The organism is Micromonospora sp. NPDC003944 (genome assembly GCF_053605225.1).
Genome location: NZ_JBSGIV010000033.1, coordinates 1 through 49,695, shown reverse-complemented (window position 1 = coordinate 49,695; position 49,695 = coordinate 1). Strand labels below are relative to the sequence as shown.

Sequence of the window (49,695 nt, the reverse complement as noted above, 5' to 3'; positions counted from 1 at the left end):
CACGCTAGGCGGGCCGCACGCTAGGCGGGCCGCACGCTAGGCGGGCCGCACGCTAGGCGGGCCGCACGCTAGGCGGGCCGCACGCTAGGCGGGCCGCACGCTAGGCGGGCCGGTGGCGACTGGGCGGGGTGTCTGCCTTGATTCGGGGGTGGGCGGTAACGTCGGGCTCGTGTCTGAGACCTTGCCGCTCCGCCTCGTGCTCGCCTCGGCTAGCCCTGCCCGTCGTAAGTTGCTCCAAGCCGCCGGTGTCGAGCCGGAGGTGCTGGTCAGCGGGGTGGACGAGTCCCTGGTGATGGCCGAGCGGGCCGAGGAGTTGTGTCTGGAGTTGGCTCGCCTGAAGGCGCAGGCGGTGTTGACCCGGCTGAATCCGGTTGCCGGTCAACGGACGTTGGTGATCGGCTGTGACTCGGTGCTCGCCTTCGACGGGGAGATCCTCGGCAAGCCGGCGGACGCCGCCGACGCGACCCGGCGTTGGCTGCGGATGCGGGGACGCAGCGGAGTGCTGCACAGCGGGCACTGCCTTGTCGACATCGACGCCGGGCGGCGTGCGGAGGCGGTCGCCTCGACCACGGTCCACTTTGCTGATGTCAGTGACGAGGAGATCGCGGCGTACGTGGCCACGGGTGAGCCGCTTGCGGTCGCCGGGGCGTTCACCATCGACGGGCTGGGTGGGCCGTTCGTGGAGCGGATCGAGGGTGACCCGGGGACGGTGGTCGGGCTGTCGATGCCGCTGCTGCGCCGGCTCCTGGCCGAGCTGGATCTACGGATCACCGACCTGTGGACGAAGGTCGCGCCGGGCGGCCAATCCGTCGAGCCGGGCAGCCAGTCCGTCGTCAAGGGCGGCTAACCCGTCGAGCGCGGAGACCAATCCGCCGAGCGCCGGGCCAATCCCTCGTGGCGGGCCGCCGATTGTCGCGCCGGTCGGTAACGTCCGGTCATGACCACCAAGTCGATCCCGCTCACCAACGAGCTGCACTCCTACCTGGTCGCACACGGCTCCCCACCGGACGAGATCATCCGGGATCTGGCCGAGGAGACCCGGTCGGTGCTGCCGGAGCACGCCACCATGCAGGTGGCGCCGGAGCAGGCCGCGTTCCTGACGTTCCTCACCCGGCTGCTCGACGTGCGGCAGGCCGTCGAGGTCGGCACGTTCACCGGGCTCTCGTCGCTGGCGATCGCCCGCGGGTTGCCCGAGGGCGGGCGGCTGACCTGTTTCGACATCTCCGAGGAGTTCACCGGCATCGCTCAGCGCTACTGGGTGCGGGCCGGTGTGCAGGAGCTGATCGACCTGCGCATCGGCCCGGCCGCTGACGGGCTGCGGGAGCTGCCGCACGAGCGGTACCTGGACTTCGCGTTCATCGACGCGGACAAGACCGGCTACCCGGTCTACTGGGCGGAGCTGGTGCCGCGGATGCGTCCGGGTGGGGTGATCGCCGTCGACAACGTGCTGCGAGGCGGGCGGGTGATCGCCCCGCAGGATGCCGGTGACCGGGCCATCGCCGCGTTCAACGACGAGGTCATCGCCGACGTACGGGTGGACCCGGTGATGCTGCCGATCGCGGACGGCCTGACCCTCGCCCGGGTCCGCTGACCGTCGGCAACCACTGCCCACAACGGCTGGACAGCCCCAGGCACCAACGCGGGAGACGGAGATCGGGGTGCCCCCACCACGAGGCACCCCGATCTCCACGAACACCGGACGTCAGCGGACGCTGCGGGCGAACTGGCGGGCGGCCCAGTAGACGCCGAGCGCGGCGAGGACCGCGGTGATGCCGAGGCCCTGCCAGACCTTGTCGCTGCCCAGGTCACCGGCGAACAGTGCCCGGGTGCCGTCGACAGCCCAGGAGAACGGGTTCCAGTTGGCCACGCCTTGCAGCCAGCCGGGTGCGAAGGTCAGCGGCAGCAGGATGCCGGAGAGCAGCAGCACCGGCTGCGCCACGGTGTTCATCAGGGGGGCCAGCGCGTCCTCGCTCTTGACCTTGAGGGCGACGCCGTAGGAGACGGCCGAGGTCATGAGGGCGATCAGGGCGAGCATCAGGTACGCCAGCAGCAGGTCCCCGATGAACACCCGCAGGTCGAACAGGAGCGCCAGCAGCGTGATGATGACCGCCTGCACGATGAGCGAGACCACGTCGCGCAGTGAGCGGCCGAGCAGCAGGGCGAGCCGGCTGATCGGGGTGACCCGGGAGCGTTCGATGACGCCGGCTCGTAGTTCGGCGATCAGGCCGAAGCCCTGGAACAGGCCACCGAAGATGGCAAGCAGCACCAGCAGACCGGGTACGAAGATCTTGTAGGCGGCGGCCTGGGTGGGTGCGTTGAGTGCGGGCTTCAGTAGCGGGGCGAAGAGCAGCAGGTACATGACCGGCTGGAACACGCCGACGAAGACCCAGACCGGGTTGCGCAGCAGGAGTTGGGTCTGGCGCTGGAAGATCAGCCACGTGTCGCGGGCGAATTTCATGAGAGTCGTCTCCGGTGGTCAGGACTCGCGCAGCGAGCGGCCGGTCTTGGTGAGGAAGACGTCGTCCAGGCTGGGTCGGTGCAGCTCGATCGAGCGCAGCTCCAGCCCGGCGTGGTCGAGTCGGCGTAGCACCTGCGGGATGGCGGTGGCGCCCTCGTCGACATAGAGGCGCAGGCCGCCCTCGTCGGCGGTCTCCAGCTTGTTGACGTACGGCTCGCCGTCGAGTGCCTTGGCGGCCTGCTCGGTGGCGGTCAGGTCGAGGCCGACGAGCACCACGTCGCCGGAGATCTCCCGCTTGAGCTCGGTCGGCGTGCCCTCGGCCACCACCTCGCCGTTGTCCATGATCGCGATCCGGTCGCAGAGCGCGTCGGCCTCGTCCAGGTAGTGGGTGGTGATGAAGACTGTCATCCCGTCGGCGCGTAGCCGCCGGATCTCGTCCCACATGTGGGCGCGGCTCTGCGGGTCGAGGCCGGTGGTCGGCTCGTCCAGGAAGACGATCTTCGGCTCGTGGATGATGCCGAGGGCGATCTCCACACGGCGGCGCTGGCCGCCGGAGTAGGTCTTGCACGTGCGGTCCGCGTACTCGGTGAGCTGGAACGCCTCCAGGGCGCGGACCGCGCGCCGCTGCGCGTCGGCCTTGCTGATGCCGTACATCCGGGCGTGCAGCACCAGTTCCTCGCGGGCGGTGGACTCGTCCCAGGTGCTGCCGCCCTGCGGGACGTAGCCGATGCGGCGGCGCACCTCGGCGGGGTCCTTGCGCAGGTCGGCGCCCGCGATGGTGGCCTCGCCGCCGTCCGGCTCGATGAGCGTGGCGAGCATCCGCAGCGTGGTGGTCTTGCCGGCGCCGTTCGGGCCGAGGAAGCCGAAGATCTCGCCCTTGGCAACGTCGAGGTCGACGCCCCGCACGGCGTCCACCGTCTTCGTCTCTCGACCCGCGCGGGAGCGGAACGACTTCCGCAGCCCCCTGGTCTCGATCATTTCTGCTCCTGGTCGTTCGGGCCGGTCGGACCGGCCGTCGAGTGGGACGACGCCGGACGGCGCACTCCCCCGCTGTGCCGTCAGCAGGCTAACGCGATATAGCTTTTCTAGTCAACGTTGATTATTCCGTGTCGGTGTCGGGCGATTCCACGCCGTCCCTCCACCCCGACCAACCCTGCTCTTCGTCCAGCTCAGCAGGCAGGTACGACACTCCGGAATCGATCCGCTCGGCGATCCGTTCGCACCAGTTCATCTCCGCCTCCGCGCGCGCCGACCACAGCTCGAACATCCAGCCCACGTGCGTCGGCTTGCGGTTGCGCACCCAGTCCGACCCGAGCGAGGCACGCATCGAGTCGACGCCGGCGCGCAGCAGGTTGGCGCGGTTACGGAGTGCGGCAGCGGCCTCGTCGCGTGGCATGGCCGGCAGGAAGGAGAAGGCCGCCACGAACGGGTCGGTGGGCTCGCTGACGTTCCACCAGTGGTTGCGCAGCAGCGTCTCGAACTCGTCCTCCCCCTTGACCGTCACCTCGTACGTCGTGCGCGCCGGACGGGCACCCACCTGCTCGGTCGCGACGGCCCGGAGCAGCCCTTCCTCGGTGAGCTTGCGGAGGGCGTGATAGATCGATCCGGGCTGCACGTTCGCCCACTTGTCGGCGCTCCAGCTCAACAGCTCGCGGCGCACGTCGTAGCCGTGCACGGGCTGCATCCACCGCACCAGACCGAGGATCATCATCCGAGTCGAAGACACCCGATAAGCGTAATAGCCAAGTTTGACTAAACCGTGGCGGGTGCAGTGCGGCATCCCACACTGAGCGATCGTTAGGGCCGCCGTGGCCGGCCGATACACTCCCCGTCAGTAACCTGCCCGGGAGGAGCCACGAAGGTGCGCAAGGTACTCATCGCCAACCGCGGCGAGATCGCCGTCCGGGTGATCCGCGCGTGCCGTGACGCCGGCCTGGGCAGTGTCGCCGTGTACGCGGACTCCGACCGCGACGCCCTGCACGCCACCCTCGCGGACGAGGCGTACGCGCTCGGCGGGGACAGCGCGACCGAGACCTACCTGCGCATCGACAAGCTGCTCGACGTGGCCGCCCGGGCCGGCGCCGACGCCGTACACCCGGGTTATGGCTTCCTCAGTGAGAACGCCGACTTCGCCCAGGCCGTCATCGACGCCGGGCTGACCTGGATCGGCCCCACTCCGCAGGCGATCCGCGACCTGGGTGACAAGGTCACCGCCCGGCACATCGCGCAGCGGGCCGGCGCGCCGCTGGTCCCCGGCACGCCGGACCCGGTGGCGAGCCCGGACGAGGTGATGGCGTTCGCCGTCGACCACGGCCTGCCGGTGGCCATCAAGGCCGCCTTCGGTGGCGGTGGCCGCGGCCTCAAGGTCGCCCGCACGATGGAGGAGATCCCCCACCTGTTCGAGTCGGCCACCCGCGAGGCGGTCGCGGCGTTCGGTCGGGGTGAGTGCTTCGTCGAGCGGTACCTGGACCAGCCCCGCCACGTGGAGGCGCAGGTCCTCGCCGACCAGCACGGCAACGTGATCGTGGTGGGCACCCGGGACTGCTCGTTGCAGCGACGCCACCAGAAGCTCGTCGAGGAGGCGCCCGCGCCGTTCCTCACCGACGCCCAACGCGCGCAGATCCACGAGAGCGCCAAGGCGATCTGCCGCGAAGCCGGCTACCACGGTGCCGGCACCGTGGAGTATCTGGTCGGCGTCGACGGCACCATCTCCTTCCTGGAGGTCAACACCCGGCTCCAGGTCGAGCACCCGGTCACCGAGGAGACCGCCGGCATCGACCTGGTCCGCGAGCAGTTCCGGATCGCCGACGGCGAGAAGCTGCGGATCACCGAGGACCCGACGCCGCGCGGGCACGCGATCGAGTTCCGGATCAACGGCGAGGACCCGGGCCGCAACTTCCTGCCCGCCCCGGGCACCGTCACCGCGCTGCGCCTGCCCAGCGGGCCGGGCGTGCGGGTCGACACCGGCGTGTCGGCCGGTGACGTGATCGGCGGCAACTTCGACTCACTGCTCGCCAAGGTGATCATCACGGGCGAGACGCGTACCGAAGCCCTCGAGCGCGCCCGCCGCGCGCTCGACGAGATGGTCCTCGACGGCATGGCCACCGCACTGCCGTTCCACCGGCTGGTCGTGCGGGACGAGGCGTTCACCGCCGAGCCGTTCACCGTGCACACGCGGTGGATCGAGACCGAGTTCCACAACACCGTGCCGGCGTTCACCGCCGCCGCCGGCGCCGCCGAGGCGCCGGCCGAGCGCGACACCGTCGTGGTCGAGGTGGGTGGCAAGCGCCTCGAGGTCAGCCTCCCTGCCGGCTTCGGCGGGAGTACGACCACCGCGGCACCCGCCCCCCGCAAGGCGGCTCGGCGCAGTGGTGGTGCCAAGGCGGGCGCCCCGGTCGGGGGCGACGCGCTCACCTCACCGATGCAGGGCACCATCGTCAAGATCGCGGTGGCGGACGGCGACACCGTGGCCGAGGGTGACCTGGTCGTGGTGTTGGAGGCGATGAAGATGGAGCAGCCGCTGCACGCCCACAAGGCGGGCACCGTCAGTGGTCTCGCCGCCGAGGTCGGTGCCGTCATCACCGCCGGGGCGCCGATCTGCACCATCGCCTGAGCGCCCCGGGGACGGTCAGCGCAGGGTCTCGCTCGCGACCGCGCGGACGGCGGCGGTCAGGGCGTTCAGCACGTCCGACTCCAGCCGCCAGTGCTGCCAGTAGAGCGGGACGTCCAGGTGCCGGCCCGGCGCGAGGTCGACACAGCGGCCGACGTCCGGGTCGGCCTCGGCGATCTGTTCCGGCACCAGGCTCCAGCCCAGACCGAGGCGGATCGCCGCGCTGATCGCCGGCACCGACGGTACGTAGTGCACCGGCGGGTCGAACGGCCGACCGGCCACCGCTCGGATGAAGCGGTGCTGCACCTGGTCCTTCCGGTCGAAGACGATCAGCGGCGCGCTCGCCAGCGCGGCGGCGGTGAGTCCGTCGGCGAAGTACGACGCCGCGAATTCCGACGAGGCCAGCGCGCGGTAGCGCATCGCCCCGAGCCGCAGCACCCGGCAGCCCTGCACGGCCTCCCGCTGGGCGGTGACCGCAGCCGTCACCGAACCGTCGCGGAGCAGTTCGGCGGTGTGGTCCTGGTCGTCCTGCCGCAGGTCGAACGAGAGCCCGGCCCGCTGCGGCAACCGGGCCAGCGCGGTGGGGAACCAGGTGGCAAGCGAGTCCGCGTTGACCACCACCGCGACCCGGATCCGTCCGCCGCCAGACAGTGGGCCACGGGCATCGGTGAGCGCTTCCCGTTCGAGCAGTGTGAGTTGCCCGGCCAGGCGCAGCAGCGGACGGCCGGCCTCGGTCGCCACACACGGTCGGGCGCGGCGGACCAGCACCTGCCCGACGGTCTCCTCCAGCGCCTTGATCCGTTGACTCACCGCGGACGGCGTGACGTGCAGCAACCGGGCCGCCGCGTCGAAGCTGCCCTCCGCCACCACCGCCGCGAGTGTCCGCAGCTGCGCCGAGTCGAGACCTTCCATTAGCTGAGCTTAAGTTACGTCAGAATCTTTAGTTGGACTGGTGACTGTCGACGACCCTAGCGTCGAGGTCGTGCTCACCTCCGCCGTCGCCGGCTTCTCGATCTCCATCGCGCTCATCGTCGCCATCGGCGCCCAGAACGCCTTCGTCCTGCGCCAGGGCCTACGGCGCGAGCACGTCGTACCCGTGGTGCTGACCTGCGCCGCGTCGGACGCGCTGCTGATCATGGCCGGAGTGGCCGGGGTCGGCTCACTTGTGGCCGGCCGACCGGGCCTGCTGACGGCGATCCGCTGGGGCGGGGCGGCGTTCCTGCTCTGCTACGCGGGGCTCGCGGCCCGTCGCGCCCTGCGTCCCGGCGCCCTGCTGCCGACCGACCGGCCGCCGGCCACGCTGGGGACGACCCTGCTCGCCTGCGCCGCCTTCACCTACCTGAACCCGCACGTCTACCTGGACACCGTGCTGCTCCTCGGTGGGGTGGCACAACAACACCCACACCGGTGGGTGTTCGGCGCCGGCGCCGTCCTGGCGAGTGCGGTCTGGTTCACCGCGCTCGGCGTCGGCGCGCAGCGCCTCGCGCCGCTGCTCGCCCGTGCCGTCGCCTGGCGGGTGCTGGACGCGGTTATCGCCGTCGTGATGGCCGGCCTCGCCGTGGCACTCCTGCTGGGCTGACCGGGGTCGCGCCGGCCGGGCTCGTTCCGCCGCTGCTGCTGGGTTCGGCGGGCACCGACGACACCACCGGGACCAGGACCCACGGCGATGCGAGTGTTTTCCGCGACCACCGGCGGTGGAACCGGCCGCGAGCGGGAATGATTGCCCGGTGCGCTTCCTTCACGGCGCGGTTCCCGCGCACGACCTGACCTATACCGACGTCTTCATGGCGCCGGCCCGCTCCGACCTGGGCTCCCGGCTCGACGTCGACCTGTCCACCAGCGACGGCACCGGCACCACAATTCCGCTGGTGGTGTCGAACATGACCGCGGTCGCCGGGCGGCGGATGGCGGAGACGGTCGCCCGCCGGGGTGCCATCACGGTGATCCCGCAGGACATTCCGATCGAGGTGGTGGCGAATGTCGTCGCCTGGGTCAAACAGCGCCATCTGGTCTACGACACGCCGATCACGCTGGGCCCCACCGAGACGGTTGGCGACGCCATCCACCTGCTGCCCAAGCGCTCGCACGGTGCGGTGATCGTGGTCGACGACGCCGGGCGGCCGATGGGTGTGGTGACCGCGGCGGACACCACGGGCGTGGACCGGTTCGCTCAGCTGCGGCACGTGATGTCCACCGAGTTGCACACCGTCCCGGCGGACGCGGACCCGCGTACCGGGTTCGACAGGCTCTCGGCGGGCCGTCGCCGACTCGCGCCGGTGGTGGACACCGAGGGTCGGCTGGTCGGGGTGCTGACGCGGCAGGGCGCGCTGCGGGCCACCCTCTACACCCCCGCCGTGGACGATCGGGGCCGACTCCGGATCGCGGCGGCCGTCGGGATCAACGGTGACGTGACCGGCAAGGCCGCCGCGCTGCTCGAAGCCGGGGTGGACACGCTTGTCGTGGACACCGCGCACGGCCACCAGGCACGGATGATCTCCGCACTCCAGGCGGTCCGCAAACTGGACCCGGGGGTGCCCGTCGCAGCCGGCAACGTGGTCACCGCCGAGGGCGTACGCGACCTGGTGGAGGCGGGGGCGGACATCATCAAGGTCGGCGTCGGCCCCGGCGCGATGTGCACCACCCGGATGATGACCGGCGTGGGCCGGCCGCAGTTCTCCGCCGTACTCGACTGTGCTGCCGCCGCGCGGCAACTGGGCCGGCACGTGTGGGCCGACGGCGGGGTGCGGCACCCCCGGGACGTGGCGCTCGCGCTCGCCGCCGGCGCGTCGAACGTGATGATCGGCTCCTGGTTCGCCGGCACCTACGAGTCCCCCGGCGACCTCTACACCGAGCCGGACGGCCGGCGGTACAAGGAGAGCTTCGGGATGGCCTCGGCACGGGCGGTCAGCGCCCGAACCGCCGACGACAGCCCGTACGACCGGGCCCGCAAGGCGGTGTTCGAGGAGGGCATCTCCTCGGCCCGCATGCACCTGGACCCGGCCCGCCCCGGTGTCGAGGACCTGATCGACGAGATCATCGCGGGGGTGCGCAGCGCCTTCACCTACGCCGGCGCACGGGACCTGACCCAGTTCCACGAGCGGGCGATCGTCGGCGTGCAGAGCGCCGCCGGCTTCACCGAAGGAATGCCCCTCCCCACCAGCTGGTAACCCACCCCACCCCCTCCCGGCGTCGATCATGGAGTTGTGGTGCCCGACAGAACGGGCAATAACCAGCGAACCGCCCACCACGATTCCATGATCGACGCCGGGAGGGGGTTACTGGGCCAGACGGCGCAGGACTTCGCGGGCCGCGTCGCTCGGGTTGTTTCCCACCCGGTTCGGTAGGGCACCGGCCAGCCAGAGGGTGGCGAAGCCGTGGGCGATCGACCAGGCGGCGAGCGCGTCCCGGTCGGTATCGGCGGGCGCGCCACCGCCGGGCAGGGCGGCCACCCCGGAGCGGAGCGCCGCGCCAGCGCGCTCCCGTGCGGCGAGCAGCTCGGGGTCGTCGGCCCGGTGCAGTTCGGGACGGAACATCACCTCGAAGTACGCGCGGTGCCGGACGCCTGCCCCGACCGGACCTACTGCTCACCCTCACCGGAGTGCTGGAACTGATCGGCGCGGTCGGCCTGCTGATGCCGGCCACCGCCCGAGTCGCGGCAGCCGGACTCGCCCTGCTGATGCTCGCGATGTTCCCGGCCAACGTCTCGGCCGCCCAGCGAAGGTTGACCCTCGCCGGACGTCCGGTCACCCCGCTCAGGCAGCGCACCGCACTGCAACTCGTGTTCGTCGCGGCTGCTGCGGTTATTTCGTTTGGCCCCTGACTATCAGGGGGCTAATCTACGTCCCGTGGAACTCGTGACCCTTCAGGACGTGCCGCTCGGGCGGCTCCTGGTGGTGGCCGGGCACCTCGTCGGGCAGCGGTGGAACCGCTATCTCGCCGAGGAGCACGGCCTCACCCAGGCCGGCATGATCACCCTGATGACGCTCGCCCGGCACGGCGAGCTGCCGCACCGGGAGGTCGCCGAGAAGGGGTTCGTCCGGCCGGCGACCCTGACCGGCATCGTCGACACACTCGAGCGCGACGGCCTGGTCGAGCGGCAGCGCGACGACAACGACCGGCGCAGCATCCGACTCGCCATCACCCCCGCCGGGCGGGAGCGGGTCGCCGCACTCGACGCGCTCATGCACTCCGGACGGCCCCTCACCTCGGTCGACGCCGACCCGGTGAAGGCACAGGTGATCCGGGAGTTCCTGCTTGAGGTCATCGGCAGCGGCGACGACCCGCGGATGACCGGACGCCCTACCGAGATGAAGGACCCGGCGTGCTGATCCGACTCCTGCGCGGCCAACTGCGCACCTATCAGAGACCGTTGCTGGCGGTGGTGCTGCTCCAGTTCGTGGGCACCATGGCCTCGCTCTACCTGCCCAGCCTCAACGCGGACATCATCGACCAGGGCGTGGCCCGGGGCGACACCGACTACATCGTGCGCACCGGTGGCTGGATGCTGCTGGTCAGCCTGATCCAGATCGTCTGTTCGATCGCCGCCGTCTACCTCGGCGCCCGAGTCGCGATGGGCTTCGGCCGGGACGTCCGCGCCGAGCTGTTCGGGCACGTCAACCGCTTCTCCGCCCGCGAGGTGGCCCGGTTCGGTGCGCCGTCACTGATCACCCGCAACACCAACGACGTCCAGCAGGTGCAGATGCTCGTGCTGATGAGCTGCACGATGCTCGTCGCCGCGCCGATCATGAGCGTCGGTGGCGTGTTCATGGCGCTGCGCGAGGACATCGGGTTGTCCTGGCTGATGCTTGTCAGCGTGCCGGTGCTGGCCATCGCGCTCGGCGCGATCATCCGTCGGATGGTGCCCGGCTTCCGGCTGATGCAGACCCGCATCGACACGGTCAACCGCGTGCTGCGGGAGCAGATCACCGGCATCCGGGTGGTCCGCGCGTTCGTGCGTGAGCCGTACGAGACGGACCGCTTCGGTGTCGCCAACGCCGACCTGACCGCGACCGCGTTGCGTACCGGCCGACTGCTGGCGCTGATCTTCCCGGTGGTCATGCTGGTGCTGAACGTCTCCAGCGTGGCGGTGCTCTGGTTCGGCGCCCAGCGGGTGGACGCCAACGCGATCGAGATCGGTGCGCTGACGGCCTTCCTGGCGTACCTGATGCAGATCTTGATGGCGGTCATGATGGCCACCTTCATGCTGATGATGGTGCCCCGGGCGGCGGTCTGCGCGGAGCGGATCGTGGAGGTGCTGGACACCGACTCCTCGGTGGTCCCGGCCAGCGCGCCGGTCACCGAGCTGCCCAGCCGCGCCGAGTTGGAGCTGCGCGGGGTGCGCTTCCAGTACCCGGGCGCGGTGGAGCCGGTGCTGCGCGACATCTCCTTCCGGGCCACGCCGGGCACCACCACGGCGATCATCGGCAGCACCGGCGCCGGCAAGACGACTCTGCTGTCGCTCATCCCCCGGCTGGTCGACGTCACCGCCGGTGCGGTGCTCGTCGACGGGGTGGACGTGCGGGAGCTGGCACCTGACGAACTGTGGCGGCGGATCGGTCTGGTGCCACAGCGGCCCTATCTGTTCACCGGGACCGTCGCCAGCAACCTGCGCTACGGCAACCCGGACGCGACAGACGAGGAGTTGTGGGCGGCGCTGGAGATCGCCCAGGCCCGGGACTTCGTGGCCCAGATGCCCGGCGGGCTGGACGCCCCGATCGCGCAGGGCGGCACCACCGTCTCCGGTGGGCAGCGACAGCGCCTGGCAATCGCCCGGGCCCTGGTCCGGCAGCCGGAGATCTACCTGTTCGACGACTCGTTCTCCGCGCTCGACCTGGGCACCGACGCGCGGCTGCGAGCGGCTCTGCGGCCGGTCACCGCGGAGTCCGCGGTGGTGATCGTGGCCCAGCGGGCCTCCACGATCATCGACGCCGACCAGATCATCGTCCTGGAGAACGGAGGGGTCGTCGGGGTGGGACGGCACGCGGAGTTGGTGGAGAGCTGCCCGACGTACGCCGAGATCGTCGCCTCGCAGCAGACGGCGGAGGTGGCGGCATGAGCGAGCACGACGAGCCGCGCACTGCGGCCGTACCCACGCAGAAGCCGGCCGGCGACGGACGGACGGCGGCCGGCGACGGTCGGACGCCGAAGCGACTGCCGCCGGGCCGCCCCGGCGGCGGTCCGGGGTGGATGAGCGCCGGGATGCCCGCCGAGAAGTCGATGAACTTCGGGCCGTCGGCGCGGCGGTTGCTCGGCCGGCTGCGCCAGCACCGGCTGCACCTGGCGGCGATCATCACCCTCGCCGTGGTGAGCGTCGGTTTCAGCGTGGCCGGGCCGAAGATCCTCGGTCACGCCACCGACCTGATCTTCAACGGGGTGGTCGGCCGGAGGTTGGAGCCGGGCACCAGCACCGAGCAGGCCGTGGCGGCGGCCCGGGCCAGCGGCAACGACAGCTTCGCCGACATGCTCGCCCGGATGGACGTGGTGCCCGGGATGGGCATCGACTTCGGCGCCCTGAGCCGGGTGCTGCTGCTGGCGCTCGGGCTCTACGTGGCGGCGAGCGTGCTGTCCTGGTGGCAGGGGTGGCTGCTCAACGGGGTGGTCCAGCGCACCGTGCTGCGGCTGCGTGCCGAGGTGGAGGAGAAGCTCAACCGGCTGCCGCTGCCCTACTTCGACCGGCAGCCGCGCGGTGAGCTGCTGAGCCGGGTCACCAACGACATCGACAACATCTCCACGAGCCTCCAACAGACCCTCAGTCAGCTGCTCACCTCGCTGCTGACAGTCGTCGGCGTGCTGGCCGTGATGTTCTGGATCTCGCCGGTGCTGGCGCTCGTGGCTCTGGTCGCGGTGCCGTTGTCGGTGCTCGTCACCCAGCGCATCGCCAAGCGCTCGCAGAAGCAGTTCATCGCACAGTGGACCCACACCGGTGAGCTGAACGGCCAGATCGAGGAGGCGTACACCGGTCACGAGCTGGTGAAGGTCTTCGGCCGGCAGCGTGAGGTGGAGGCCGCGTTCCACGCGAAGAACGAGGAGTTGTTCCGGGCCAGCTTCGGCGCGCAGTTCATCTCCGGGATCATCATGCCGTCGATGATGTTCATCGGAAACCTGAGCTACGTGGCGATCGCCGTGGTCGGCGGGCTACGGGTCGCCTCCGGCACGATGAGCCTCGGCGACGTGCAGGCGTTCATCCAGTACTCCCGCCAGTTCACCCAGCCACTCACCCAACTCGCCTCGATGGCCAACCTGCTCCAGTCCGGGGTGGCGTCGGCCGAGCGGGTCTTCGCGGTGCTCGACGCGGACGAGCAGACCCCAGACCCGGTCGAGCCGGCCCGGGTCACCGACCCGCACGGTCGGGTCGAGTTCGAGCACGTCTCGTTCCGCTACGAGCCGGACAAGCCACTGATCGACGACCTGTCGCTCGTCGCCGAGCCGGGGCACACAGTTGCCATCGTCGGCCCGACCGGCGCCGGCAAGACCACGCTCGTCAACCTCGTGATGCGGTTCTACGAGTTGGACGCCGGCCGGATCACCCTCGACGGGGTGGACATCACCACGATGCGCCGCGACGACCTGCGCGGCCGGATCGGCATGGTGCTCCAGGACACCTGGCTGTTCGGCGGCACCATCCGCGACAACATCGCCTACGGGCGGCCGGACGCCACCGAGGAGGAGATCCTCGCCGCGGCCCGGGCCACCTTCGTGGACCGGTTCGTGCGCAGCCTGCCCGACGGCTACGACACGGTCATCGACGAGGAGGGCAGCAACGTCAGCGCCGGCGAGAAGCAGCTCATCACCATCGCGCGGGCGTTCCTCGCCGAGCCGTCGCTGCTGATCCTCGACGAGGCCACCAGCTCGGTGGACACCCGCACCGAGGTGCTGCTGCAACGGGCGATGGCGGCGCTTCGCTCGGACCGGACCAGCTTCGTCATCGCGCACCGGCTCTCCACCATCCGCGACGCCGACCTGATCCTGATGATGGAGAACGGTCGGATCGTCGAGCAGGGCACCCACGAGCAGTTGCTCGCCGCCGAGGGCGCGTACCACCGGCTCTACCGCTCACAGTTCACCGGGGCGGTGGTCGACGAGGATCCGGCGGCCACCGCCCAACCGGCGGCGGTCTGACGTGTCAGTCCGGGGGGAGCAGTTCCGCCGCACGGGCCGCGACCTGCCGGCCGATCAGGGCGAGCGCGGCGTCGGCCGGCATCGGGGCCAGGGCACGGCCGCCGCGCAGGCGCAGCGCGAGGTGCCCGCCGGCCACCTCCCGGGCACCCAACACCCCGAGGTACGGGACGCGGCGGCGAGCCGCGTCCCGGACCCGGGCGCCGAGCGAGCCGGCGGCGTCGACCTCGACCCGCAGGCCGGCGTCGACAGCACGGCGAGCCAGCTCGGCCGCCGCCTCGGCCTGGGCGTCGTCGACCGGCAGCAACACCAGCTGTACGGGCGCGTACCAGGCCGGGAACGCGCCCTCGTGCACCTCGATGAGGTACGCGAACAGCCGCTCCATGCTGCCGACCAGACTGCGGTGCACCATGACCGGCCGACGCCGGCTGCCGTCCGAGTCGGTGTACGACAGGTCGAACCGTTCCGGCTTGTCGAAGTCCAGCTGGATGGTGGAGATGGTCGACTCCCGGCCGGCGGCGTCGACGATCTGGACATCGATCTTCGGACCGTAGAACGCCGCCTCCCCCGGTGCCTCGACGTACTCCACGCCGGCAAGCGCCTCCCGGAGCAACTCCTCGGCGCGAGCCCACTGGGCGTCGTCACCGACGTACTTCTCGCCCGGCCCGCGCAGCGACAGCCGGAACCCGGCCGGCCGGACACCGAGCGCGGCGTGCGCCTCCCGGATCAGCCCGAGAATCTCGACGACCTCCGCGCCGACCTGCTCGGGGGCGCAGAAGGTGTGCGCGTCGTTGAGCGAGATGGCGCGGACCCGGGACAGCCCGCCGAGCACGCCGGAGCGCTCCGAGCGGTACATCCCGCCCAGCTCCGCGATCCGCAACGGCAACTCCCGGTAGGAACGCCCCCGCGCCCGGAAGACCAACGCGTGGTGCGGGCAGAGCGCCGGCCGGAGCACGAACTCGTCGTCGGCGCTCAGCCGCATCGGCGGGAACATGTCGTCGGCGAAGTAGCCGAGATGGCCGGAGAGGTCGAAGAGTTCCCGTTTACCCAGCGGCGGCGAGTAGACGTGCTGGTGGCCGGAGCGGCGCTCCACCTCTCGGACGTACTCCTCGACGGCGTGCCGGGCGGCGGCGCCGGCCGGCAGCCAGATCGGCAGGCCGGCACCGGCCAGCGGGTCGGAGACGAAGAGGTCCAGCTCACGGCCGAGCCTACGGTGGTCGATCATGTCGGGCTCCTGGATCGGGTACGACCCGGAGGCGACCTGAGCTCCGAACGGCGCACTGCCCTCGGGGGCGGATCGCCCCGGGGCCTGGTCGACGGTGGTTACGTCAGAGCGGCGCGCCGGGGACACCCGGCGTCGTGGTCATCGCTACCGCGCTGCGCATACAGCGACCGTACTCCCGCGACGAGCGGGGACGCACCTGGATTTGCGGCGGAGGGGTGGGCCGCCGGCGCGGGACCCGCCGGCGGCCCTGGCGGCCGAATCGTCAGGAACGGGGGACCCGACGGGCATGGCCGCGCCGACAACGGTACGCCGACGAACGCCGTTCTGCCGCCCGCCCGTGGGCCGTGGGCCAGCCTCCGAACCCGTCACTCGACAGCGACCAGCCTCGTTGTAAGCGGGTGGCCCAGTCGTGTCGACGGTCACGACGGGCCGGGGCCGTCCACCGTGACGCCGGACACGACGTCAGGCTCAAGACACCCAATCGGCCGCATCCGGCGAGGTGGCAGGCGTGCCCGAACTACTGACTGACGTCGCGTCGCCGACGTGGGCGTATCTGGTGCTGCTCGCCCTGCTGATCGCGGACGCCTTCGTGCCGGTGATCCCCACCCAGATCGTCATGATCACCAGTGGTGCGCTCACCGTGTACGGCGGGCTCAGCCTGCCGATCACGATCGCCGTCGGCGCACTCGGCGTCTTCGCCGGCGATCTGGTCTGCTATCTGCTGGGGCGCAGCGCGCCGGACCGCCGGCCACCCCGGCACGCCGAACTGAGCCGCGCCCGGCGGATGGCCAGCCGAGTGACCCAGGGGCTGCGACAACCCGGGCCGCTCGTCATCCTGCTCTGCCGGTTCGTGCCCGGCGGCCGGATGGCCGCCTGCTTCTCGGCCGGGCGCAGCCGCTACCCGTACCGCCTGTTCGTGCTCTACGAGGCCATCGCCGCGCTGGGCTGGGCCACCTACGGCGCGCTGGTCGGGCACCTGGGCGGCACCGCACTGACCGAGTCGGCCTGGCGGCTGGCCATCATCGCCACCGCCGCGGCGGCCGGCTTCGCCGCAGCAGGGTGGGCGATGACGCTTGTGAGCGCCCGCCACGCCCGCGCCGCCGCCGCGGTCGCCGCGGTCGACGTCCCCATCGACTGAGTGTCGCCGGGCCTGCGGGTATAAGCTGCACTTATATTGACAGCATGTGGGACGTCAGACTTCACCCCGAGGTCGAGGGATGGTTCCTCGACCTTTGCAAGACGGACCCCGCCAGTGCCGACCTCGTCAGCGAAGCCATCGACCTCCTCGCCGAACACGGGCCGGCACTCGGGCGCCCCCTGGTTGACCGCCTCAAGGGCAGCGTCTTCCACCACATGAAGGAGTTGCGACCTGGGTCAGCCGGCTCCACGGAGGTCCGCATGATTTTCGCATTTGATCCAGTTCGAGAAGCTGTTTTCTTGGTCGCTGGCGACAAGTCAGGTCAGTGGCAGACTTGGTACAAGACCGCGGTCCCGTTGGCGGACGACCGGTTTCAGGAGCACCTCTCCAGGCTGAGGGAAACACAGAGATGACCGGTGGAGCCGACTGGCAGGACGTCAAGGCGAAGGCCCGCGAGCTCGATTCGTCCTGGGAGGACCCGGACCGGGTTTCCCGGCGGGCCGAGCACCGTGCACAGATGTTGGCGTCGGTGAGCGGGGCACAGCTGGCAGAGATCCGCAAGCACCTGGGTATGACACAGGTGCAGCTGGCCGATGCGGCAGGGCTGACGCAGGCCAGAATCAGCCAGATCGAGAACGGCGAGCACACCAGCCTGGAATCGCTCCGAGCCTACGTCACCGGCCTGGGCGGTCACCTCGACGTCGTCGCCCGCATCGGAAACATCCAGCTGAACGTCGCTTGACCCGACGAGCCTCTAGGGGTGGTCCCGGGGGGTTAATTCCGTGGGCGTCCCCGATTCGGCTGGGGTGTCCACGGCGACAGGCTGAGGCATGCCTGGAACCCGGAGTACCGGCCTGCTGGCCCTGGGCGGGATCGCCCTGGCGGCGCTGCTCACCGTGATCGGCCACCTCGAAGTCAACGACGACCTCAACCCGTGGGCGCTGACCATCAGCGACTTCGCGGTCTCCGACCGCGGCGGCGTCATCGACGTCGCCATGGTGGTGCTGGCGCTGTCCTCGGTGGCGCTGCTGTACGGGTTGCGCCACGTCGGGCCGCCCCGACCGCGCTCCGGCCGAACGGCCGAACTGCTGCTCGGCGCGTGGGTGGGTGGGCTGCTACTGGCCGCCGTGGTCCCGACGAACGAGCCGGGCACCGCCATGACCACCGCCGCCTACCTGCACCGGTACGCGTCGGTGGTCGCCTTCCTGGCGTTGCCGGTGGCCGGTTGGCTGCTCGCCCGCCGACCCGACCTGACGCCCGCTGCCCGGACGCTACGCGCCCTGGTCCTGCTGAGCCTGGCCCTGGCGGCGGCGATGATCTGGTCCGCCTACCCGGGCGACCGGATGCTCATCGGCCTGGCCGAACGCCTCCTGATCCTCGCCGAGGTGGCGGTCCTGGCAACGATCGCAACAACCCTGACCCGACCCCGACCTCGGCCTGCGCGCGTCGATCATGCGGTTGTGGTGCCTCACAAAAGGGGCGTGGCAGCCTAGAGCGGCCACCACAACTCCATGATCGACGAGGACGGCCGGCCCCGCGAGGGCCTCACTCCAACTCGTGCAGCATGAGCTGGCGGGCCGCCTCGGTGATCGAGCCGGAGAGGCTCGGGTAGATGGTGATGGTCTGGGCCAGCTCGTTGACGGTGAGGTTGTTCTCCACCGCCATGGTGATCGGCAGGATCAGCTCGCTGGCCTTCGGGGCGACCACCACACCACCGATCACCTGACCGCTGGCGGGCCGGCAGAACAGCTTCACGAAACCGTCGGAGAGGTCGTCCATCTTGGCCCGGGCGTTGCCCGACAGCGGCAGCATCACCTGCCGGGCCGGCACCTTGCCCGCGTCCACCTCGTCCTGCGAGACACCCACGGTGGCCAGCTCCGGATCAGTGAAGACGTTCGCCGCGACGGTACGCAGTCGCAGCGGGCGGACCGCCTCGCCGAGCGCGTGCCACATGGCGATCCGGCCCTGCATGGCGGCGACACTCGCCAGCAGCAGGACTCCGGTGCAGTCGCCGGCGGCGTAGATGCCCGGCACGTTGGTCCGGGAAGCCCGGTCGACTGTCACGTAGCCGCCCCGGCCCAGCTCCACCCCGTACTCGGCGAGGCCCAGGTTGGCCGTGTTCGGGATCGAACCGACGGTGATCAGCGCGTGCGAGCCGGTCACCCTACGGCCGTCGGAGAGTTCCACCTCGACACCGTCGGCGGTACGCCGGACCGCGTCGGCCCGGGAGTTGTTGAGGATCTCCATGCCCCGGTTGCGGAACACCCGCTCGATTGCGGACGCGGCGTCGGCGTCCTCGTGCGGCATCACCCGGTCCCGGCTGGAGACCAGGGTCACCTCGACCCCCATCGCCAGGTACGCGCTCGCGAACTCGGCGCCGGTCACGCCGGACCCGACCACGATCAGGTGCTCGGGCAGCTCCGGCAGGTCGTAAACCTGTCGCCAGGTCAGGATGCGCTCACCGTCAGGTACGGCGGTGGGCAGCTGGCGGGGTGTCGAGCCGGTGGCCACCAGCACGGTGGACGCGTCGATCGAGTATTCCTCCCCGCCGTCGGCGGGGGTGACGACGACCCGGTGGGTGTGCCCGAGGGAGTCCTCACCGAGCCGGGCGGTGCCGGCCACGAAGGTGACCCCCGCCTTCAGCAGCTTGGCGTGGATGTCCGCGGACTGCGCCAGGGCCAGCCGCTTGACCCGCTCGTGCACCGCCCGCGCGTCGACGGTGACCGCCTCCAGGCCGTCCGAGTGGACCCCGAACTCCTCGGTGTCGCGGTAGCCGGTGACCACCCCCGAGCTGGCGATGAAGGTCTTCGAGGGCACGCAGTCGGAGAGTACGCAGGCACCGCCCGCGCCGTCCGCCTCCACCACTGTGACATCGGCGTCGAGCTGGGCGGCGACGAGTGCCGCCTCGTACCCGGCCGGCCCCCCGCCGATGATCACGATCCGGCTCACAGCGTTCGCCCTTCGTCCATGCTCACAGTGACTTTCTTCTCCCGAGCGCATTCGACACGCACTGTCGTATTCTCCCCCACCCGTCGGCCGGGCTATCGTCATCGCCGTGCGTCATCACGCCGCCTACGGCTCAAATCTCGATCCCGCCCGGATGCGCGCCTACTGTCCGCATTCGCCGATGGTGGGCACCGGCTGGCTGGAGGGCTGGCGGCTGACCTTCGCCGGGGCGGACGTGATCGGCTGGGAGGGTGCGGTGAGCACCCTCGTCGAGTCGCCCGGCGACCGGGTCTTCGTGGCGCTCTACGACATCCACCCGTACGACGCCGGCCAGCTCGACGAGATCGAGGGGGTGACCGCCGGCACGTACCGCAAGCTGCACGTGCGGGTCTCCACCCTCGACGGCGACGTGACCGCGTGGATCTACGTCTTCAACGGGTACGAGGGTGGCCTGCCCACCTCGTGGTACCTGTCGGAGATCGCGAACGCCGCCGAGAAGGCGGGCGCCCCGGACGACTACGTCACCGAGCTGCGGGCCCGCCCCACCGGCACCGCGTCGGCGTAGCAGCGCGTATCGCACCCCTCCAGTCTGCTACCGCTGTCGAGCGGAGCGACGGTCGGGCCGCATGAGGGTCGTCAATCACACACCGGCCGCCGGAACGACACGTTCGTACATGTCGGTCCACCGGGTCTCCCGCAGGCCGACCGATCGGTAGAGCGACAGCGGGGCGGTCGGGTTGGTGAGGTCGACGCCCAGGCCGACCGACCGCCGCCCCTTCTCGGCATAGCGGGCGAAGGCGCGGCGCAGCAACGCCGCCCCCACACCCCGGCGACGGTACGCGGACCGCACCGACAGACTCTTCACCCAGCCCGACTGCTGGTCGAGCGCCTGGTCCGAGGACTGCAACGCGCCGACCGGCACCCCGTCGACCTCGGCGACGAACCACTCGTCCCAGGCGGTCAGGTCACCGATCCGGGCCCGCCACCGCTCGTACGACAGCGGTTCGTGGTCCGGGGTGTTGCCGAAGGCGGCCTCGTAGATCCGGTGGAACTCCACCAGATCGGTCTCGTCGTCCGGGCGGACCGGACGGACCGTCACGGCCGATGGCGCGGCCGGCTCGTCGGGCAGGTCGTCCAACGGCCGGCTCATCCGGACGTACCGCTTGACGAGGGAGAACCCGAGCGTGCGCAAGGAGTGTTCCCAGTCACGTTCCGGGGCGAAGACCGCGCAACGGACGGTGAGCGACGGCAGCCCGCGCTCGGCGGCGCGCTCGGCGACCCGGTCCAGTTGGCGGACCAGCAGCGGCGCCCGGACGGTGGCGGCCCGTACCGGGTCGACGTAGACCTCCACGAACTCCCGGCCCACCCCGGTCGGGTTGTCCACCGTCGCCCAGCCGACCACCGTGTCGTCCGGGTCGATCGCCAGCCAGGAGTCCCGGGTCGGGTCGAAGTGCGGGGCGGTCAGCGACGCGGCGACATCCTCGGCGTCGAAGTCCGGATGGCCGATCGCGAAGGTGTCGGCGGCGTGCACCACCGCGAGGATCGCCGGCACGTCGTCGAGGGTGGGCCGGCGCGTTGTCCAACCAGCGGGAAGGGTCACGGCAGAAGATCCTGGCAGCCGCTCGGCCCCGGCGCCGCCCATTTTCGGGCCGATGGAGAGGGTCAGACCAGGCCGGCCCGGATGCGGTGCAGCAACTCCACCAACTCCGCGCCGTCGGCCGGGCCGAGGGCCGTGAACGCCGGCGCGGCCAGCCGGTTGGTCACCGCCTCCGCCCACAGTCGGCGTCGCACCAGCGGCCCGATCGGCGGGTACGGCGGCGGCCAGCCACAGGCCACCGCGCCGGCCTCGCCCTCCGGCCCGGCCAGCACGGCCTCCAGCGGGCTCATCCCGGCGGCGCGTACCGCCAGGAGGTAGGCGCCGGTGAAGTGTTCCCGGAGCAGCCGCAGCCCGGCGGCGCTGCGGGCCCCCGCGGAGAGATCAGGCAGGGGCATGGCCCGCCACGCGGCGAAGAGCGGCATCCCGCTGGCTTCGGCCGCCACCACGGCCCGCTCGACGAGCGCCGACAGGCGCTCGGTGTCGGGTAGGGGGCCGAGCTGCTGCGCCCCCCATCGGCAACACTCGGCGAGGCTCGCCGCGGCCACCTCGAACGGCGGGACGACCCGGGCCGCGGCGTCCCAACCGTCGGCGACCGCGTCCGGGGCGATGAAACCGAGGGCGGCGGCGGCCGTCTCGGCCCGCACGTCGCCGAGGGCTCCGGCCCGGCCACTGATGTAGAAGGCCCAGCCGGAGATGCCGAGCAGTCGGGCTCGGCGCATCGTGGTCGGGTCCCGGCTGAAGGCGTCGCCCAGGTCGAGCACGACGGGCTTGCTTGCGGCGGCGACCTGCTCCGGAGTCACCGCGCTGCGCCGCTCGGGTGAGCCGGCCCGTCGAGCACGACCACGAGCCGGCCCGGCGCCACTCGCCGTGTACGGTCCGCACACTCGTCGTCGTCCATCGATGGTCAGTCTGCCGCGCCACCGCCCGCGTCCGCATCCCCCTCTTCGGCCGCCAGTGCCTCGACCGCCGCCTCGACCTCGCCGGCACGCCGCCGGGCCACGGTGACCGCCCGCTCGGCGGCACGCCGAGCCAGCTTGGCCCGGCTGAGATCCTGCTCGGCGACCGCGCGCCGCCGCTCCAGGTCGGCCAGCTCGGCCTCGAGACCATCGAGTACGGCCGCGCCGTCGCGCTCCTGCCCGGTCGCCTCGGTCAGCTCGGCCTCGGCCCGCTCCTGGTCGGCCTGGGCCTTCGCCAGCTCCCGGTCCAGGGCGCGACGCCGCCGGGCCCGCTCGGCTCGGGCCGCCCGCTGCGCGGCCCGTTCGGCCTGCTCGGCGCGTTCGGCGGCCCGTTCCTCGGCGCGGTCGGTCGCCCGGCCCGTGCGGGGTGCCGCCTCGGGACGGCCCCGCTGCGCGCCCGGTCGACGGGCCGGGCGTTCCTCCTCCTGCTCCTCGTCGTCGCCGGTGACCAACCGCAGTTGCGGCCTGGGCACCTCACCGAAGCCGGCGTAGCTGGCCGCCCGCAGCAGGCGGCCCGCCCGCACCTGCTCGGCCACCTCGACGTCGGAGAACGCCGCGTTGAACGTCGCCTCCACCTCGGCCAGGGGCAGCCGGCTCGCCGGTGGCGCGTCCGGCTCGGCCGCGGCGAGCTTGCGGACCTCGGCGACCAGGGCACCCACCACCGCCCGGCGCTGCGCGGACAGCTCCCGCAGTCGGGGCCCGCGCAGCTCCCGCTGGGCGGTGCGCAGGGCGTCGGCGAGCTGCACCAGATCGGCGACCAACTCCGGACGGCGGATGGCGAGCAGGTTCACCAACCAGGCGGCCACCGTCGGGCGACGCAACCGGGCCAGTTGTCGGGCGGTGGTCGGGTCGCCGGCCCGGCGGGCTTCGGCCACGGCGGCGTCCCGGGCGGCCACGAACCGGTCTGGTGGGGTGCGGTAGAGCTGCTGCACCAGCTCCGCGGAGAGGCCGGGCATCGGGTCAGACGTCCACCCGGCTACCGGGCTCCAGTCGCTGGTACTCGGTGCGCGACAGCGCGGTGTACTGCCGGTCGAGCACGCCCAACCCGTTGTCGTTGAGCAACGCGTCGTGCAGGGCGTACGCGCGCCGCGGTGCGACCGCGCGGATGAAGTCGACCACCTCGGAGAACTTCGACCAGGGGGCGTGGACCGGCGCGAAGAGCGTGTCGACGGGTGTCTCGTCCGGCACCACCAGGGAGTCGCCGGGGTGGTAGACCACGTCGTTGATGAGGTAACCGAGGTTGTCGACGACCGGGATGTCGGGGTGGATCACGGCGTGCCGCCCCCCGTACGCGCGCACGGCCACCCCGGCTGCGGTGAACGACTCGCCGACGTCGACCGGGCGCAGCACGTCGGCCGCGTCGCCCAGGGTCCCGGCGAGCGAGGCCGGCCCGTGGATCGGGAACGGCTGCCGGTCGAGCTGGAGGCGTACCGCTGCCAGGTCGAGGTGGTCGGGGTGTTCGTGGGTGACCAGCACCGCGTCCGCACCGTCCAGCGCCGCCGCGGTGTCGCTGAACACCCCGGGGTCGACAACGAGCACTCCCCCGTCGTGTTCCACCCGGAGGCAGGAGTGGGCGTACTTGGTGAGCCGCATCGTGACTCCTCGATTATCGAATCGTGACGTCCTCAGCGCAGTCTGCCGGAACCAGCCGGTGTGCGCGTCGCGTCCGAGCTATCGCCACACCGGTTGACGACGATGGGAGCGGGGATGGACGGACAGGTGGGACGACGGCGCGGCGCGCTGCTGGCGGCGACGACACTTGCGGCGGCGCTGGCGCTGACCGGATGCGGTGCCGGCGACAGCGGGGCGAAGGACACCGCCGGCTCGGCAGCCGAGGCGCCGCCGGCCAACGGCGGTGCGGGCCGGGACGCCGCCGCGAACGCACCGGAGGGGGCCGGCGCCGGCGCGCCGGACCTGCGGGTCGACCAGCGGGCGATCATCTACACCGGAACGATGCGGGTGCAGGTGGACGATGTGGACTCGGCCGCCCGTGAGGCCGCCGCCGTGGCCACCCGGGCCGGTGGCTTCGTCGGTGGGGACCAGCGGCACAGTGCCGACGACGACGCGGTGGCGGAGTTGGAGCTGCGAGTTCCGGCGGCGGAGTTCGCCGGCGTGGTGGAGGCGATCACGAAGCTCGGCCGGCAGCAGAGCCGCGAGATCAACACTCAGGACGTCACCGAGGAGACCGTCGACCTGGAGGCCCGGATCACCAGTCAGCGGGCCCGGGTGGAGAGCGCCCGCAGGTTGCTGGCCCGCGCCACCTCGATCACCGACCTGGTGTCGCTGGAGAACGAGTTGGGTCGCCGGGAGGCCGACCTGGCGTCGCTGGAGGCCAAGAAGCGACGCCTGGCCGACCTCACCGCCCTCTCCACGATCACCGTGTCGCTTGCCGGGCCGACCGCGAAGGCCACCGAGGAGAAGGCCGAGACCGGCTTCCTGGTCGGGCTCAGGGGCGGCTGGAAGGCGTTCGTCGTCTCGATGACCGTGCTGCTCACGGTGTTCGGCGCGTTGCTGCCGTGGCTGGTGGCGTTCGGCGTACCGGTGGCGGTGTTGCTTGTGGTGCTGCGCCGCAGGCGCAAGGCCCCGGCTCTGGTCGCGCCGGTCAGCGCGCCGCCGCCAGTGCCCGCAACGCGGTCTGCACCATGACCCGGACGCCGGCCGGGATGGCCCGCTCGTCCACGTCGAAGCTCGCCCGGTGCAGGTCGACGTTGGGCCCGGAGCGACCGACGCCGAGCCGGGCGAGGGCGCCGGGGACGTACTCGAGGTACCAGGAGAAGTCCTCGCCGCCCATGCTCTGCGGTGTCTCGGCGACCCCGTCCGGGCCGAGCGCGGCGGTGGTGGCGGCGGTCAGCACCTGGATGGCGCGGGCGTCGTTGCACACCGGCGGCCGACCGCGCAGGTACTCCAGGTCGACGGTCGCGCCGGTCGGTGCGATCACGTCCCGCACCACCTGAGCGACGATCTTCGGAGCCTGCTCCCAGGTGTCACGGTCCATCACCCGGAGGGTGCCGGAGGCGCTCGCCTCGGACGGGATGACGTTGTAGCGGGTGCCGGCCGACGCGTGGCCGAAGACCAGCAGCAGGCCGCTGTTGGCCGGCACCCGGCGGCTGACCAGGGCGGGCACCTCGGTGATCAGCCGACCGAGCGCGTCGACCATGTCGACGGTCAGGTGCGGGCGGGCGGTGTGCCCGCCCGGGCCGGAGAGTCGGACGGTCACGTTGTCGGCGGCCGCGGTGATCGGGCCGACCCGCAGGCCGACCTGGCCCACCGGGAGGTTCGGGTCGCAGTGCAGCGCGAAGATCTGCACCACGTCGTCCAGGCCACCGGCCTCGATGACCTCCAGCGAACCGCAGGGCAGGATCTCCTCGGCCGGCTGGAAGATCAGCCGGACCCGGCCGTCCAGCTCGCCGAGGTCGGCGAGCTGGGCCAGCAGCATGCCGACGCCGAGCAGGATCGAGGTGTGCACGTCGTGCCCGCAGGCGTGGCAGACGCCCTCCACGGTCGACCGGTACGGGACGTCCTTGGGGTCGTCGAGCGGCAGCGCGTCGATGTCGGCGCGCAACGCCACGACCGGGCCGTCCGGCCTGCCGTTGACGTCGCAGATCACGCCGTTGCCCTTGGGTAGCAGACGCGGGTTCAGCCCGGCCAGCGACAGCTCACGGGCGATCAGCGCGGCCGTCTCGAACTCGGTGCCGGAGAGTTCGGGGTGCGAGTGGAGGTGACGGCGCGTAGCGATGAGCCCCGGTACCCGGAGCGCGAGGAGGTGGTCCAGCTCACGGGGCAGGGGCTGGGATCCGGGTGGCGTCTCCGGCCAGGACGACGCCAGCTGGCCACCAGTGGGCAGCGTCAACGCACTCGTCACGTCGAATTCTCGATCACTAGGAATGGATGGATCATCGGGGACAGCAGACAGCCTAGACCTCCGACGGTGACGCTGCGCAACCTCGTTACGGTAGTGATCAGACCGCGCAGAGTCACGTATGCCCTGCTGAGGGCGCTCGTCAAGGCGGGGGACAGCAGGTAGATCACGGTCGAACGCCGTCATCAGCCCCTCACCTCCTACAACGCGTAACCGATCACGGCTGTTGCGAATCCCGGCACCAGTCGGAGACTCGTTGCCAAATTGTCGCATTAGTCGGGGTGATGAACTGACACTCCGACAATTAGCCGACCACACTCCGCAACGAGCCGGATAAGGACGCTCACACGCACCCACACGGCGCGGGCGCACACGGTGTGCGTCCCGGCCTCGACCGACCGGGTACCCGCTCGACCCGTCGGACACACCGCAGACCCGAGGCGCAGCCGCGACCGCCGGCTCAGAAGCGGTCGGTGGGCCGGTACACCCCCCACACCTCGCGCAGCGTCCCGCAGACCTCACCGACGGTCGCCCGGGCCCGCAGCGCCTCCTTCATCGGGTACAGCACGTTGTCCGCGCCCTCGGCGGCGGTGCGGAGATCGGCGAGCGCCCGCGCCACCGCGTCGGCGTCCCGCTCGGAACGCAGCCGGGCCAGCCGGTCGGCCTGGGCCGCCTCGATCGACGGGTCGACCCGCAGTGGCTCGTACGGCTCCTCCTCGTCCACGGTGAACCGGTTGAGCCCGACCACCACCCGCTCCCCCGAGTCGATCTCCTGGGCGATCCGGTACGCGGACTGCTCGATCTCCCGCTTCTGGAACCCGGCCTCGATCGCGTCCACCGCCGAACCGTGGTCGGTCACCCGCTCCATCAACTCGACGGCGGCGGCCTCGATCTCGGCGGTCATCGCCTCCACCACGTACGAGCCGGCGAACGGGTCGACGGTGGCGGTCAGGTCCGTCTCGTAGGCCAGCACCTGCTGGGTACGCAGTGCGAGCCGGGCCGCCTTCTCGGTGGGCAGCGCGATCGCCTCGTCGAAGCTGTTGGTGTGCAGCGACTGGGTGCCGCCGAGCACCGCGCCCAGCCCCTGCACCGCCACCCGGACCAGGTTCACCTCCGGCTGCTGGGCGGTGAGCTGCACGCCTGCGGTCTGGGTGTGGAACCGCAGCATCATCGACTTCGGATCCTTGGCGCCGAAGTCGTCCCGCATCAGCCGGGCCCAGATCCGCCGGGCGGCGCGGAACTTCGCCACCTCCTCCAGCAGCGTGGTGCGGGCCACGAAGAAGAACGACAGCCGGGGCGCGAAGTCGTCGACGGCCAGCCCGGCGGCCAACGCCGCGCGTACGTACTCCACGCCGTTGGCGAGGGTGAACGCGATCTCCTGCGCGGGCGTCGCGCCGGCCTCCGCCATGTGGTAGCCGGAGATGGAGATGGTGTTCCACTTCGGCACCTCCTTGCGGCAGTACGCGAAGGTGTCGGCCACCAGGCGCAGCGACGGCTTCGGCGGGAAGATGTACGTCCCCCGGGCGATGTACTCCTTGAGGATGTCGTTCTGGATGGTGCCGTTGAGCGCCGTGCCCGGCACGCCGTTCTCCTCGGCGACGAGCTGGTAGAGCAGCAGCAGCACCGAACCGGGCGCGTTGATGGTCATCGAGGTGGACACCTTGTCCAGTGGGATGTCGGCGAAGAGCAGCCGCATGTCCTCGATGGAGTCGATCGCGACGCCCACCTTGCCGACCTCGCCGTGCGCGATCGCGTCGTCGGAGTCGTAGCCCATCTGGGTCGGCAGGTCGAACGCGACCGAGAGGCCCATCGTGCCGGCTCGCAGGAGCTGGTGGTACCGCGCGTTGGACTCGGTGGCGGTGCCGAAGCCGGCGTACTGGCGCATGGTCCACGGGCGGGAGGTGTACATGGTGGGGTAGACACCCCGGGTGTACGGGAACTCGCCGGGGTTGCCGAGCCGGGAGTCCAGGTCTTCCGGAAGGTCGGCTTCCGTGTAGACACCGTTGATCTCGAAACCGGACTCGCTTGACCGCCGTTGGTTCATCCCCGGATGGTAGGCCGCCGCAGCCATGTCGGCGGGTGAGGGATACCGCACAGCGCGTCTCGACCGGTCGACAACAGGTGAACGACAGGGCACGTTCCGTCGACTTCGACAAACGTCCGTCGCGTCGGCTTTCGCATCGGGCGTCGGAACCAGCAAGATAGGGGGGTTGTGTCCCAGCCCCCCTCGATTTCCCCCGGTGGCTTTTCTGTGACTCAGATCCCGACGTGGAGCGGCGGACCAGTCAGTCCCGCCAACGGCCGAGCGGCGCCCGGCACCACCATTGGTGGCCGATACTCGCTGCGGTCGTCGGTGGGTAACGGCGGCATGGGCACGGTGTGGCGCGCCACAGACACGCTGCTCCGCCGTGACGTGGCGGTGAAGGAGGTCGTCCTGCCTCCGGGGCTGGCCCCCAGCGACCGCGACGCGATGTACGAGCGCACCCTGCGCGAGGCCCGCGCCGCCGCCGCCATCCAGCACCCGGCCGTGGTGCAGGTGTACGACGTGGTCACCGAGGCCGGGCGGCCGTGGATCGTGATGGAGCTGCTGGACGCCCGCAGCCTCGCCGACATGGTCATCGAGGACGGCCCGGTCGCGCCCCGCGCCGTCGCCAAGATCGGCATCGCGCTGCTCGGCGCGTTGGAGGTCGCGCACGCGATCGGCGTACTGCACCGTGACGTCAAGCCCGCAAACGTGCTGATCTGCACCGACGGCCGCTGCGTGCTCACCGACTTCGGGGTCGCCCGGATGCCGACCGACGTGCAGCTCACCACCCCCGGCATGGTGCTCGGCTCGCCGCACTTCATCTCGCCCGAGCGGGCCATGGGCCAGGAGTTCGGCCCGCCAAGCGACCTCTTCTCGCTTGGTGTGACGCTCTACACCGCCGTCGAGGGGCGGCCCCCGTTCGACAAGGGCGACCCGATCGAGACCATGCACGCCGTGGTGGAGGACCCGCCCGCCCCGCCGCAGCGCAGCGGCCCGCTGACCCGGGTGCTGATGGGCCTGCTGGAGAAGGACCCGGCCCGCCGGCTCGACGTGCACACCTCCCGGGCGATGCTTCGCGAGCTGCTCGCCGGCCCGCTGGGCAGCACGGCGACGGCGGTGCACTCGGTCACCGACCCGTACGCCGTGGTGCCGGTGCAGCAGCGACCCGTACCCGTCCTCCCGCCGGCCCAGCCGGAGCCGAAGCCGGACAGCCAGATCGGCGGCAAGGCGATGCTGGCCCCGGGCGAGTCCCTGACCGACCGGCTGGCCGCGCTGCGCCGGGGCGAGCGCCCCAAGGCAACTCCCGCGGCCGCCACCACCGGCGCTCTCGACGAGACCAGCGCCGACGCGTTGGCCGGCCCGCTGCACACGCCGACCGGCGCGATGCCGGCCCCCGGTCGACAGGTGGCCGGGCGCACCTACGGCGGCACCGCGGACGCCACCCAGCGGGTGGACGCCGGCGGGCACCCCGACGCCACCCAGCGGGTCAGCTACGGCAACGCGGCCGACGCCACCCAGCAGGTCGGGTACGGCGGCGCACCGGAGGCCACCCAGCGCATCGGCGGCACCTACGGCGGCGGCAACCAGTGGTCGGTGCCGGGCACCGGCCAACCCTGGGCCACCGCGCCCGCCGCTTCGGGCGGCAGCGCTCTGGACAAGGTCCGGGCCACGGGTGGCCAGCTCGTCACCACGGTCAAGGGCTGGCCGCGCAAGGTGCAGCTCGCCGCGGCCGGCGGTCTGGTCGTCGTCCTGGTGCTCACCGTGGTGGCGCTCTCCGGCGGCGGCGACGCACCACCGAGCGCCCCGGCGGCACAGCCCACCACCGCCGCCCCGGCGGCCCCCACGGTCGAGATGCAGGAGCACACGGCCCGCGGGATCCAGGTGATGGTGCCGAAGGGCTGGAAGAAGGCCACCGGCGGCTCGTACACCGACTACATCGACCCGGCGGACAGCGGCCGTAAGGTCCGCATCATCACCGAGAAGTGGTCCAGCAGCTCCGCCCGGTGGGCAGAGACGGCCGAGAACGGCCTGAAGACCCGGAGCACGTCCTGCGTGAAGCCGTACGCCCAGGTCAACGCCGTGGAGACCGAGCTGGCCAGCAAGCCCGCCGCCGAATTCGAGTACACCTGCGGCGAGGGCGACTCGATGCGGCACGGCGTGTGGCGGGGGGTGGCGCAGGGCGGCAAGGCGTACTCGTTCTACCTGACCGCCACCGATGCCAAGTTCGCGGAGAGCAAGCCGATCTTCGACGAGATGGCGCGGACGTTCCAGCTCACCGGGGACGGCTGAGCCGGAGGGAACCCGCAGGGGTGATCCGCCGCCGTGCTATCAAGGGGCATGGCGGCGGACACCACTGACATCGACGACATTCGCGAGCAAGCCCGGCGCTGGTTGGCCGACGACCCGGACCCGGCCAGTCGGGACGAGCTGACGGCGGTGCTCGACGCGCTGCCCGCGAGCGCCCCGGAGCTGGCTGACCGGTTCGCCGGCCCGTTGACCTTCGGCACGGCGGGCCTACGCGGCCCGCTGCGCGCCGGCCCGAACGGCATGAACCTCGCCGTGGTCACACAGGCCGCTGCCGGCCTGGTCACCTGGCTCGCGGCCCAGGGTGGCAGCGGTCCGCTGGTGATCGGGTACGACGCCAGGCACGGCTCCCGGCAGTTCGCCGAGCGCACCGCCCAGGTGGCGACCGGCGCTGGCCGACCTGCGGTGCTGCTGCCGCGCCCGCTGCCCACCCCGGTGCTGGCGTACGCCGTGCGGCACCTCGGCGGCGTGGCCGGGGTGATGGTCACGGCCAGCCACAACCCGCCGCAGGACAACGGCTACAAGGTCTACCTCGGCGCGGAGTTGGGCGGCGAGTTGGGCGTCGGCGCGCAGATCGTGCCCCCCGCCGACGCCGGCATCGAGGCCGCAATCCGATCAGTAGGACCGCTGACCCAGGTGCCGTTGGGTGAGCCCGGTCAGGTTCTCGGCGACGACCTGGTCGCCTCGTACGTCGAACGGGCCACCGCGGTCATCGACCCGGACGGGCCACGGGACCTGACGGTGGCGTACACCCCGCTGCACGGCGTGGGCGCGGCGGTGCTCACCGCCGCCTTCGCCCGCGCGGGTTTCCCGACCCCTGGCGTGGTGCCCGACCAGGCCGAACCGGACCCGGCGTTCCCCACCGTGTCGTTCCCCAACCCGGAGGAGCCGGGCGCGGTGGACCGGCTGATCGGCCTGGCCGACTCCACCGGCGCGGATCTCGCCATCGCCAACGACCCGGACGCCGACCGTTGCGCGGTGGTCGTCCGTGCGGGCGCGCCAGCGAGCGCGAGGAGTGAGCTTGCGAGCCCCGCAGTCGGGAGCGAAGAACGGCACGGCTGGCGGATGCTGCGCGGCGACGAGGTGGGCGTCCTCCTCGCCGACCACCTGATGCGTCGGGGGGTGACCGGGCTCTACGCCACCACGATCGTGTCGTCGTCCCTGCTGCGGGCGATGTGTGCGGCCCGGGGCCTGCCCTACGACGAGACGCTCACCGGCTTCAAGTGGATCGTGCGGGCCGGTGGCGGCAGCGCGCCGCTGGTCTTCGGCTACGAGGAGGCGCTCGGCTACTGCGTCGCCCCGGAGCACGTGCGGGACAAGGACGGCATCACCGCCGCGCTGACCGTGGCTGAGCTGGCCGCCGGCCTGAAGGCGCAGGGCCGGACGCTCACCGACCGGCTGGACGAGTTGGCCGCCGAGTTCGGCGTGCACCACACCGACCAGCTCTCCGTCCGCGTGGACGACCTGCGGATCATCGCCGACGCGATGGCCCGGATCCGGGCGGACACCCCTGCCACCCTGCTCGGACACCCGGTGGACAGCGTCCGGGACCTGCTACCCGAGTCGGACGTGGTGATCCTGCGTACCGGGGTGGCCAGGGTGGTGATCCGCCCCTCCGGCACGGAGCCGAAGCTCAAGGCGTACCTCGAGGTGGTGGAGCCGGTCACGGACGGCGACGTCCCGGCGGCCCGCAGCCGGGCGGCGCAGGCAGTTGCCGGGCTGCGGGCGGAGGTCGGAGCCGCCCTCGGTATCTGAGCCCCGGAGGACCCACCCACCCGGCACATCCGGGCCGTGGTGGCCCGCCGGTCAGGCGCGCTTGCCGAGAGCCTGGTCGACGGCCTTGGCCAGGGCGGCGACGACCAGGCCGACCGACGGGCGGACCACCGAGTCGTCGGTGCTCACCTCGCCGGAGAACCCGGCGCCGGTGGCGATCTCGGTCAACCGGCGACGGGCGTCGGCGGCGGCCGCACCGCTCACCCCGAGCGCGGACTCCATCCGGAGCACCACGACCAGGGTGGCCAGCGCGGCGGTCCGCTCGTCCGGGGCCGCCGCGCCGGTCAGCGCCTCGGCCAGCCGCTGCCGGGTCTCCGCCTCGACGGAGGAGTCCACGACCGGGTAACGGTGCACGTGGATGAAGCCCAGCTCGGTCTCGTCGACGTCCCGCACGACGCCCTGTCGGCACAGGTCGGCAAGGATCCGATCGCGCAGACCGTGCCGCAGACGCTGCACCCAGGACGCCGGGGTGTGCGGGGTGTCGGCGGCGATCCGGCTGAGGACGTCGTCGCTGAACGGCTCGCCGGTCGGCGTCGGGTCGATCACCGTCAGGGACCCGTCGGCGTACGCGACCCGGCCAGCCAGGGCCAGCTCGACCAGCACCGCCGCGGCCATGCCCAGGTCCAGGCTGATCCGCGGCATGGTCGCCTTGCCGGTCGTGTCGTCGTAGGCGAGAAGCAGCAACTCCTCGGCGAGCGCAACACCAGTCATGGCCGAAGACGGTAGCGGGTCCGAGCACCAGCGCGCGCGGACCCGCCAGAGGTCTCAGAAGCGGGGCATTCCACCGAACTGGCGGTCGCCGGCGTCACCCAGCCCGGGGACGATGAACATGCGGTCGTTGAGCCCCTCGTCGATCGAGGCCGTGACCAGTCGCAGCGGCAGGCCGGAGCGCTCCAGCCGCTCGATGCCGACCGGGGCGGCGAGCACGCAGAGCACGGTGATGTCGGTGCAACCGCGCTCGGCCAGCAGCTGGCAGCAGTGCTCAAGGGAACCGCCGGTGGCCAACATCGGGTCGAGCACCAGCACCGGCAGCCCGGCCAGGTCGCGCGGCAGCGACTCCATGTACGCGCGGGGCTCGTAGGTCGCCTCGTCGCGGGCCAGACCCACGAAACCCATCGAGGACTCGGGCAGCAGGCCCAGCGCGGCGTCCGCCATCCCCAACCCGGCGCGCAGCACCGGGACCAGCAGCGGCGGGTTCGCCAGCCGGGTGCCCTCGGTGCCGGTGACCGGCGTCTGCACCGGGTACCGCTCGACGGGGAAGGAGCGCGCCGCCTCGTACACCAGCATGGTGGTCAGTTCGTGCAGCGCCGCCCGGAACGTCGAGGAATCGGTGCGCGCGTCCCGCATGGCGGTCAACCTGGACTGGGCCAGCGGGTGGTCAATGACGTGTACGTCCACGATCGCTCAACCTACCTGTCTGTGACGCGCGGCGGTGCCGGTGCGGTCGGACCAGGGACGCCGCTCACGTCGACGCGTCACCACGCCCTCGTGAGCAAGATCACTCGGCGGTCCGGTGCGTAGACTTCTCGGCATGACGGCGACAACGACGTCGGCCCGGTCGGACCTCTCCGAGCTGGGACGATCCGAGACCGCTCTGCGGACCTTCCTGCACGGCCTGCCCGGCGTGGACCAGGTCGGCGCGGAGCAGCGGGCGGCACAACTCGGCACCCGCTCCATCAAGACCACCGCCAAGGCCCAGGCGATCGACCTGGCGATCCGGATGGTCGACCTGACCACGCTGGAGGGGGCCGACACCCCGGGCAAGGTGCGCGCGCTCGCCGCGAAGGCGCTGCGCCCGGACCCGGCCGACCCGTCCTGCCCGCACGTCGGCGCGGTCTGCGTCTACCCGGCTATGGTCCCGTACGTGGCCGAGGTGCTGCGCGGGTCCGCTGCCGGGTCCGGGCGGCCATCCGGCGGGCCTGGACATGCGGGCGGCGCCGCGCCGGCCGGACTTGGCATTGTGCACCTGGCCAGCGTGGCGACCGCGTTCCCGTCGGGCCAGGCGCCGTTGGAGATCAAGCTGGCCGACACCCGCGCCGCCGTCGCGGCCGGTGCCGACGAGATCGACATGGTGATCAACCGGGGCGCCTTCCTGGCCGGGCGGTACAAGGAGGTCTACGACGAGATCGTGGCCACCAAGGAAGCCTGCGGGGACGCCCACCTCAAGGTCATCCTGGAGACCGGCGAGTTGGCCACCTACGACAACGTACGGCGGGCCTCCTGGCTGGCCATGCTGGCCGGCGGCGACTTCATCAAGACCTCCACCGGCAAGGTCCCGGTCGCGGCGACGATGCCGGTGACCCTGGTGATGCTCGAAGCGGTCCGCGACTTCCGCGAGGCGACCGGGCGGCAGGTGGGCGTGAAGCCCGCCGGTGGCATCAAGACCACCAAGGACGCGATCAAGTACCTGGTCATGGTCAACGAGACCGTCGGCCCGGACTGGCTCGACCCGGACTGGTTCCGCTTCGGCGCGTCCAGCCTGCTCAACGACCTGCTGATGCAGCGCACCAAGCTGACGACCGGCACCTACTCCGGTCCCGACTACTTCACCCTGGACTGATAGCCGATGTTCGAATACGCCCCCGCCCCCGAGTCCCGCTCGGTGGTGGACCTCAAACCCTCGTACGGGCTGTTCATCGACGGTGAGTTCGTCGACCCGACCGACGGTGGCAGCTTCAAGTCGATCAACCCCGCCTCCGAGGAGGTGCTGGCCGAGGTCGCCGAGGCCGGCGCTCAGGACGTGGAGCGCGCGGTGCGTGCCGCCCGCAAGGCGTACGACAAGGTCTGGGGTCCGATGCCCGGCCGCGACCGGGCGAAGTACCTGTACCGGATCGCCCGCCTCGTCCAGGAGCGCTCCCGCGAGCTGGCCGTTCTGGAGTCCCTGGACAACGGCAAGCCGATCCGGGAGTCCCGCGACGTCGACCTGCCGCTTGTCGCCGCGCACTTCTTCTACTACGCGGGCTGGGCCGACAAGCTCGGTCACGCCGGTTTCGGCCCGAACCCGCAGCCGATCGGTGTGGCCGCGCAGGTCATCCCGTGGAACTTCCCGCTGCTCATGCTGGCCTGGAAGATCGCCCCGGCGCTCGCCGCGGGCAACACGGTGGTGCTGAAGCCCGCCGAGACCACACCGCTGACCGCGCTGCTCTTCGCCGAGATCTGCCAGCAGGCCGACCTGCCGGCCGGTGTGGTCAACATCCTCACCGGGGCCGGTGACACCGGCCGCGCCCTGGTCGAGCACTCCGGCGTGGACAAGGTCGCCTTCACCGGGTCCACCGAGGTCGGCCGGGCCATCGCCCGGTCCGTCGCCGGCACCCGCAAGAAGCTCACCCTGGAGCTGGGCGGCAAGGCCGCGAACATCGTCTTCGACGACGCGCCCGTCGACCAGGCCGTCGAGGGCATCGTCAACGGCATCTTCTTCAACCAGGGGCACGTCTGCTGCGCCGGCTCCCGCCTGCTGGTCCAGGAGAACGTGGCCGACCGGGTGCTGGAGTCGCTGAAGCGGCGGATGGCCCAGCTCCGCGTCGGTGACCCGCTGGACAAGAACACCGACGTCGGGGCGATCAACTCCGCAGCCCAGTTGGAGCGGATCCGCGAGCTGTCCGACGCCGGCTCCGCCGAGGGCGCCGAGCGCTGGTCGCCGCCGTGCGAACTGCCCGACCGCGGCTTCTGGTTCGCGCCGACCATCTTCACCGGCGTCACCCAGGCACACCGCATCGCCCGCGAGGAGATCTTCGGGCCGGTGCTGTCGGTGCTCACCTTCCGCACCCCGGCCGAGGCCGTGGAGAAGGCCAACAACACGCCGTACGGGCTGTCGGCGGGCATCTGGACCGACAAGGGGTCCCGGATCCTGTGGATGGCCGACCGGCTGCGCGCCGGTGTGGTCTGGGCCAACACGTTCAACAAGTTCGACCCCACCTCGCCGTTCGGCGGATACAAGGAGTCGGGCTACGGTCGCGAGGGCGGCCGGCACGGGCTGGAGGGTTACCTCAATGTCTGAGCGGGTCGCGGTACGCAAGACGTACAAGCTCTTCATCGGCGGGAAGTTCCCGCGCAGCGAGTCGGGACGGTCGTATCTCGTGCAGTCCTCGAATGTGTCACTGGCCTCCCGCAAGGACGCCCGGGACGCGGTGGTCGCCGCCCGCGCCGCCGTGAAGGGCTGGGCCGGCGCGACCGCGTACAACCGGGGTCAGATCCTCTACCGCGCCGCCGAGATGCTCGAGGGCCGCCGCGAGCAGTTCGTCGCCCTGGGCATCCCCGGCGACGAGGTGGACGCCGCGGTCGACCGCTGGGTCTGGTACGCCGGTTGGGCCGACAAGCTCGCCCAGGTGTACGGCGGCGCCAACCCGGTCGCCGGCCCGTACTTCAACATCTCCGCGCCCGAGCCGACAGGCGTGGTCGCGGTCGTCGCCCCGGAGCGCCCGGCGCTGCTCGGCCTGGTCAGTGTCATCGCCCCGGCGATCGTCACCGGCAACACGGTGGTGGTGGCGGCCTCCCCCGCCGAGCCGCTGGCGGCGGTGACGCTTGCCGAGGTGCTTGCCACCTCCGACCTGCCCGGCGGTGTGGTCAACATCCTCACCGGCGCGATCACCGAGACCGCGCCGACGTTGGCGGCGCACATGGACGTCAACGCGATCGACCTGACCGGGGTGGCCGACGCCGCGCTCGCCGGCGACCTGGAGGTCAAGGCGGCGGAGAACCTCAAGCGGGTGCTCCGACCGGCCCCGGCCGACCACGACTGGACCGCCGACCCCGGGGTGGCCCGGATCACGACCCTGCTGGAGACGAAGACGGTGTGGCACCCCAAGGGGGTGTGATTCGCTTCCCGCCCTTGGGTCGACGGGTGCTGCCTGCTCCCGCCTCCAAGATCGCGCTGTTTCCTTGATGGAGTGGCCTCCCCGCTCGGGGAGGCCACTCCATCCTTGCTTCTGTGCGGATCTTGGGCCGGCCGGGTGCGGAGGACGGGCGGGGTGGGGGTCTACTACGGGGGGTAGGATTGAGTCGTGACTCGGTTGGGTGATCTTGAGCGTGCGGTGATGGACGTGCTGTGGGACGTGGTTCCCGGCACGTCGGACGGGGTGACCGTGCGCGAGGTGGCCGACGCGCTCGATGGCCGCGAGTTGGCCTACACCACGGTGATGACCGTGCTGGACCGACTCGCCGGCAAGGGCATGGTGCAGCGGGAGCGGGAGGGTCGGGCCTGGCGGTATCGTCCGGCCGCCAGCCGCGAGGCGCACATCGCCCAACTCATGCTCGACGCCCTCGACCTGGGTGGCAGCCGGGACGCCGCACTTGTGCGGTTCGCCCGCTCGGTGACCGGCACCGAGGCCGAGGTGCTGCGGGCGGCCCTGGGCAGCGAGGCCGGCCTGACCGGGCCGGGCGCCACCGGCGGCGACGCGGCCGGGGCCGACGCCCTGACCGATCGGGTGGACGGGCCGGCGGGCCGACGACCCGCCGGCGAGGCAGCGGAGCGGTAGGGCGTACGCCATGGCCTACGCCGTGCACTTCGCCGCCACGATTCTGGCCTGCTATCTGACCGCCCAGGTGTTGGCCCGTTCCACCTGGACGTGGCGCAGCCCGCGGGTGGCGATCGTCTGCTGGCAGGCCGTCGGGCTGGCACTGGGCCTCTCGGCGATGGGCCTGCCGATGGCGCTCGGTTTGAGCGCGTACGACCGGCCGACCGGTGGTGCACTGCTCGCCCTGGCCAACGACCTCGCCCACGGCGCGCTGCCGATCGGGGTGGGCACGTTCCACCTGGCCGGCGTCGGTGTGGGCTTCGGCATCGGGGCGGTGCTGGTCACGACGACCGTGCGCAGCATCCACGGCACCGTACGCGCCCAGCGCCGCCACCGGGACCTGCTCTCGCTCGTCGCCCGCAACGACCCGGCCGCCCCGGGTGCGCTGGTGTTGGATCACCCGAGTGCGGCCGCGTACTGCCTCCCGGGCGTGAAACCGCAGGTGGTGGTCAGCGCCGGCACCCTCAGCCTGCTGGACCGCGCAGAGTTGGCCGCGGTACTCAGCCACGAGCGCGCGCACGCGCACGAGCGGCACGACCTGGTCCTGCTGCCGTTCACCGCGCTGTGCCGGGCGCTGCCCTGGTTCGGCTGGGTGCGCGACGCGTACGAGCGGGTCGCCCTGCTTGTCGAGATGCGCGCCGACGACAAGGCACGCGAGCTGCACGCCGACGCCCCACTTGCGGGTGCGCTGCGCCGGTTCGCCGCCGCCGGGCACCGGATCACCCCGGCCGGCGCGCTCGGCATGGGCGACCGGGATCTCGACGTACGGGTGCAACGCCTACTGGCCAGCGACCGGCCGCCCCGGGTGCTCGGTGCCACCGCCCTCGCGGTCGCCAGCACGCTCGTCGCCCTCCCGGTCACCCTCTTCCTGAGCTGACGCCCTCGCTGGGCACCTGAAGCAGCAAGACGCCGCGGTGCGCTGGCTCGCGGCTCAGTCCCGGTCGGCGGCCGACGTTGCAAACTGCCCGCCGGCCACCGTCGCCACCGCGCCCGCCCTGCCGTGCCAAGTGGCAGGGCGCCCCGCCGACGCCGGGGTTCGTCACGCCAGCAACACCCCGCTCGCGCCGAGGGGCACGGCCCCCGCCGACGCCCAGGTTCGCACTCCAGCAACGCCCCGCACGCGCCGATCTTGCAGTTTCGGTCGTCGTAATGCGGCGAATGCCCCCTATGCCGGGACACTAAGTGCAAGATCGCGGCCCGGACGGGTCGATCATGGAGTTGTGGTGCCTGGTGTGGGTTCTTAAGGGGGTTTTGTCGCCCACCACAACTCCATGATCGACGGGGCGGGGCGGGGCGGGGCGGGGTGCGGCGGGCAGAGCGAGGCGAGCGCGAGCGGGGCAGGCCGGGGCGGGTCGGGGCGGGTCGGGGCGGGGCGGGGCAGAACCCGGGGGTTGAGCACGGCCGCTTTTTTACTACATTCCGTAGTAGTATTTTCTACGACGGGGCGTAGTAGGTCTTACGTGTAGGCAAACTACGTGTAGGGTGGCTACGACAAGGGAGCCAACGCCTTGGAGGGCTGTCATGGACACCCTGCTCCTCGCCCGCCTGCAGTTCGCCACCACGACCTCGATCCACTTTCTGTTCGTGGTCGTCACGCTCGGGCTGGTCACCCTGCTGGTCGGCATGCAGACCGCCTGGGCGCTCACCGGCCACCCGAAGTGGGAGCGGCTGACGCGCTACTGGGGTCAGCTCTACGTGATCAACTACGTGCTCGGCATCGCCACCGGGATCGTGATGGAGTTCCAGTTCGGGTTGAACTGGAGTGGCCTGTCGCGCTACGTCGGCAACGTCTTCGGGGCACCACTGGCCATCGAGACGCTCGTGGCGTTCTTCCTGGAGTCCACGTTCCTCGGGATGTGGATCTTCGGCTGGCATCGACTCCGCAGGGGTGTCCACCTCGCGTTGCTCTGGGGTGTGGCGATCACCGCGTACGCCTCGGCGTTTTGGATCATGGTGGCCAACTCCTGGCTCCAGAACCCGGTCGGGTACGAGGTCCGCGATGGGATCGCCCACCTCACCGACTTCGGCGCGCTGCTCACCAACCCCAGCCTCGGCATGGCGTTCGGGCATGTGGCCTCTGCCGCGTTGCTTGTCGGCGGGGTGCTGATGGCGGCGGTCAGCGCCGGGCACCTGATCCGGCGTACCCCTGACTTCGCGCTCTTTCGCACCTCGCTACGGATCGGGCTGGTCACCGCGGCACTGGCCATCACGATGGTGCAGGGCTTCGGCTTCGCCCAGTTCGGCCCGGTTGGCTCGGTGCAGCCGACCAAGTTCGGCGGCGACAGCCCGGAGAGCCGGGCGCTGATCGCCGAGTGGACCACCCGGTTCGGCCCCGGCGACTACACCCCGCCGGTGCTGGCCAGCGTCGGGTTGGGCTTCATGATCCTGATCGGCTTCACCCTCGGCTGCCTGTGGTTGCTGCTGCCCCTGCTCTTCCGGGACTGGATCATCCGCCTGCGCTTTCCTCTCTGGCTGCTCCTGTTCGCCCTGCCGCTGCCGTTCGTCGCGGTGATCCTCGGGTGGATCTCCCGGGAGGTCGGCCGCCAACCCTGGGTGGCGTACGGGCTGCTCCCCACCGAACAGGCCGTCTCCCCGGTCAGCGCACCGCTGATGCTCACCTCGCTGATCGGGTTCAGCCTGCTGCTGGGCACCCTCGCCGTGACCAACTGGGTGTTGCTCGCCCGGTACGCCAGACGCGGCGCGACCGACCCTGCGCTCGGCCGCCCACCGGCGCCGCCGAGCGAGCCGGCCCAACCCGAACCCGCCCTCGTGTGAGGAGTAGACCGTGGATCTCGCCTGGTACGCCCTGCTCGGCCTCTCCTTCGCCAGCTACCTGGTGCTCGCCGGCTACGACTACGGCGTCGGGCTGCTGCTCGCCCGCGGCGTCGGGCCGGCCGGGCGGCGCGAGGCGCTCACCGCCCTCGGCCCGTTCTTCCTCGGCAACGAGGTCTGGCTGGTGGCCGCCATGGGCATCCTCTTCGGTGCGTTCCCGCTGTTGGAGGGCGAGTTGCTCGCCGGCTGCTATCCGGCCGTCGCCGGCGCCCTGGTCGGTGTCGTCCTGGTCACCGTCGGGGTGCAGCTGCGGAGCCGACCCGACGACGAGCGGGTCCGCGCCCGTTGGGACCGCGTCTTGGTGGTCGGCAGCGCCCTCGCGGCGGTGGGCTGGGGGGTGCTGCTCGCCGCGCTGTTGCAGGGCGTGCCGCTGCGGGCCGACGGGCACGTCGCCGGGGTGACGCACCTGGCCACCCCGTTCGCGGCAGTCGCCGGGCTGACCATGGTCGCCCTGGTCGCGGTGCACGGGGCTACCTTCCTCACGCTGCGCCTGTCCGCCGAGGCCGCCGCCGTGGTCGGCGTCACGGCCCGCCGGCTGGTGCCGGTGGCGCTCACCGCGGTCGCCCTGACCACCGTCGTGGGCCTGCTCTCCGCCCGGGTACGCGACGCCGTGCAGCGACCGGCGGTGGCCGTACTCCTGCCGGTGCTGCTCGTGGTGGCGCTACTGGCGGCCCGCGCGGCGCTGGCGCGGCGGCGGCCGGGGTGGGCTCTGGTCGCCACCGGCGCGGCCCTGGCGCTGCCGGTGGTGCTGGTCGGAGCAGCTCTCTGGCCCTACGTGCTGGTGTCCACGACCGACCCGGACGCCTCGCTGCTGGTGGCCGACGCAGCCGCCAGCGCGCCGACACTGCGGCTGCTGGGATGGGTGGCGCTGCCGCTCCTTCCGGCCCTACTAGGCTTCCAGGCGATGTGCTTGTGGGTGTTCCGAGGACGGACCGACGGTAGGGCACCGGTGTACTGGTGAGACGCCGTCCGTTCGACCCGCGTCTGCTGCGCCGGGTCCCTGCGGCCCGGGGCGACCTTGCCGTGCTCGCGCTCCTGGGGGTGCTGGCCGCCGGGTTGATCGTGGCGCAGGCCACCGCGCTCGCGTCATTGCTTGCCACCGCGATCGACGGTCGGCTTGATCGACAGGCGCTTGCCGGTTTCGTGGCGGCAGTCGTCGCCCGCTCGGCCCTGGTCTGGGCGCAGGGGACGGTCTCGGCACGGGTCGCCGCCACGGTCAAGGCCACGCTGCGGGCCGACCTGCTCGGCGCGGTCGGTCGGCACGGGCCCGGCTGGGTGGCCGGGCAGCGGGCCGGTGAGATCGCCACCCTGGCCGGGCGCGGGTTGGACGCGCTGGACGCGTACTTCACCGGGTACCTGCCGCAGTTGGTGCTGAGCGTGACGGTGCCCGTGGCGGTGCTGGCCCGGGTCGTCTTCGCCGACTGGAGCTCGGCGGTGATCATCGCGCTGACCCTGCCGTTGATCCCGGTCTTCGGCGCGCTGCTCGGCTGGCAGGCGCAGGCCGCCACCGAACGGCAGTGGCGACGCCTCGCGCTGCTCGGTGGGCACTTCCTGGACATGGTTGCCGGGCTGCCCACACTGCGCGCGTTCGGGCGGGCCCGGGCACAGACCGACGTGGTACGCCGGATGGCCGACGGTCACCGCGTCGCCACCATGAAGACGCTGCGGATCGCGTTTCTCTCCGCGCTGGTGTTGGAGCTGGTCGCCACCCTCTCGGTGGCGCTTGTCGCGGTGCCGGTCGGCATCCGGCTGCTCGGCGGCGGGCTGGCCCTGCAGACCGCGCTGCTGGTGCTGCTGCTGACCCCGGAGGCGTACCTGCCGCTGCGGGCCGCTGGCAGCCGCTTCCACGCCAGCATGGAGGGGCTGGCCGCGCTCGACGAGGCGTTGACCGTCTCCGCCGCGCCCACCGCGCCCCGGGCGGCCGAGGGCGCCTCCGTCCCGGACGCGCGGGCCGAGATCCGGTTCGAGGGCGTGACCGTGGCGTACGAGCGGACCACCGCGCTGCGCGACGTGACCCTGACCATCCGGCCCGGTGAGCGGATCGCCATCATCGGGCCCAGCGGCGCCGGCAAGAGCACCCTGCTCGGCCTGCTGCTCGGCTTCGTGGCGCCGACAGACGGCCGGATCACCGTGGACGGGGTCGACCTCGCCACCGCCGACCCGGACGCCTGGCGTCGGCAGCTCGCCTGGGTCCCGCAGCGGGCACACCTCTTCGCCGCCTCGCTCGCCGACAACATCCGCCTCGGCGCACCCGACACCCCGGCCGACGCACTCGCCGCAGCGGTGCACGACGCCGCCCTGGACGACGTGGTGGCCGGGCTGCCCGACGGGCTGGCCACACTGCTCGGTGAGCGCGGCCACGGCCTGTCCAGCGGGCAACGGCAGCGGGTTGCCCTGGCCCGGGCGTTCCTGCGCTCCGCCCCGGTGGTCCTGCTCGACGAACCCACCGCCCGGCTCGACACGGCGGCCGAGGCGGTGGTGCTCGACGCCACCCGCCGGCTGGTCGCCGGACGGACCGCGCTGCTCGTCGCGCACCGGCCGGCACTGCTCGCCGACGCCGACCGGATCCTGCGCATCGAGGACGGTCGGGTCACCGAGTTGACCCCCGAACCGACCGGAAAGGCCTCCCGATGAGCGCGGCACCCGGGCCGGGCCCGGCAGACGCGACGCCGGTCGCCGACCCGGCGCCGCTCGGTCGGGCCGCGGCCGACGCCGCACCACGCGGACGGGCCGCCGCCGAACGGGCCGTGCTGCGCCTGGCCCGGCCGTACCTGCGCCGCCTGGTCGGCGCCGGGTTGCTGGCGGCCGCCACCGAGTTCGCCGGGCTCGCCCTGATGGCCACCGCCACCTGGCTGCTGATGAGCGCCGCCGGTCAGCCTCCGCTGGACCGCCTCACCGTGGCCATCGTCGCGGTCCGGGCGCTGGCGATCAGCCGGGGCGTGTTCCGCTACACCGAACGGCTCGCCGGGCACGACGCGGTGCTCCGCATGATCACCGACGTCCGGGCCCGGGTCTTCGCCACCCTGGCGGCCCGCCGGGGCACGGCGCACCGCTCGGGGGACGTGCTGAGCCGCCTGGTCTCCGACGTGGAGGCCGTTCAGGACCTGTTGCTGCGGGTGCTGGTGCCCGCCGCGGCGGCGGCCCTGGTCGGCGTGCTTGCGGTCGCCGTGGCGGCGCTGATCTCACCACCGGCCGCCGGGGCGCTCGCCGTCGGGCTGCTGGTCGCCGGGGTGGCGCTACCCGTACTTGCCACCGCGGTCACCCGCCGCAGCGCGGCCGAGGTGGCCCCGCTCCGGGGCGCGCTGGCCACCGACGCGATCGACCTCACCCACGGCGCCGCCGACCTGGCCGCGTTCGGGGCGACGGACGTCACGCTGCGCGCCGCCGAGCAGCGCGCCCACCGGCTGGCCCGACTGGAACGTCGGCTGGCCGCCAGCGGGTTCGCCGTGGACGCGGCCGGGGTGCTGACCGCCGGCGTGACCGCCGCGGCGGTGGTGCTGGTCGCGCTCGCCGCCGACGTGCCGGGGGTGCTTGTGGGCGTCCTCGCCGTCGGCACGCTCGCCGCCGTCGAGGTGACGTTGGCGCTGGTTGCGGCGGCCCGACAGTGGACGCAGCTGCGCCCCGGCCTGACCCGGGTGGCCGACCTGCTCGACGCCGACCCGTCGAACCCGCCGCCGGCGACCGGCCCGGTGGACCTCACCGGCCCGCACGAGCTGCGCTTCGTCGACGTGACCGTGCGCTACCGGGACGGCGCGGCGCCCGCCCTGGACCGCGTCAGCCTGGACCTGCCGGCCGGACGCCGGATCGCTGTCGTCGGCCCGAGCGGCGCCGGCAAGAGCACCCTGGCCGCCGTGCTGACCGGCACCGTCCGGCCCGCGTCCGGCCGGGTCACCCTTGACGGCCACGACCTCTCGTTGTACGCCGAGGAGGCGCTGCCGCGCGCGGTCGGCGGGCTGCTTGCCGAGGCGTACGTCTTCCACGCCACCGTGCGGGAGAACCTGCTGCTCGGGCGGGCCGGGGCGGGCGAGGAGGAGCTGACCCGGGCCACCGGCGCCGCCGGCCTGCTGGACTGGGTCCACGCCCAGCCGGCGGGCTGGGACACGCTTGTCGGCGAGGAGGGCGGGCAGCTCTCCGGAGGCCAGCGGCAGCGGCTCGCGCTCGCCCGGGCCCTGCTGGCCGCGCCGCCGGTGCTGGTGCTCGACGAACCCACCGAAGGTCTGGACCCGACCGCTGCGGACGCGGTGCTCGCGTCCGCCCTCGCCGCCACCCCCGCCGGGCACTCCGTGCTGCTGATCACCCACCGACTCAGCGGGCTGGACGAGTTGGACGAGATCGTGGTCCTGGACGGCGGCCGGGTGACCCAACGCGGTCGGCACGCCGAGCTGGTCGCCGCGCCGGGCTGGTACCGGGACCAGTGGCAGCTTCAGGCCGCTGCCGAACGGGGTTACCTGGCGCTCGCCCCCTGATCCACCTCCGGGGCGGACCAGGGTTCTCCCGGACGTCGACCCGGCGGAGTCCGTGGCAGGGTGGTGCCATGGCGCGCGGTGAGGACGTGATGGTCGACGAGCACCTGCGGGAGCTGGCCGCTCGGTTGCAGGGGCCGGCGCGACTCAAGTCCGACCTGCTGACCGAGGCGCGGCACGGGTTGCTTGACGCCGTCGAGGCGTACCGCGAGAGCGGAGTGCCGCCCACCGAGGCGCAGCGCCGGGCGGTGGTCGAGTTCGGCTCACCGGCGCAACTGCTGCCGTCCTGGCAGGCCGAACTGGCCGTGGGCGCCCTGCGCGGGCTCTCCCTGCGGATGCTGGCGATCGCCGGGGTGGGGGTGGTCGCCGGCGACCTGACGTGGCGGGGGTCGAGCTGGAGTGGCGGTCCGCGCCCCCCGGCCGGCTACCTGCTGCTCTCCACCTCGGTCGACTGGATCTGGATGGGTGCGCTGCTGCTCTCGGTGACCGGCCTGCTGGTGATCGCGGCGAGCGCCCGCGTGCCACGTCCCGGTCTGGCCGTGGCGCAACGGGTGGTGGGCCTCGGCCTGACCGGCCTGGTGGCACTCGGCATGCTCACCGGCTGCGCCCTCTTCACCTGGTCGCTCACCCTGTGGGACGCGGCGCTGAGCTGGCCCCCGATGCTCATCGGTGTGGTGGTGGCGGGCGGCGCCTACTTCTCGCTGACCCGCGCGGCGCGCGGCTGGGTGCTGGCCGCCGCCCGTTGACCGGCCGGCTTGTGCTGGCCGCCGCCCGTTGACCGCCCGGCTTGATCCACTCGTGGTTCTGGAACTCGGGGGTTTCCCGCGCTCCGGAAGGCCCAACTTCTTGAAACGCGAGTCGACCAAGCCCTGGCGGGCTGGGTCAGGCCGGGGTGGGCGGGCTGTCCGGGTCGAGGAACCGGCCGACGGTCAGCTGGAACTCACGCCAGCCGGCGCGCTCCCCGGCCAGCGCCCGCCGGCCGGAGTCGGTGAGCTGGTACGTCCGCCGTTCCCGACCGCTGACCGTGCTCCAGGTGCTCGCCACGTGGCCGGCGCGTTCCAGGCGACGGAGCGCCGGATAGATGGTGCCGGTGGGCAGATCGAGGTTGCCGTCACTGCGGGCGCGCAACGCCTCGATGATCGCGTAGCCGTGCAGTGCGCCCTCTTCGAGCACGGCGAGCAACAGAGCGTCGAGATGGCCGTGCAGCGCCTGGGCCTTCATACGTAGCTACGCTACTTGTCGAACGGCCGCTCCGCCAGCGGTGGCCACCAGCAGGTCGAACCCGCGCGCCAACCGGCCACCGGGGTGCGGGCATCGGTCACCCAGGGCTGGCGACTAGGGTATGTGCCCAGAGTCACTCGCCGGTCGGAGACCCCGGTGGGTGGGCAACCCGAAGCACACGGAGGTCAGCGTGGCCCGCCAGTCGCCCCAACGGCCCGACGCCGACGAGCCCGAGCTCGACGACACCACCGGCGCGGCCGAGCCAGATGAGACCGACCGCGCGTCGGCGTCGGTCGACCGTTCCCTCTGGGACGAGCTGCGCATCGACCCAGTGGAGATCGCGCTGCCCGCCGGCACCGGCTTCACGCTCCGGGCCTACCGGCCGGCCAGCTCGCTGACCCCGACCGACGTGACCGAGCGCGACCAGGACGACCCCTTCCTCGCCCGCCGTCAGGCGATCGAGGAGGAGGACGAGGACGACGAGACCGTGGTCATCCTCGACGAGGAACTGGCCCAGGAGTTCGCCGCCGAGGATGAGGACGACGAGTCGACCCGCCGCCGTCGCGACGGCGCCACCACCGAGGAGACCGACGAGGCCGCCACGGACGAGGCGGACGAGGCGGACGACGAGGAGGTGCCGGTCTTCCTCAGCAACCAGGGCAAGCTGCTGCTGTTCAAGACCCCCGAGTCGCTTGTCAGTTTCATCCGATCCGGTGCGCCGAACGATCTGTCCCAACTGGACAGCTGGAATGAATTGTCCGAACGGGTGGAGCCGGCAGATATCGCGCCGCTCGACGAGGACACCTACGAGCTCGACCTCGTCGTGGAGAACCTGCGCGGTGGGCACGACACGTGGGATTCGACCCTGCTGATCGAGGCGGGCGAGGCTGCGCGTGACCTCTCGTACGCGTTGCGGCTGCCTGCGGTACTCGACATGCTCTCCGCCGGCTCCAGCCTCGACGACCTGGACGAGGCGCTGCGGGCCACCGCCAACGGTGGGATCGGCGCGTTCATGGGTCGTCGACGGCTGAAGAAGATCGGCGCGCAGACCGCGAGTTTGGGTTGGCGCACCATTGTCGGCAAGATCTCTGCGGTGGTGGACTGGCGCGACTGACCCGTACCGGGGAGCATCAGTTGCTGGCAGAGGAAAGACCTGTCCCGGGAGGAGGACGACGCCGTGGCGCTCGTGCGCGTTTACTGCGGTCTGGCCTCGGCGGATCCGGCTGACCGACCGGCCTCCGCCGGTTCGACGCTGACGTCCGCTGTGGTCGACGACGCAGGCCGTCTGCTGCATGTCTGCGAGATCAGCGATGACGCCGCTGGCTACGCCCAGCTCGTCGCGCTGCTCGTGGAGCGGTCGGGCGGGCCGAGCGGTGCGGCCATCGCCGCCGACAGCGACGACCACACGGTCACCTCGCTGCTGAGCGCGGCGGGTCGACCCCTGGCGATCGCCGACGACGACTCGGTGGACGACTTCGCCGAACGCTTCGCCGATGACGACTCCCTCGAGGAGATGCAGTCGCCCCCGGCCGAACGACGGGCGGTCGGCCTGGCCCGCGCGTTGCAGGCGGGGGCACTCTCCGCCGTCACCCTGCCGGCACCCCGGGACCTGGCCGGCTACAAGCAGGTGCTCTCCGCGCACGCCGCTCTGGCAAGCGGTCGACACTCGGCCGCCGTGGCGCTACGCGAGGTTCTGCGGGAGCTCTACCCGGCAGCCCTACGCGCCTACCCGGACCCGGCCGAACCGGTCTCCCTGGCGGTGCTGGACGCCCTGCCCGAGCCGGGCATGCTCGGTGGCACCGTGGCCCGGGGCCGCGAGGTGTCGGTCGCTGCGGACGCCATCGCCGCACACCTCGCCGCGGACGGGGTCGCCGACGCCGAGGAGATCAACGAGGCGGTCACCGCTCTGCGGGTCGCCATCTCCGAGACACCGCGCCGCGCCGCCGTCAACCGGGCGCTCACGTCCGCGGTGGCCGAGACGGTCCGTCAGGCGGTCGCCTCCGTACGCGCCTGTGACGCCGGCTGTGAGGCGCTGGTCAGCGCGCTCAGCTCACGGGTAAGCACGCCGGCCCAGGCACCCGGCCGCCGTGCCGCTGCCCGCCGTGGCGAGTCCGTCGGCGAGCTGACCGGCCTGACTGGCACCAACGCCGGGTTGGCCGGCACCAACGCCGGGTTGACCGGCCTCGCCGGCGCCAACGCCGGGTTGCGGTCGGTCCGCCCCACCCCGCCGGCCGCCGACCCGGCACCCACCGGCGGGCGGCGCAGCCGTCCCGAGCCGGTCCCGGGTAACGCGCCGCTGGCGTCGCCCCGCCCGCTCGGGCCACCGCCGGTCGCACCCGCGCCGGTCACGCCACCGCCGGTCGCACCCGCGCCGATGATGACCCCGGCGGCATTGGCTGGTCCGCCGGCGTCCACGCTGCCCAGTCGCAGTGAGCCGCTCCCCAGCCGGATCGACGGCCCGACCAACCGGCCCGTCTCCGCACCGCCGCCTCCGCCGCCCGGGATCACCCCGATCGCGCCGGCGCAGCGGGGCATGGTGCCTCCGGCCGAGGCCGGTGAGCCGTTCCGGCCGACCTTGACCACCGCCGCGATCAACAACGCGCGGGCCGAGCGGCAGCGTACGGTCATTCCACCCCGCCCCAAGACCAACGGTGAGCCCCGGCCGAGCCACCTGCAACGCCCGGTCGACGAGGCACCCACCGGCGGGTTCAGCGCCACGGATCTCAGCATCCCGGTGCCGACTCCCCGGCCCGGGCAGGAGGCCGCACCGCCCGGCTCACGGGCCAACTGGCCTCTGGTCAACAACCCGGAGGACCCGTCCGACAGCTCACCGAACAACCCGGTGGCCTACTCGTACGGCGGCAGCCGCGGTGTCGACGCCCCGACCGACCCGGGACGGGCCGACGGCCGGGTCACCCCGCCCTGGTTGGCGGACGACCTACCACCGGAGCCGCCGATGCTGCGGCTGGTGGAGCCGCCGCCGCTTGCCGACCGTGCGCTGCGCGAGGGGCTCAACCCTCCCGCTGACCAGCACCTGGAGACGCCTCCGCTGCGCCTGGTCGACCGGGAGCAGGCCGCGCGTAACGGTCGGGCCGCCTCCCGTACCGAGCGTGCCGCCGAGCACCGGCCGCCGCCTCCGGTCGAGCACCGGCCCCCGCCGATGGAGCACCGGCCCCCGCCGGTCGCCGACGAGGGCGACGGCGACCTGCTGATCTTCGCGCAGGCCAAGTCGGCCTGGTTCGTCGGGCAGGCCGAGGAGTCCGACCTGGACTGGTCGACCACTGCCGACACCGGGTGGCAGGCCGCCGAGCAGGCCGCTCGCCCCGCAGTGGGCGCGGAGACCAACGCCGGGCTGCCAAAGCGCGTGCCGCAGGCCAATCTGGTGCCGGGTTCCCCGCTGCGCGAGGAGCGCCCCCTGCGCATAGTGCGTGACGCGGCAAGCCTCGCGGAGAACACGACCGGCTACTTCCGTGGCTGGCGTCGCGGCCAGGAGATCGGCGGTTTCGCGGTGGGTGGTCGACCCGGTCGCGAAGCGGCCGGCGGCTGGGACTTCAGCCGGGACCACGGAGACCGTGACGACGACCGGGAGTACGAGTACCGCTCGGCGGGCTACCAGTCCTGACCCCCTCGCACGCACCGAAGCGCCCCCAGCCAGTTGG

Annotated in this window: 42 protein-coding genes and 4 pseudogenes; 30 read left to right on the top strand and 16 right to left on the bottom strand. The window is 72.2% G+C overall.

The window, feature by feature from the left end; all coding sequences use genetic code 11:
* Nucleotides 1-169 precede the first annotated feature (169 nt).
* Together ACWER9_RS18020 and ACWER9_RS18015 are read left to right on the top strand one after the other, a co-directional pair.
* Nucleotides 170-847, top strand: coding sequence for a Maf family protein (locus tag ACWER9_RS18020; RefSeq protein ID WP_452302897.1), 678 nt, complete (start codon nucleotides 170-172; stop codon nucleotides 845-847).
* Between the two features lie 90 nt (nucleotides 848-937).
* A complete protein-coding gene (locus ACWER9_RS18015) occupies nucleotides 938-1,591 on the top strand; it encodes an O-methyltransferase (protein ID WP_452302896.1) in 654 nt (217 codons plus the stop codon).
* A gap of 111 nt (nucleotides 1,592-1,702) precedes the next feature.
* Here the strand turns inward: ACWER9_RS18015 and ACWER9_RS18010 are convergent, their stop codons facing one another.
* The 3 genes from ACWER9_RS18010 to ACWER9_RS18000 all read right to left on the bottom strand — a co-directional run bounded on the left by ACWER9_RS18010 (nucleotide 1,703) and on the right by ACWER9_RS18000 (nucleotide 4,169).
* Nucleotides 1,703-2,458 (bottom strand): ABC transporter permease, encoded by a 756-nt coding sequence (locus ACWER9_RS18010; RefSeq protein WP_452302895.1) that lies wholly within the window; start codon nucleotides 2,456-2,458, stop codon nucleotides 1,703-1,705.
* Nucleotides 2,459-2,476: 18 nt separating this feature from the next.
* Nucleotides 2,477-3,436 (bottom strand): ATP-binding cassette domain-containing protein, encoded by a 960-nt coding sequence (locus ACWER9_RS18005; RefSeq protein WP_452302894.1) that lies wholly within the window; start codon nucleotides 3,434-3,436, stop codon nucleotides 2,477-2,479.
* A 121-nt stretch (nucleotides 3,437-3,557) separates the two neighbouring features.
* Nucleotides 3,558-4,169: a PadR family transcriptional regulator gene (locus tag ACWER9_RS18000; RefSeq protein ID WP_452302923.1), complete on the bottom strand. Its 612-nt coding sequence runs from the start codon at nucleotides 4,167-4,169 to the stop codon at nucleotides 3,558-3,560.
* 150 nt (nucleotides 4,170-4,319) lie between these two features.
* Between ACWER9_RS18000 and ACWER9_RS17995 the strand changes: the two genes are divergently transcribed.
* On the top strand, nucleotides 4,320-6,071 hold the full coding sequence (locus ACWER9_RS17995; RefSeq protein WP_452302893.1) for an acetyl/propionyl/methylcrotonyl-CoA carboxylase subunit alpha: 1,752 nt from the start codon (nucleotides 4,320-4,322) through the stop codon (nucleotides 6,069-6,071).
* A gap of 15 nt (nucleotides 6,072-6,086) precedes the next feature.
* Here ACWER9_RS17995 and ACWER9_RS17990 read toward each other — a convergent pair whose 3' ends face one another.
* Complete coding sequence (locus ACWER9_RS17990) at nucleotides 6,087-6,980, bottom strand: LysR family transcriptional regulator ArgP (RefSeq protein WP_452302892.1); 894 nt, start codon at nucleotides 6,978-6,980, stop codon at nucleotides 6,087-6,089.
* A gap of 70 nt (nucleotides 6,981-7,050) precedes the next feature.
* Here ACWER9_RS17990 and ACWER9_RS17985 point away from each other — a divergent pair, with 70 nt between their 5' ends.
* Nucleotides 7,051-7,647: a LysE/ArgO family amino acid transporter gene (locus ACWER9_RS17985; protein WP_452302891.1), complete on the top strand. Its 597-nt coding sequence runs from the start codon at nucleotides 7,051-7,053 to the stop codon at nucleotides 7,645-7,647.
* A gap of 148 nt (nucleotides 7,648-7,795) precedes the next feature.
* On the top strand, nucleotides 7,796-9,235 hold the full coding sequence (locus ACWER9_RS17980; RefSeq protein ID WP_452302890.1) for a GuaB1 family IMP dehydrogenase-related protein: 1,440 nt from the start codon (nucleotides 7,796-7,798) through the stop codon (nucleotides 9,233-9,235).
* A gap of 108 nt (nucleotides 9,236-9,343) precedes the next feature.
* Here the strand turns inward: ACWER9_RS17980 and ACWER9_RS17975 are convergent.
* A pseudogene (locus tag ACWER9_RS17975) lies at nucleotides 9,344-9,634 on the bottom strand (TetR-like C-terminal domain-containing protein); the annotation flags it as partial.
* Between ACWER9_RS17975 and ACWER9_RS17970 the strand changes: the two are divergent.
* From ACWER9_RS17970 to ACWER9_RS17955, 4 genes and pseudogenes are all read left to right on the top strand, one after another.
* Nucleotides 9,628-9,888: pseudogene (locus ACWER9_RS17970) on the top strand (DoxX family protein); the annotation flags it as partial. The pseudogenes ACWER9_RS17975 and ACWER9_RS17970 sit on opposite strands and share 7 nt — an antisense overlap.
* A 25-nt stretch (nucleotides 9,889-9,913) precedes the next feature.
* Nucleotides 9,914-10,396, top strand: coding sequence for a MarR family winged helix-turn-helix transcriptional regulator (locus tag ACWER9_RS17965; RefSeq protein WP_452302889.1), 483 nt, complete (start codon nucleotides 9,914-9,916; stop codon nucleotides 10,394-10,396).
* Nucleotides 10,390-12,123, top strand: coding sequence for an ABC transporter ATP-binding protein (locus ACWER9_RS17960; RefSeq protein WP_452302888.1), 1,734 nt, complete (start codon nucleotides 10,390-10,392; stop codon nucleotides 12,121-12,123). Before ACWER9_RS17965 ends, ACWER9_RS17960 begins: the two co-directional genes overlap by 7 nt.
* Nucleotides 12,124-12,254: 131 nt before the next feature.
* The gene (locus ACWER9_RS17955) at nucleotides 12,255-14,186 is read left to right on the top strand and encodes an ABC transporter ATP-binding protein (protein WP_452302922.1); all 1,932 of its coding nucleotides are present in this window, start codon (nucleotides 12,255-12,257) and stop codon (nucleotides 14,184-14,186) included.
* Nucleotides 14,187-14,190: 4 nt separating this feature from the next.
* On the opposite strand, the gene thrS is transcribed toward ACWER9_RS17955, so the two are convergent.
* Nucleotides 14,191-15,408 carry a threonine--tRNA ligase gene (gene thrS, locus ACWER9_RS17950; RefSeq protein WP_452302887.1) on the bottom strand — a complete coding sequence of 406 codons (1,218 nt, stop codon included), beginning with the start codon at nucleotides 15,406-15,408 and terminating at the stop codon, nucleotides 14,191-14,193.
* Between the two features lie 508 nt (nucleotides 15,409-15,916).
* On the opposite strand from thrS, the gene ACWER9_RS17945 reads away from it, so the two are divergent.
* From ACWER9_RS17945 to ACWER9_RS17930, 4 genes are all read left to right on the top strand, one after another.
* A complete protein-coding gene (locus ACWER9_RS17945) occupies nucleotides 15,917-16,546 on the top strand; it encodes a DedA family protein (protein ID WP_452302886.1) in 630 nt (209 codons plus the stop codon).
* A 44-nt stretch (nucleotides 16,547-16,590) separates the two neighbouring features.
* On the top strand, nucleotides 16,591-16,959 hold the full coding sequence (locus ACWER9_RS17940) for a type II toxin-antitoxin system RelE/ParE family toxin (protein WP_452302885.1): 369 nt from the start codon (nucleotides 16,591-16,593) through the stop codon (nucleotides 16,957-16,959).
* The gene (locus ACWER9_RS17935; protein WP_452302884.1) at nucleotides 16,956-17,288 is read left to right on the top strand and encodes a helix-turn-helix domain-containing protein; all 333 of its coding nucleotides are present in this window, start codon (nucleotides 16,956-16,958) and stop codon (nucleotides 17,286-17,288) included. Before ACWER9_RS17940 ends, ACWER9_RS17935 begins: the two co-directional genes overlap by 4 nt.
* Nucleotides 17,289-17,376: 88 nt before the next feature.
* Complete coding sequence (locus ACWER9_RS17930; protein ID WP_452302883.1) at nucleotides 17,377-18,039, top strand: DUF998 domain-containing protein; 663 nt, start codon at nucleotides 17,377-17,379, stop codon at nucleotides 18,037-18,039.
* 52 nt (nucleotides 18,040-18,091) lie between these two features.
* Here the strand turns inward: ACWER9_RS17930 and ACWER9_RS17925 are convergent, their stop codons facing one another.
* Entirely contained in the window at nucleotides 18,092-19,495 is a 1,404-nt protein-coding gene (locus tag ACWER9_RS17925) for an NAD(P)H-quinone dehydrogenase (protein ID WP_452302882.1), read from the bottom strand.
* Between the two features lie 106 nt (nucleotides 19,496-19,601).
* Between ACWER9_RS17925 and ACWER9_RS17920 the strand changes: the two genes are divergently transcribed.
* Complete coding sequence (locus ACWER9_RS17920) at nucleotides 19,602-20,057, top strand: gamma-glutamylcyclotransferase (protein WP_112588201.1); 456 nt, start codon at nucleotides 19,602-19,604, stop codon at nucleotides 20,055-20,057.
* 75 nt (nucleotides 20,058-20,132) lie between these two features.
* On the opposite strand, the gene ACWER9_RS17915 is transcribed toward ACWER9_RS17920, so the two are convergent.
* The 4 genes from ACWER9_RS17915 to ACWER9_RS17900 all read right to left on the bottom strand — a co-directional run bounded on the left by ACWER9_RS17915 (nucleotide 20,133) and on the right by ACWER9_RS17900 (nucleotide 23,638).
* Nucleotides 20,133-21,092, bottom strand: a complete 960-nt coding sequence (locus tag ACWER9_RS17915; protein ID WP_452302881.1) for a GNAT family N-acetyltransferase — start codon at nucleotides 21,090-21,092, stop codon at nucleotides 20,133-20,135.
* Nucleotides 21,093-21,154: 62 nt separating this feature from the next.
* Entirely contained in the window at nucleotides 21,155-21,889 is a 735-nt protein-coding gene (locus tag ACWER9_RS17910) for an SCO6745 family protein (RefSeq protein WP_452302921.1), read from the bottom strand.
* Nucleotides 21,890-21,993: 104 nt separating this feature from the next.
* The gene (locus ACWER9_RS17905) at nucleotides 21,994-23,001 is read right to left on the bottom strand and encodes a hypothetical protein (protein WP_452302880.1); all 1,008 of its coding nucleotides are present in this window, start codon (nucleotides 22,999-23,001) and stop codon (nucleotides 21,994-21,996) included.
* Nucleotides 23,002-23,005: 4 nt separating this feature from the next.
* Nucleotides 23,006-23,638 (bottom strand): MBL fold metallo-hydrolase, encoded by a 633-nt coding sequence (locus tag ACWER9_RS17900; RefSeq protein ID WP_452302879.1) that lies wholly within the window; start codon nucleotides 23,636-23,638, stop codon nucleotides 23,006-23,008.
* A gap of 93 nt (nucleotides 23,639-23,731) precedes the next feature.
* Here ACWER9_RS17900 and ACWER9_RS17895 point away from each other — a divergent pair, with 93 nt between their 5' ends.
* Nucleotides 23,732-24,691 carry a DUF4349 domain-containing protein gene (locus tag ACWER9_RS17895; RefSeq protein WP_452302878.1) on the top strand — a complete coding sequence of 320 codons (960 nt, stop codon included), beginning with the start codon at nucleotides 23,732-23,734 and terminating at the stop codon, nucleotides 24,689-24,691.
* Here the strand turns inward: ACWER9_RS17895 and ACWER9_RS17890 are convergent.
* Nucleotides 24,648-25,907: an amidohydrolase gene (locus ACWER9_RS17890; protein ID WP_452302877.1), complete on the bottom strand. Its 1,260-nt coding sequence runs from the start codon at nucleotides 25,905-25,907 to the stop codon at nucleotides 24,648-24,650. The two genes, ACWER9_RS17895 and ACWER9_RS17890, sit on opposite strands and share 44 nt — an antisense overlap.
* A 457-nt stretch (nucleotides 25,908-26,364) precedes the next feature.
* On the bottom strand, nucleotides 26,365-27,948 hold the full coding sequence (locus ACWER9_RS17885; protein WP_452302876.1) for an acyl-CoA mutase large subunit family protein: 1,584 nt from the start codon (nucleotides 27,946-27,948) through the stop codon (nucleotides 26,365-26,367).
* A gap of 207 nt (nucleotides 27,949-28,155) precedes the next feature.
* Here ACWER9_RS17885 and ACWER9_RS17880 point away from each other — a divergent pair, with 207 nt between their 5' ends.
* Nucleotides 28,156-30,219 (top strand): serine/threonine-protein kinase, encoded by a 2,064-nt coding sequence (locus ACWER9_RS17880; RefSeq protein ID WP_452302875.1) that lies wholly within the window; start codon nucleotides 28,156-28,158, stop codon nucleotides 30,217-30,219.
* Between the two features lie 48 nt (nucleotides 30,220-30,267).
* The gene (locus ACWER9_RS17875) at nucleotides 30,268-31,989 is read left to right on the top strand and encodes a phospho-sugar mutase (protein WP_452302874.1); all 1,722 of its coding nucleotides are present in this window, start codon (nucleotides 30,268-30,270) and stop codon (nucleotides 31,987-31,989) included.
* Between the two features lie 51 nt (nucleotides 31,990-32,040).
* Here the strand turns inward: ACWER9_RS17875 and ACWER9_RS17870 are convergent, their stop codons facing one another.
* The gene (locus ACWER9_RS17870; protein ID WP_452302873.1) at nucleotides 32,041-32,718 is read right to left on the bottom strand and encodes a GOLPH3/VPS74 family protein; all 678 of its coding nucleotides are present in this window, start codon (nucleotides 32,716-32,718) and stop codon (nucleotides 32,041-32,043) included.
* A 54-nt stretch (nucleotides 32,719-32,772) separates the two neighbouring features.
* A complete protein-coding gene (gene upp / locus ACWER9_RS17865) occupies nucleotides 32,773-33,405 on the bottom strand; it encodes a uracil phosphoribosyltransferase (RefSeq protein WP_357352631.1) in 633 nt (210 codons plus the stop codon).
* A gap of 133 nt (nucleotides 33,406-33,538) precedes the next feature.
* Here upp and deoC point away from each other — a divergent pair, with 133 nt between their 5' ends.
* The 10 genes from deoC to ACWER9_RS17815 all read left to right on the top strand — a co-directional run bounded on the left by deoC (nucleotide 33,539) and on the right by ACWER9_RS17815 (nucleotide 45,561).
* Nucleotides 33,539-34,567, top strand: coding sequence for a deoxyribose-phosphate aldolase (gene deoC, locus ACWER9_RS17860; protein ID WP_452302872.1), 1,029 nt, complete (start codon nucleotides 33,539-33,541; stop codon nucleotides 34,565-34,567).
* Between the two features lie 6 nt (nucleotides 34,568-34,573).
* Complete coding sequence (locus ACWER9_RS17855; RefSeq protein WP_452302871.1) at nucleotides 34,574-36,004, top strand: aldehyde dehydrogenase family protein; 1,431 nt, start codon at nucleotides 34,574-34,576, stop codon at nucleotides 36,002-36,004.
* The gene (locus tag ACWER9_RS17850; RefSeq protein WP_452302870.1) at nucleotides 35,997-36,821 is read left to right on the top strand and encodes an aldehyde dehydrogenase family protein; all 825 of its coding nucleotides are present in this window, start codon (nucleotides 35,997-35,999) and stop codon (nucleotides 36,819-36,821) included. The genes ACWER9_RS17855 and ACWER9_RS17850 overlap by 8 nt, the downstream gene beginning before the upstream one ends.
* Nucleotides 36,822-37,007: 186 nt before the next feature.
* The gene (locus tag ACWER9_RS17845) at nucleotides 37,008-37,481 is read left to right on the top strand and encodes a BlaI/MecI/CopY family transcriptional regulator (protein WP_452302869.1); all 474 of its coding nucleotides are present in this window, start codon (nucleotides 37,008-37,010) and stop codon (nucleotides 37,479-37,481) included.
* 10 nt (nucleotides 37,482-37,491) lie between these two features.
* Nucleotides 37,492-38,397 carry a M56 family metallopeptidase gene (locus tag ACWER9_RS17840; protein ID WP_452302868.1) on the top strand — a complete coding sequence of 302 codons (906 nt, stop codon included), beginning with the start codon at nucleotides 37,492-37,494 and terminating at the stop codon, nucleotides 38,395-38,397.
* Nucleotides 38,398-39,041: 644 nt separating this feature from the next.
* Nucleotides 39,042-40,295 (top strand): cytochrome ubiquinol oxidase subunit I, encoded by a 1,254-nt coding sequence (locus ACWER9_RS17835; RefSeq protein WP_452302867.1) that lies wholly within the window; start codon nucleotides 39,042-39,044, stop codon nucleotides 40,293-40,295.
* A gap of 10 nt (nucleotides 40,296-40,305) precedes the next feature.
* Nucleotides 40,306-41,313, top strand: a complete 1,008-nt coding sequence (locus ACWER9_RS17830) for a cytochrome d ubiquinol oxidase subunit II (protein ID WP_452302866.1) — start codon at nucleotides 40,306-40,308, stop codon at nucleotides 41,311-41,313.
* Entirely contained in the window at nucleotides 41,310-42,986 is a 1,677-nt protein-coding gene (gene cydD, locus ACWER9_RS17825; RefSeq protein ID WP_452302865.1) for a thiol reductant ABC exporter subunit CydD, read from the top strand. The genes ACWER9_RS17830 and cydD overlap by 4 nt, the downstream gene beginning before the upstream one ends.
* Nucleotides 42,983-44,818, top strand: coding sequence for a thiol reductant ABC exporter subunit CydC (gene cydC / locus ACWER9_RS17820; protein ID WP_452302864.1), 1,836 nt, complete (start codon nucleotides 42,983-42,985; stop codon nucleotides 44,816-44,818). The genes cydD and cydC overlap by 4 nt, the downstream gene beginning before the upstream one ends.
* Nucleotides 44,819-44,886: 68 nt before the next feature.
* A complete protein-coding gene (locus ACWER9_RS17815; protein ID WP_452302863.1) occupies nucleotides 44,887-45,561 on the top strand; it encodes a permease prefix domain 1-containing protein in 675 nt (224 codons plus the stop codon).
* Nucleotides 45,562-45,697: 136 nt separating this feature from the next.
* On the opposite strand, the gene ACWER9_RS17810 is transcribed toward ACWER9_RS17815, so the two are convergent.
* A complete protein-coding gene (locus tag ACWER9_RS17810; RefSeq protein WP_452302862.1) occupies nucleotides 45,698-46,036 on the bottom strand; it encodes a PadR family transcriptional regulator in 339 nt (112 codons plus the stop codon).
* A gap of 160 nt (nucleotides 46,037-46,196) precedes the next feature.
* On the opposite strand from ACWER9_RS17810, the gene ACWER9_RS17805 reads away from it, so the two are divergent.
* From ACWER9_RS17805 to ACWER9_RS17795, 3 genes and pseudogenes are all read left to right on the top strand, one after another.
* Complete coding sequence (locus tag ACWER9_RS17805; RefSeq protein WP_452302861.1) at nucleotides 46,197-47,150, top strand: DNA primase; 954 nt, start codon at nucleotides 46,197-46,199, stop codon at nucleotides 47,148-47,150.
* A gap of 39 nt (nucleotides 47,151-47,189) precedes the next feature.
* Nucleotides 47,190-49,104, top strand: a pseudogene (locus ACWER9_RS17800) (transposase); the annotation flags it as partial.
* 83 nt (nucleotides 49,105-49,187) lie between these two features.
* A pseudogene (locus ACWER9_RS17795) lies at nucleotides 49,188-49,658 on the top strand (transposase); the annotation flags it as partial.
* Between the last annotated feature and the right edge of the window lie 37 nt (nucleotides 49,659-49,695).

Coding starts and splice junctions, on each gene's coding strand:
- ACWER9_RS17935 (WP_452302884.1), top strand. CDS start 16,956: ATGACCGGTGGAGCCGACTGGCAGGACGTCAAGGCGAAGGCCCGCGAG.
- ACWER9_RS17955 (WP_452302922.1), top strand. CDS start 12,255: ATGAGCGCCGGGATGCCCGCCGAGAAGTCGATGAACTTCGGGCCGTCG.
- ACWER9_RS17870 (WP_452302873.1), bottom strand. CDS start 32,718: ATGACTGGTGTTGCGCTCGCCGAGGAGTTGCTGCTTCTCGCCTACGAC.
- ACWER9_RS17855 (WP_452302871.1), top strand. CDS start 34,574: ATGTTCGAATACGCCCCCGCCCCCGAGTCCCGCTCGGTGGTGGACCTC.
- deoC (WP_452302872.1), top strand. CDS start 33,539: ATGACGGCGACAACGACGTCGGCCCGGTCGGACCTCTCCGAGCTGGGA.
- ACWER9_RS18000 (WP_452302923.1), bottom strand. CDS start 4,169: ATGATGATCCTCGGTCTGGTGCGGTGGATGCAGCCCGTGCACGGCTAC.
- ACWER9_RS17815 (WP_452302863.1), top strand. CDS start 44,887: ATGGCGCGCGGTGAGGACGTGATGGTCGACGAGCACCTGCGGGAGCTG.
- thrS (WP_452302887.1), bottom strand. CDS start 15,408: ATGATCGACCACCGTAGGCTCGGCCGTGAGCTGGACCTCTTCGTCTCC.
- ACWER9_RS17990 (WP_452302892.1), bottom strand. CDS start 6,980: ATGGAAGGTCTCGACTCGGCGCAGCTGCGGACACTCGCGGCGGTGGTG.
- ACWER9_RS17875 (WP_452302874.1), top strand. CDS start 30,268: ATGGCGGCGGACACCACTGACATCGACGACATTCGCGAGCAAGCCCGG.
- ACWER9_RS17930 (WP_452302883.1), top strand. CDS start 17,377: ATGCCTGGAACCCGGAGTACCGGCCTGCTGGCCCTGGGCGGGATCGCC.
- ACWER9_RS18010 (WP_452302895.1), bottom strand. CDS start 2,458: ATGAAATTCGCCCGCGACACGTGGCTGATCTTCCAGCGCCAGACCCAA.
- ACWER9_RS17840 (WP_452302868.1), top strand. CDS start 37,492: ATGGCCTACGCCGTGCACTTCGCCGCCACGATTCTGGCCTGCTATCTG.
- ACWER9_RS18005 (WP_452302894.1), bottom strand. CDS start 3,436: ATGATCGAGACCAGGGGGCTGCGGAAGTCGTTCCGCTCCCGCGCGGGT.
- ACWER9_RS17850 (WP_452302870.1), top strand. CDS start 35,997: ATGTCTGAGCGGGTCGCGGTACGCAAGACGTACAAGCTCTTCATCGGC.
- ACWER9_RS18015 (WP_452302896.1), top strand. CDS start 938: ATGACCACCAAGTCGATCCCGCTCACCAACGAGCTGCACTCCTACCTG.
- cydC (WP_452302864.1), top strand. CDS start 42,983: ATGAGCGCGGCACCCGGGCCGGGCCCGGCAGACGCGACGCCGGTCGCC.
- ACWER9_RS17885 (WP_452302876.1), bottom strand. CDS start 27,948: ATGAACCAACGGCGGTCAAGCGAGTCCGGTTTCGAGATCAACGGTGTC.
- ACWER9_RS17810 (WP_452302862.1), bottom strand. CDS start 46,036: ATGAAGGCCCAGGCGCTGCACGGCCATCTCGACGCTCTGTTGCTCGCC.
- ACWER9_RS17900 (WP_452302879.1), bottom strand. CDS start 23,638: ATGCGGCTCACCAAGTACGCCCACTCCTGCCTCCGGGTGGAACACGAC.
- ACWER9_RS17835 (WP_452302867.1), top strand. CDS start 39,042: ATGGACACCCTGCTCCTCGCCCGCCTGCAGTTCGCCACCACGACCTCG.
- ACWER9_RS17940 (WP_452302885.1), top strand. CDS start 16,591: ATGTGGGACGTCAGACTTCACCCCGAGGTCGAGGGATGGTTCCTCGAC.
- ACWER9_RS17905 (WP_452302880.1), bottom strand. CDS start 23,001: ATGCCCGGCCTCTCCGCGGAGCTGGTGCAGCAGCTCTACCGCACCCCA.